Origin of the sequence: Mesorhizobium sp. LHD-90 (assembly GCF_030929505.1) — a bacterium.
Taxonomy (GTDB): domain Bacteria; phylum Pseudomonadota; class Alphaproteobacteria; order Rhizobiales; family Rhizobiaceae; genus Kumtagia.
Window position 1 is genome coordinate 1 of record NZ_JAVFVV010000008.1, and the last position, 54,175, is coordinate 54,175.

General features: G+C 64.4%; 64 protein-coding genes and 1 pseudogene (1 of these 65 cut by a window edge). 12 read left to right on the forward strand and 53 right to left on the reverse strand.

Features of this window, described 5'->3' with window-relative positions; genetic code table 11:
• A partial coding sequence (locus RB623_RS12530; protein ID WP_308057163.1) for an integrase core domain-containing protein occupies positions 1-272 on the forward strand: 272 nt, incomplete at its 5' end.
• Between the two features lie 20 nt (positions 273-292).
• On the opposite strand, the gene RB623_RS12535 is transcribed toward RB623_RS12530, so the two are convergent.
• Together RB623_RS12535 and RB623_RS12540 are read right to left on the reverse strand one after the other, a co-directional pair.
• Positions 293-682 carry a type II toxin-antitoxin system VapC family toxin gene (locus RB623_RS12535; protein ID WP_308057164.1) on the reverse strand — a complete coding sequence of 130 codons (390 nt, stop codon included), beginning with the start codon at positions 680-682 and terminating at the stop codon, positions 293-295.
• Positions 679-1,089: a type II toxin-antitoxin system prevent-host-death family antitoxin gene (locus RB623_RS12540; protein ID WP_308057165.1), complete on the reverse strand. Its 411-nt coding sequence runs from the start codon at positions 1,087-1,089 to the stop codon at positions 679-681. Before RB623_RS12540 ends, RB623_RS12535 begins: the two co-directional genes overlap by 4 nt.
• 216 nt (positions 1,090-1,305) lie before the next feature.
• Between RB623_RS12540 and RB623_RS12545 the strand changes: the two genes are divergently transcribed.
• The 3 genes from RB623_RS12545 to RB623_RS12555 all read left to right on the forward strand — a co-directional run bounded on the left by RB623_RS12545 (position 1,306) and on the right by RB623_RS12555 (position 4,660).
• On the forward strand, positions 1,306-2,223 hold the full coding sequence (locus RB623_RS12545; protein ID WP_308057166.1) for a DUF930 domain-containing protein: 918 nt from the start codon (positions 1,306-1,308) through the stop codon (positions 2,221-2,223).
• Positions 2,224-2,556: 333 nt separating this feature from the next.
• A complete protein-coding gene (locus RB623_RS12550; RefSeq protein ID WP_308057167.1) occupies positions 2,557-3,369 on the forward strand; it encodes a DUF72 domain-containing protein in 813 nt (270 codons plus the stop codon).
• A 139-nt stretch (positions 3,370-3,508) separates the two neighbouring features.
• Positions 3,509-4,660, forward strand: coding sequence for a GGDEF domain-containing protein (locus RB623_RS12555; RefSeq protein ID WP_308057168.1), 1,152 nt, complete (start codon positions 3,509-3,511; stop codon positions 4,658-4,660).
• 7 nt (positions 4,661-4,667) lie between these two features.
• Here RB623_RS12555 and RB623_RS12560 read toward each other — a convergent pair whose 3' ends face one another.
• Together RB623_RS12560 and RB623_RS12565 are read right to left on the reverse strand one after the other, a co-directional pair.
• On the reverse strand, positions 4,668-6,656 hold the full coding sequence (locus RB623_RS12560) for a hypothetical protein (protein WP_308057169.1): 1,989 nt from the start codon (positions 6,654-6,656) through the stop codon (positions 4,668-4,670).
• 27 nt (positions 6,657-6,683) lie between these two features.
• Positions 6,684-8,189, reverse strand: coding sequence for an NAD(P)H-hydrate dehydratase (locus RB623_RS12565; RefSeq protein ID WP_308057170.1), 1,506 nt, complete (start codon positions 8,187-8,189; stop codon positions 6,684-6,686).
• A 308-nt stretch (positions 8,190-8,497) separates the two neighbouring features.
• Here RB623_RS12565 and RB623_RS12570 point away from each other — a divergent pair, with 308 nt between their 5' ends.
• On the forward strand, positions 8,498-8,836 hold the full coding sequence (locus tag RB623_RS12570) for a P-II family nitrogen regulator (protein ID WP_308057171.1): 339 nt from the start codon (positions 8,498-8,500) through the stop codon (positions 8,834-8,836).
• 64 nt (positions 8,837-8,900) lie between these two features.
• Positions 8,901-10,310, forward strand: a complete 1,410-nt coding sequence (gene glnA, locus RB623_RS12575) for a type I glutamate--ammonia ligase (RefSeq protein WP_308057172.1) — start codon at positions 8,901-8,903, stop codon at positions 10,308-10,310.
• A 114-nt stretch (positions 10,311-10,424) separates the two neighbouring features.
• Here the strand turns inward: glnA and RB623_RS12580 are convergent, their stop codons facing one another.
• A complete protein-coding gene (locus RB623_RS12580; RefSeq protein WP_308057173.1) occupies positions 10,425-11,264 on the reverse strand; it encodes an alpha/beta hydrolase in 840 nt (279 codons plus the stop codon).
• Positions 11,265-11,481: 217 nt separating this feature from the next.
• On the opposite strand from RB623_RS12580, the pseudogene minC (RB623_RS12585) reads away from it, so the two are divergent.
• Positions 11,482-11,733, forward strand: a pseudogene (minC, locus tag RB623_RS12585) (septum site-determining protein MinC); the annotation flags it as partial.
• Positions 11,734-11,771: 38 nt separating this feature from the next.
• On the opposite strand, the gene RB623_RS12590 reads toward minC (RB623_RS12585), so the two are convergent.
• Positions 11,772-15,503: a DUF4347 domain-containing protein gene (locus RB623_RS12590; protein ID WP_308057174.1), complete on the reverse strand. Its 3,732-nt coding sequence runs from the start codon at positions 15,501-15,503 to the stop codon at positions 11,772-11,774.
• Positions 15,504-16,154: 651 nt separating this feature from the next.
• On the opposite strand from RB623_RS12590, the gene minC (RB623_RS12595) reads away from it, so the two are divergent.
• The 4 genes from minC (RB623_RS12595) to RB623_RS12610 are packed head-to-tail and all read left to right on the forward strand — an operon-like array spanning position 16,155 to position 18,247.
• Positions 16,155-16,904, forward strand: a complete 750-nt coding sequence (minC, locus tag RB623_RS12595) for a septum site-determining protein MinC (RefSeq protein WP_308057175.1) — start codon at positions 16,155-16,157, stop codon at positions 16,902-16,904.
• A 31-nt stretch (positions 16,905-16,935) separates the two neighbouring features.
• The gene (gene minD / locus RB623_RS12600; RefSeq protein ID WP_308057176.1) at positions 16,936-17,751 is read left to right on the forward strand and encodes a septum site-determining protein MinD; all 816 of its coding nucleotides are present in this window, start codon (positions 16,936-16,938) and stop codon (positions 17,749-17,751) included.
• Positions 17,748-18,011 carry a cell division topological specificity factor MinE gene (gene minE, locus RB623_RS12605; protein ID WP_308057177.1) on the forward strand — a complete coding sequence of 88 codons (264 nt, stop codon included), beginning with the start codon at positions 17,748-17,750 and terminating at the stop codon, positions 18,009-18,011. The genes minD and minE overlap by 4 nt, the downstream gene beginning before the upstream one ends.
• A gap of 59 nt (positions 18,012-18,070) precedes the next feature.
• A complete protein-coding gene (locus RB623_RS12610; protein ID WP_308057178.1) occupies positions 18,071-18,247 on the forward strand; it encodes a hypothetical protein in 177 nt (58 codons plus the stop codon).
• A gap of 97 nt (positions 18,248-18,344) precedes the next feature.
• Here the strand turns inward: RB623_RS12610 and RB623_RS12615 are convergent, their stop codons facing one another.
• The 4 genes from RB623_RS12615 to RB623_RS12630 all read right to left on the reverse strand — a co-directional run bounded on the left by RB623_RS12615 (position 18,345) and on the right by RB623_RS12630 (position 22,917).
• Positions 18,345-19,787, reverse strand: a complete 1,443-nt coding sequence (locus RB623_RS12615) for a TRAP transporter large permease (RefSeq protein WP_308057179.1) — start codon at positions 19,785-19,787, stop codon at positions 18,345-18,347.
• Positions 19,784-20,281 carry a TRAP transporter small permease gene (locus RB623_RS12620; protein WP_308057180.1) on the reverse strand — a complete coding sequence of 166 codons (498 nt, stop codon included), beginning with the start codon at positions 20,279-20,281 and terminating at the stop codon, positions 19,784-19,786. The genes RB623_RS12615 and RB623_RS12620 overlap by 4 nt, the downstream gene beginning before the upstream one ends.
• Positions 20,282-20,355: 74 nt before the next feature.
• Positions 20,356-21,387 carry a TRAP transporter substrate-binding protein gene (locus RB623_RS12625; RefSeq protein WP_308057181.1) on the reverse strand — a complete coding sequence of 344 codons (1,032 nt, stop codon included), beginning with the start codon at positions 21,385-21,387 and terminating at the stop codon, positions 20,356-20,358.
• Positions 21,388-21,876: 489 nt separating this feature from the next.
• On the reverse strand, positions 21,877-22,917 hold the full coding sequence (locus tag RB623_RS12630; RefSeq protein ID WP_308057182.1) for a glutamine synthetase beta-grasp domain-containing protein: 1,041 nt from the start codon (positions 22,915-22,917) through the stop codon (positions 21,877-21,879).
• 412 nt (positions 22,918-23,329) lie between these two features.
• Between RB623_RS12630 and RB623_RS12635 the strand changes: the two genes are divergently transcribed.
• Positions 23,330-23,521: a DUF2735 domain-containing protein gene (locus RB623_RS12635; RefSeq protein WP_308057183.1), complete on the forward strand. Its 192-nt coding sequence runs from the start codon at positions 23,330-23,332 to the stop codon at positions 23,519-23,521.
• 88 nt (positions 23,522-23,609) lie between these two features.
• Here RB623_RS12635 and RB623_RS12640 read toward each other — a convergent pair whose 3' ends face one another.
• From RB623_RS12640 to fusA, 43 genes are all read right to left on the reverse strand, one after another.
• Positions 23,610-24,404 (reverse strand): ATP12 family protein, encoded by a 795-nt coding sequence (locus tag RB623_RS12640; protein ID WP_308057184.1) that lies wholly within the window; start codon positions 24,402-24,404, stop codon positions 23,610-23,612.
• Positions 24,405-24,418: 14 nt separating this feature from the next.
• Complete coding sequence (locus tag RB623_RS12645) at positions 24,419-25,072, reverse strand: HAD-IA family hydrolase (RefSeq protein ID WP_308057185.1); 654 nt, start codon at positions 25,070-25,072, stop codon at positions 24,419-24,421.
• A complete protein-coding gene (locus RB623_RS12650; protein WP_308057186.1) occupies positions 25,069-25,977 on the reverse strand; it encodes a DMT family transporter in 909 nt (302 codons plus the stop codon). The genes RB623_RS12645 and RB623_RS12650 overlap by 4 nt, the downstream gene beginning before the upstream one ends.
• Positions 25,974-26,957, reverse strand: coding sequence for an RluA family pseudouridine synthase (locus RB623_RS12655; RefSeq protein ID WP_308057187.1), 984 nt, complete (start codon positions 26,955-26,957; stop codon positions 25,974-25,976). Before RB623_RS12655 ends, RB623_RS12650 begins: the two co-directional genes overlap by 4 nt.
• A gap of 32 nt (positions 26,958-26,989) precedes the next feature.
• Positions 26,990-27,364 (reverse strand): fluoride efflux transporter CrcB, encoded by a 375-nt coding sequence (crcB, locus tag RB623_RS12660; protein WP_308057188.1) that lies wholly within the window; start codon positions 27,362-27,364, stop codon positions 26,990-26,992.
• Between the two features lie 64 nt (positions 27,365-27,428).
• On the reverse strand, positions 27,429-28,049 hold the full coding sequence (locus RB623_RS12665) for a class I SAM-dependent methyltransferase (protein ID WP_308057189.1): 621 nt from the start codon (positions 28,047-28,049) through the stop codon (positions 27,429-27,431).
• 206 nt (positions 28,050-28,255) lie between these two features.
• The gene (locus RB623_RS12670) at positions 28,256-29,089 is read right to left on the reverse strand and encodes an rRNA adenine N-6-methyltransferase family protein (RefSeq protein ID WP_308057190.1); all 834 of its coding nucleotides are present in this window, start codon (positions 29,087-29,089) and stop codon (positions 28,256-28,258) included.
• Positions 29,090-29,165: 76 nt separating this feature from the next.
• Complete coding sequence (locus tag RB623_RS12675) at positions 29,166-30,458, reverse strand: NCS2 family permease (RefSeq protein ID WP_308057191.1); 1,293 nt, start codon at positions 30,456-30,458, stop codon at positions 29,166-29,168.
• A gap of 121 nt (positions 30,459-30,579) precedes the next feature.
• Entirely contained in the window at positions 30,580-30,906 is a 327-nt protein-coding gene (locus RB623_RS12680) for a hypothetical protein (RefSeq protein ID WP_308057192.1), read from the reverse strand.
• Positions 30,907-31,077: 171 nt separating this feature from the next.
• Entirely contained in the window at positions 31,078-32,397 is a 1,320-nt protein-coding gene (locus tag RB623_RS12685; RefSeq protein ID WP_308057193.1) for a replication-associated recombination protein A, read from the reverse strand.
• On the reverse strand, positions 32,397-33,893 hold the full coding sequence (locus tag RB623_RS12690; RefSeq protein WP_308057194.1) for a Do family serine endopeptidase: 1,497 nt from the start codon (positions 33,891-33,893) through the stop codon (positions 32,397-32,399). Before RB623_RS12690 ends, RB623_RS12685 begins: the two co-directional genes overlap by 1 nt.
• A gap of 89 nt (positions 33,894-33,982) precedes the next feature.
• A complete protein-coding gene (locus tag RB623_RS12695; protein ID WP_308057195.1) occupies positions 33,983-35,101 on the reverse strand; it encodes a 2OG-Fe(II) oxygenase in 1,119 nt (372 codons plus the stop codon).
• A 130-nt stretch (positions 35,102-35,231) separates the two neighbouring features.
• Entirely contained in the window at positions 35,232-35,906 is a 675-nt protein-coding gene (locus RB623_RS12700; RefSeq protein ID WP_374121670.1) for an ankyrin repeat domain-containing protein, read from the reverse strand.
• Between the two features lie 140 nt (positions 35,907-36,046).
• Positions 36,047-36,565 carry a metal-dependent hydrolase gene (locus RB623_RS12705; protein WP_308057196.1) on the reverse strand — a complete coding sequence of 173 codons (519 nt, stop codon included), beginning with the start codon at positions 36,563-36,565 and terminating at the stop codon, positions 36,047-36,049.
• A gap of 193 nt (positions 36,566-36,758) precedes the next feature.
• The gene (gene rplQ / locus RB623_RS12710; RefSeq protein WP_308057197.1) at positions 36,759-37,187 is read right to left on the reverse strand and encodes a 50S ribosomal protein L17; all 429 of its coding nucleotides are present in this window, start codon (positions 37,185-37,187) and stop codon (positions 36,759-36,761) included.
• 104 nt (positions 37,188-37,291) lie between these two features.
• Positions 37,292-38,302 (reverse strand): DNA-directed RNA polymerase subunit alpha, encoded by a 1,011-nt coding sequence (locus RB623_RS12715; protein WP_308057198.1) that lies wholly within the window; start codon positions 38,300-38,302, stop codon positions 37,292-37,294.
• A 105-nt stretch (positions 38,303-38,407) separates the two neighbouring features.
• Positions 38,408-38,797: a 30S ribosomal protein S11 gene (gene rpsK / locus RB623_RS12720; protein ID WP_308057199.1), complete on the reverse strand. Its 390-nt coding sequence runs from the start codon at positions 38,795-38,797 to the stop codon at positions 38,408-38,410.
• Between the two features lie 129 nt (positions 38,798-38,926).
• Entirely contained in the window at positions 38,927-39,295 is a 369-nt protein-coding gene (rpsM, locus tag RB623_RS12725) for a 30S ribosomal protein S13 (protein ID WP_308057200.1), read from the reverse strand.
• A 178-nt stretch (positions 39,296-39,473) separates the two neighbouring features.
• Positions 39,474-40,070: an adenylate kinase gene (locus tag RB623_RS12730; RefSeq protein ID WP_308057201.1), complete on the reverse strand. Its 597-nt coding sequence runs from the start codon at positions 40,068-40,070 to the stop codon at positions 39,474-39,476.
• On the reverse strand, positions 40,067-41,407 hold the full coding sequence (gene secY, locus RB623_RS12735) for a preprotein translocase subunit SecY (RefSeq protein ID WP_308057202.1): 1,341 nt from the start codon (positions 41,405-41,407) through the stop codon (positions 40,067-40,069). The genes RB623_RS12730 and secY overlap by 4 nt, the downstream gene beginning before the upstream one ends.
• A gap of 130 nt (positions 41,408-41,537) precedes the next feature.
• Positions 41,538-42,035: a 50S ribosomal protein L15 gene (gene rplO, locus RB623_RS12740; RefSeq protein ID WP_308057203.1), complete on the reverse strand. Its 498-nt coding sequence runs from the start codon at positions 42,033-42,035 to the stop codon at positions 41,538-41,540.
• A 21-nt stretch (positions 42,036-42,056) separates the two neighbouring features.
• Entirely contained in the window at positions 42,057-42,254 is a 198-nt protein-coding gene (gene rpmD, locus RB623_RS12745; protein ID WP_308057204.1) for a 50S ribosomal protein L30, read from the reverse strand.
• A 23-nt stretch (positions 42,255-42,277) separates the two neighbouring features.
• Positions 42,278-42,844, reverse strand: coding sequence for a 30S ribosomal protein S5 (gene rpsE, locus RB623_RS12750; RefSeq protein WP_308057205.1), 567 nt, complete (start codon positions 42,842-42,844; stop codon positions 42,278-42,280).
• Positions 42,845-42,918: 74 nt separating this feature from the next.
• Positions 42,919-43,278, reverse strand: coding sequence for a 50S ribosomal protein L18 (gene rplR / locus RB623_RS12755; RefSeq protein ID WP_308057206.1), 360 nt, complete (start codon positions 43,276-43,278; stop codon positions 42,919-42,921).
• Between the two features lie 98 nt (positions 43,279-43,376).
• Positions 43,377-43,910: a 50S ribosomal protein L6 gene (gene rplF / locus RB623_RS12760; RefSeq protein WP_308057207.1), complete on the reverse strand. Its 534-nt coding sequence runs from the start codon at positions 43,908-43,910 to the stop codon at positions 43,377-43,379.
• A 37-nt stretch (positions 43,911-43,947) separates the two neighbouring features.
• On the reverse strand, positions 43,948-44,346 hold the full coding sequence (gene rpsH / locus RB623_RS12765) for a 30S ribosomal protein S8 (protein WP_308057208.1): 399 nt from the start codon (positions 44,344-44,346) through the stop codon (positions 43,948-43,950).
• A gap of 12 nt (positions 44,347-44,358) precedes the next feature.
• Positions 44,359-44,664, reverse strand: a complete 306-nt coding sequence (gene rpsN / locus RB623_RS12770) for a 30S ribosomal protein S14 (protein WP_308057209.1) — start codon at positions 44,662-44,664, stop codon at positions 44,359-44,361.
• Positions 44,665-44,691: 27 nt separating this feature from the next.
• Positions 44,692-45,249 (reverse strand): 50S ribosomal protein L5, encoded by a 558-nt coding sequence (rplE, locus tag RB623_RS12775; RefSeq protein ID WP_308057210.1) that lies wholly within the window; start codon positions 45,247-45,249, stop codon positions 44,692-44,694.
• Positions 45,242-45,556, reverse strand: coding sequence for a 50S ribosomal protein L24 (gene rplX, locus RB623_RS12780; RefSeq protein WP_308057211.1), 315 nt, complete (start codon positions 45,554-45,556; stop codon positions 45,242-45,244). The genes rplE and rplX overlap by 8 nt, the downstream gene beginning before the upstream one ends.
• 12 nt (positions 45,557-45,568) lie before the next feature.
• Complete coding sequence (gene rplN, locus RB623_RS12785) at positions 45,569-45,937, reverse strand: 50S ribosomal protein L14 (protein WP_006205457.1); 369 nt, start codon at positions 45,935-45,937, stop codon at positions 45,569-45,571.
• A 67-nt stretch (positions 45,938-46,004) separates the two neighbouring features.
• On the reverse strand, positions 46,005-46,250 hold the full coding sequence (gene rpsQ / locus RB623_RS12790) for a 30S ribosomal protein S17 (RefSeq protein ID WP_308057225.1): 246 nt from the start codon (positions 46,248-46,250) through the stop codon (positions 46,005-46,007).
• A gap of 11 nt (positions 46,251-46,261) precedes the next feature.
• A complete protein-coding gene (gene rpmC / locus RB623_RS12795) occupies positions 46,262-46,459 on the reverse strand; it encodes a 50S ribosomal protein L29 (RefSeq protein ID WP_308057226.1) in 198 nt (65 codons plus the stop codon).
• Between the two features lie 14 nt (positions 46,460-46,473).
• Positions 46,474-46,887 carry a 50S ribosomal protein L16 gene (gene rplP / locus RB623_RS12800; protein WP_308057227.1) on the reverse strand — a complete coding sequence of 138 codons (414 nt, stop codon included), beginning with the start codon at positions 46,885-46,887 and terminating at the stop codon, positions 46,474-46,476.
• Positions 46,888-46,913: 26 nt separating this feature from the next.
• Positions 46,914-47,645 carry a 30S ribosomal protein S3 gene (gene rpsC, locus RB623_RS12805; RefSeq protein WP_308057228.1) on the reverse strand — a complete coding sequence of 244 codons (732 nt, stop codon included), beginning with the start codon at positions 47,643-47,645 and terminating at the stop codon, positions 46,914-46,916.
• Positions 47,645-48,031, reverse strand: coding sequence for a 50S ribosomal protein L22 (gene rplV / locus RB623_RS12810; RefSeq protein WP_308057229.1), 387 nt, complete (start codon positions 48,029-48,031; stop codon positions 47,645-47,647). The genes rpsC and rplV overlap by 1 nt, the downstream gene beginning before the upstream one ends.
• 1 nt (position 48,032) lies before the next feature.
• Entirely contained in the window at positions 48,033-48,311 is a 279-nt protein-coding gene (gene rpsS, locus RB623_RS12815) for a 30S ribosomal protein S19 (protein ID WP_308057231.1), read from the reverse strand.
• A 16-nt stretch (positions 48,312-48,327) separates the two neighbouring features.
• A complete protein-coding gene (rplB, locus tag RB623_RS12820; protein ID WP_308057233.1) occupies positions 48,328-49,161 on the reverse strand; it encodes a 50S ribosomal protein L2 in 834 nt (277 codons plus the stop codon).
• Between the two features lie 19 nt (positions 49,162-49,180).
• Positions 49,181-49,474, reverse strand: a complete 294-nt coding sequence (locus tag RB623_RS12825; RefSeq protein WP_308057234.1) for a 50S ribosomal protein L23 — start codon at positions 49,472-49,474, stop codon at positions 49,181-49,183.
• On the reverse strand, positions 49,471-50,091 hold the full coding sequence (rplD, locus tag RB623_RS12830; protein ID WP_308057235.1) for a 50S ribosomal protein L4: 621 nt from the start codon (positions 50,089-50,091) through the stop codon (positions 49,471-49,473). The genes RB623_RS12825 and rplD overlap by 4 nt, the downstream gene beginning before the upstream one ends.
• Positions 50,091-50,804, reverse strand: a complete 714-nt coding sequence (rplC, locus tag RB623_RS12835; RefSeq protein ID WP_308057236.1) for a 50S ribosomal protein L3 — start codon at positions 50,802-50,804, stop codon at positions 50,091-50,093. Before rplC ends, rplD begins: the two co-directional genes overlap by 1 nt.
• 108 nt (positions 50,805-50,912) lie before the next feature.
• Positions 50,913-51,221, reverse strand: a complete 309-nt coding sequence (rpsJ, locus tag RB623_RS12840) for a 30S ribosomal protein S10 (protein WP_007066362.1) — start codon at positions 51,219-51,221, stop codon at positions 50,913-50,915.
• A 62-nt stretch (positions 51,222-51,283) separates the two neighbouring features.
• On the reverse strand, positions 51,284-52,459 hold the full coding sequence (gene tuf, locus RB623_RS12845) for an elongation factor Tu (protein WP_308057238.1): 1,176 nt from the start codon (positions 52,457-52,459) through the stop codon (positions 51,284-51,286).
• Positions 52,460-52,526: 67 nt separating this feature from the next.
• Positions 52,527-54,175 carry the 3' portion of an elongation factor G gene (gene fusA / locus RB623_RS12850; protein WP_308057240.1) on the reverse strand. 442 nt of this gene lie beyond the right edge of the window, so only the last 1,649 of its 2,091 coding nucleotides appear in the window; its start codon lies beyond the right edge, outside the window — the gene reads right to left on this strand; the stop codon is at positions 52,527-52,529.

Below are 54,175 nucleotides of genomic sequence, written 5' to 3' on the forward strand. Positions count from 1 at the left end.
TCGCGAGGGCCTGCCGCGACCACGACCTCAAACACATCCGCACCAAGCCGTATACGCCAAAGACCAACGGCAAGGCCGAACGCTTCATCCAGACCGCGCTCAGGGAATGGGCCTACGCCGTCGCATATCCAACTTCAAACCACCGAGCCGGTGAACTTCCCATCTGGCTTCACCGATACAATTGGCATCGCCCACATGGTAGCCTAAAGTCCAAAACACCAATCAGCCGCCTCGGACTAACCGAGGACAACCTCTTGAGGCTCCACAGTTAGCGCGAGATCGCCATATGCAGTCACTCCCACACCAGATCCGCCCCCATCTCTCTTATCGCCTCGTCCTTCGACACCAGCGTCAGCCCCTCCACCACCGCCTGTGCCGCGAGCATCCGGTCGAACGGATCGCGATGTTCTGGGCCATACGACCCCGCCCGTATGGCATGCACGGCGGACAGCGGGAGAAGGTCAAACCCCTCCGCCGCCACGACCGCGTCGAATGCGCCGACCAGAGGCTCCACCTCCGGCCTGCGCCCTCGGTGATGCTTGTAGGACATTTCGTAGGCCGACACCGCGCTTGCGAACACCCGCACGTCCGGATTGGCAAGAATGTCCCGAACCCCTGGCGGCAGGAGTTCGGGAAAATAGACCCACCAGAACAAAGCGTGGGTATCGAGCAGATACCTCACCGGCCGCCCGAATATTTGCCCTCCCAGGCGTCAATTTCGTCCTGCTCCAGGGGCTGATCGAACAGGTCGGGCGGCATGCTGCCGCGCAGATACGCGAACCGCCCTGGCACGCGCGGCTTCTTCTCGACAGCCGGCGCGACCGTCGCAACTGCCTTGCCATCGTGCATAATCGTGAACTCCCTGCCTGCTTCCACCGCTTCGCGCAGCCCTCGCATGTCGAATTCAGCTTGCCGGTCCTCGGCAAAGCCCCCCGGCTCATTCATGCTCGTTTCGCCAACCATCTCCACCGGCACCAGCTTCACCGCCGGCTTGTTGCGGCGGGCGATAAAAATCTCGTCCCCCGCCTCGGCACGGGCGACGAGGTCGGAAAGCTGCGTCTTGGCGTCGTGCATGTTGATCGTGGCCATGCGGAAAATATAGCTAAGAACTTAGCTAGATACAAGCGGCGTGTTGCCCATCCCTTTATGCTGGGTCGAGTGCAATATACGACAGGCCCTGGACGAGTGCCTCTTCGACAAGACAGCCACCGTCTTGCGGCTGCAGCACGGATGCCCCAATTAACGCCCATGGATGGCGAGGCGAACAACGAGCGTCGGGGCTGGGGCGTGTCCGCCTCCGTCATCGTGCATGCGCTGATCGCCGCGCTCGTCATTTTCGGGCTCCCGACCCTGCCGCAGCCGCAGGAAGAAGAAGTCGTATCGGTAACGCTCGAGCCGCCGCCGAAACCGCCCGAACCGGCCAAGGCCGCCCCGCCACCACCGCCGCCGGTCGCTGAACCGGCCAAGCCGCCACCGCCGGCGCCGGAACGGGCGGCCGCTGCCCCAATTCCCGCACTCAATCCCGTCGTGAAATTCGGCGAAAAGGATGCCGGGCCGCGCCAATCGCTCGCCGGCGCGGGCGCCGAGGACAATCCGGACCCGCCATCCGCCGTCACGGACGAACCGAAAGCCACGGACGAAGCCAGGTCTGAACGCCCGGACAAGGACGAAGACCTGCCGGCCGCCGAAACCGGAAACGAAACCGCTGAAGCCGCAGAACCCCAACAGGCGACCGGCAAGGCCGACGAAAACACCGGCAGCGCCGCCGACCAGTTGGTCGCGACCGCCACCACCGCTCCGGACAAGGCTGCTCCTCCGGCACCGCCGCCGACACCCGGCAAGGCGAAGACTACGTCCGAGCCCAGGCTGAAAGAGGCGCGGCAACTGTTCTCACGATCCGCCAACGGCGGCCCGAGAGCGACAACGGCGATGGCGAACACCCCGCGCAGCATCCGCGCCGGCCGGCTCTGCGTGACTGAGCTGCGCCTGCAACTGCTCAACGGCGGCCACTTTCCGGACCTGCTGCCGTCCTACAGGCTGGAAGACGGCACGGTTCTCGCGGTCCAGCGCTCGGCCTACCGCCGCGCCGGCGGCGCATGGCGCAATCTGAGCTTCGAATGCCAGGTCGATGCGGACGCAACCAGCGTGGTGTCATTCGCCTTCCGCGTCGGCGAACCGATCTCGCGCGAGGAGGTGGAGCGGCGCGGCCTACCTTCGCAATAAAACTCAGGCGCCACGCCGAAACTCGGTCCGGCCAGCGCCGGCGTGGGCTCCGTCGAACACTACTCATCCGACCTCGCTTCGCTCGGTCGCCACCCTGGCCCGAGCCTCGGGTCTCGGCTAGTCCTTCGGACCCCACAAGCGGAGAAGGTGGAGCCTCGAAACAGCCTCGCCGCAGATCGCCGACGTCGACCAGATTTCCCCTTCTCCCCTCGTTGGAAAAGGGCTCCGAAGGCGTCGCTGTCAGGAGCGATGCTGCTAGGTTGGCATTTCAGGTGTCACGGTCCGCCTCCTGGTGGTAGTTTCCCGCACCGGAACGCATCAGGAGGAGAGCACATGCCGGAAAAAACCGGAAAAATCCGTGCCGGCATGGGCGGCTGGACTTTTGAGCCGTGGGAAGGAACATTTTATCCCGAAAAGCTGGCGAAGAAGAAGCAGCTCGAATACGCCTCCCGGCAGGTGCCGACCATCGAGGTCAACGGCACCTATTATTCCGGCTTCACGCCGGCCACCTATGCCAAGTGGAACGCCGAGACGCCCGACAATTTCGTCTTCTCGATCAAGGGCAATCGTTTCGTCACCAACCGGAAAGTGCTGGCGGAAGCCGGCGAGTCCATGGCGAAATTCTTCGCGCAGGGGCTGGAGGAACTCGGCGAAAAACTCGGGCCGATCGTCTGGCAGTTCGCGCCGACCAAAAAGTTCGAGCCCGACGATTTCGAGGGCTTTCTCAAGCTGTTGCCCGACAAGCATCAGGGTCGTCGGCTGCGGCACGCGCTTGAGGTCCGCCACGGCTCCTTCGCCGTACCCGAATTCGTGGCGCTGGCGCGCAAACACAAGATGGCGATCTGCTATGCCCACCATCACGACTATCCGGAATTCGCCGACGTGACGGCAGATTTCGTCTATGCGCGGCTGCAGAAGGGCGAGGATTCGGTGCCGACCGCCTACACGTCAAAAGACCTCGACCGCTGGGTCGAGCGCGCCAAGGAATGGGCCGGCGGCGGCCAGCCGGACGATCTGCCGCTCGCCGATCCGGGCAGCAAGCCTGAGCGGAAGCCGCGCGACGTGTTTGTCTACATCATCCATGAAGGCAAGCTGCGCGCGCCCCAGGGCGCCATGGCGTTCATGGAGCGGGTCGGCGGGACCTGAGCCCCGACCCGGCGGAGCACGTCCTTCAACGACGGCATCTCGGGATTTTTGCGGCCCGGCTGCGACAAGATGCACACTTCATTCATCATGATCTGACAGTTCATTTGGGCAGCAGGCCGCCTTGGGGCAAGGCAAGGGCATGACGCTCGACTACAACTCCCTGTTGATCGCTCTCGGCTTTTCCGGGGCATGCCTTGCGGCGACGCTGCTGATGAGCTGGCTCGTGGCCAGGACGGAGCTGTTCCTGCTCACCTGGGCGGCCGGTGTCGTCCTCATCGTCTTCTACGTCGTGCTCTACGCCTTCTACGTGGACGATCCAAGCCCGCTGCTGGGTGCGGTCTGCTACATCGCCCTGCTCACCGGCCTTTCCGCCTTGCTCGGCGCGGCGCGGCAGTTTCGTACCGGGCGTTCCCCGTTGAAACCGGCGATGATCGGCGGCTGCGTGCTGATCGCGCTGGCCGTTCCGCCGATCCTGATGGGATATGACGGGCTGGGTTTCATGGCCGAAAACATCGCCGCGGCGGCCTTGTTGTCGGCGACCGCCTACGAATACTGGCGCGGCCGGGCGGAAGCGCCGGGCCCGATCCTCGGGTTGTCCGTGCTTTATGGCGTCGTCGCGTTCGGCTTCGTGCTGTGCGCCGGGGTCTTGATCTGGGATGGAAAGCTTGTGCTCGGGCAGGCGCCGCAGAACTGGGCGGAGGACGTGTCGCTGGCGGTCAACATTGCCGGCATGACCGGCATAGGTGCGTTGTCGCTGGCTCTCAACCACTGGCGCGCCGCCGGCAAGCATCGCAACGAAGCGCGCACCGATTCCCTCACCGGTCTGCTAAACCGCCGCGCCGTATTCGATCTGCACAGCCCGGTTCCGATGCGGCAGTTCTCGGCGGTGATCGCCTTCGATCTCGACGACTTCAAATCGATCAACGACCGTTTCGGCCACGCCGCCGGCGACAGCGTGATCCGCAGCTTCGCCGAGGAACTGTCGAAAGCTGCCGGGCGCGCCGACAGCGCGGCGCGGCTTGGCGGCGAGGAGTTCGTGCTGGTCGTGTCGCGCACCTTGCCCGAGCGCGCGGAGCAGCTTGCCGAGCGCATCCGCGCAAATTTTGCCGCCCGCCAGATCGACACTGACCAGGGCATTCTGGCCTGCACGGTCAGCGCCGGCATTGCCTTCGGCACGGAGGCGGGCGCCAGCTTCGAAAGCGTGCTGCGGCTGGCCGACAAGGCGCTCTACTCGGCCAAGAGCAAGGGGCGCAATCAGGTGGCCATGCGGCACGTCCGGCTGGTGAAGTAGCCGCGTCCTATTCCCCCTCGTCCGAGCGATAGCCGGCTCGTGCCGCACCGTCCCACGGCGTTGTATGGTTGTCGATCCGCATCTGGAAAACGAAATAGGTGGGCGAGCAGAAACCCACACCCTTGATCTTCTTGACGCCCGGCGTGTCGGGCGGGAACTGCTGGCACATATAGTCCTCGCGGCAAAACATCTCGGCGGAGCAGGTCGGTCGATTGCCGCGCACCACCGCGCCGCCAAGGCACTGGTCGAAATTGTTGGTGGCGACGCAGAGATCGAATTTCTTGCCGCCGGCCAGGCCGCAGATCTCGCTGGGTAGCGGCTGGCCCGCCCTGAAGGCAGCGAAAGTCCGGTCGCGGTCGTCGCAGGCGCGGTAAGCGAGCCCGCCCGGCACGCCGATCTTGGGCGGCCGGCAGGTGTAGCCCGTGCGCGAGATCGTCTTGTCGAAGGCGGCGAACTGCCCGGTGATGTTCATGCGGTCGTTGAAGGGCCGGCTCTGATCCGTGGCGATCTCGCCCGCCATGCAGGGATGGCCTGAAAACATCTTTGGCGAACTTTGCGGCAGCAGGCATTGCGCCAGCCGAAAACGGCCGTCGGAGGTTCCGGCGAGCGGCGTGCAGACGGTGCCGGCGCCGCAACTCCAGCTATCGCCGAAATTTTTCGCCTCCTCCGCCATCATGCACGGCATGGCTGCGCCCGCCGTTTCATACGCCGGCTTGCCGGCCGACCAGTCGGCCGGCGGCGCGGCGGATAGCGGCCGGAACCGGTTCGGCTCCGCTCCACTCGCCACCGCGGCAAGATAGGCCGTGCGGCGCGGCAACTCCGCGTGCAGATGCGGCGAGATGCCTACCTCTATGCTGTTCAGCGGCGACGTCGACGCATCGTCCAGCCCGATGACATGGAATCCAGCCGTCGAACCGGACTGATGGCAGCCCTGGCAAGCGCCGTTGTCGAGACGGTCAAGCAGCGCCTCCGGCGAACGCACCAGCCGGCCGGCCGAGAAGTCGGGGCGGGAAAAATCCGCCGGTTGGAACAGGCCGGAGAACGGATGGTTGACGGCGCGCGCGCTGCCGAAGGTCGAATAGGACACGACTTTTCGCGCCAGGAACCGCTCAGGGATTTCGTAGACGCCGGTGTCGATGGCCGAAACGTTCTGCAGGACATAGTCCGCCAGCGCGGCCTTCAGCCCGGCATCGGCCAACAACCGCGCGGTGTCGACCGTGTTCTCCAGCGGCACCTCCGAAGCAGCGTCGCCCTTCACGGCGAAGATGCGCATGAGATAGGCCGCCTGGCCGCCGAATTCGGTTTCCTGGCCCGAGGGGAAGCGCACCACCTGGGCGTTCACCTCGAGCTGGCGAAACGTCAGCGCGTCGCGCTCCAGCGGCCCGCCCACCAGCCAGCCGATGTCGGCGGTCTCGTCCAAGCCCGGCGTCCAGCGCGCGGCGACGCCCTGGCACGAACCGTCGGCGTCCGGCGCAATGTCGAACACCGCGTTGAGATTGAACGGCAGGCGCGACGCCAGCACCTTGCCCTTGCCGTTCTTGCGAAAGGCGTAGGCCAGCCGGTAGACGAAGCGCGCCTCGCCGCAGCCGGTGCTGCCCTTGAGCGCAAGGAAGTCGCGACGGTCGACGCGGTTGACGACGCCCACCAGCCGGAAGGCCGCCGCCTTGGTCTTCAGCCAGCGCATGTCGATGATGCGCCCGACATTGCCGTCGGTGACTTCAAAAAGCTGCCGGCCGCCCTCCTTCATCTCGGCCCGCAGCGCGCCGACGTCGGCGCCGATCGTGTCGACGATCGACTTGTAGGCCGGCGCCTCGCGATAGAGTGTTTCGAGATCGGCGGCGCCTTTTTTGCCGAACAGATCGCCAAAACCGTAGCCGCGCTCCTCCAGCCGGGCGAGCAGTCCTCTGTCGTCCAGGAAAAGCACCGACCCGCCGGCAAATGCCGGCATCATCGTCGCCAGTAGAAGAACAAGAACGGCAAGACTTCTGGCAGGCATGAATCCCCCTGGCGGCCCGCCGCGAGTCTAGCCGAGATTTTCGGGAGCGTGCAGGTCGCGCAGCACTGGCGGCAGTGCCTGCGGCAAATCCTCGGCGATCAGCCCGGGCCCGAAACGTTTTGCAGCCTCGGCATGCATCCAGACACCGGCGCAGGCAGCCTCGAAGGCCGGCATCTTTTGCGCCAGCAGGCCGGCGACGATGCCCGACAGCACGTCGCCGGAGCCGGCCGTCGCCAGCAGCGGCGTACCGTTGGTGTTGATGGCTGCGCGTCCGTCCGGCGTGGCGATCACCGTGTCCGGTCCCTTGTAGATGATCGTGCCGCCGATCCTTTTGGCCGCAAGCCGGGCACGTTCCAGCTTCGACGGCACCTTTTCCTCGGAAATGTCCGGAAACAATCTTTGGAACTCGCCCTCATGCGGGGTGATCACCAGTTCGGCCGGCCGGCCGCCCGGCGGCGGCAGCAGATCGGGCACGCGGGCGAGCGCGGTGAGCGCACTGGCGTCGATCACCACCGGCGCGGGATGCTCCCAGCGTCCAAGCAGCCGGAACAGGCTTCGCGCCGTCTCGGCGTCGGGCGACAGGCCGGGGCCGTAGACCAGCGCCGCCGGACGCCGCTCCGCCAGGAACGCCAGCACCTCGCCGACGGTGTCGGCCTTGCGCTGCATGATCGAGGTGAGGTGCGCGGCGTTGACAGCCAGCGCCTCCAGCGGTGAGAGCAGCGTTACCGCCCCCGCCCCGGCGCGAGCGGCGGCCATGGCCGACAGCCGCGCGGCGCCGGTCGCGGTGGCGCCACCGCAGAACACCGCGACATGCCCGCGCGAATATTTGTGGGCGTCGACGCCGGGGCTGGGCAACGACCGTTGCCACAGCGCCGGTCGGTTCTCGAAGCAAGCGGCACCCACCGATGCGACGATCGTGTCAGGGATACCGATGTCGGCGACCACGACCTCGCCGCAGGCAAGTTTTCCGGGAAGAAGCAGGTGCCCCGGTTTCGGGCGCACGAAGGTCACGGTGACCGCGGAGCGAAACGCCGCGCCCAGAATTTGTCCGGTCGCGCCGGAAACCCCGCTCGGCAGGTCCACGGCGACCACCGGCAAGCCCATCTGGTTCGTCAGATCGATGGCGCGCCGCACATTGCCGTCGGGCGCGCGCGCCAGCCCGGCGCCGAACAGCGCGTCGACGACGATCGTCCCGGGCATGGGCGAGAACGCCGCGAGAGGCTCTGCGGCGACCGTGCATTCGGCTGCGGCCAGCGCGGCATCCGATCCGGCGCGCGGCGGGCCGTCGGCAAAGACCGCAACCGCGGCGCCCGACCGTCGCAGCAGTTCGGCCGCCACGTAACCATCGCCGCCATTGTTGCCCGGACCGCAGAGCACGTCGACCCGTGTCACGCCGGCGAGACGCGAAAACACCGCGTCCGCCACCGCCGCCCCTGCCCGCTTCATCAGCGCCAGCCCGTCGAACGGGCCGGCGGCAATTGCGCGGCGGTCGCATTCGGCCATTTCGTCGGGTGTCAAAACTTCAAGCGCCATTGACTGCTCCGGCCGGTTCGGTGTCGGATAGCACAGGAGGAGCAGCGAACGAAGCGCGAGGGGCGCCTGCCTAATTTCTAGGCAAAAAACCCAAAATATAGGCTGATTAAAAATTAGTCATCCGGCCATATTGGCCGTAAAGGCAGCAACCTGAGAACGCGGCGCGATGAGTCGAGGCCGGTTGATAGGACTTGCTCGGAAATGAGACGCATCGGCGATACCGCCGATAACTGGCACGGAACGTGCTTAGGGTGTCGGGTAAGCGGGCCGGCGAGTTCCTTGCCCTTTGACTGGAGGCCGAAATCAAAATGAAGAAGATTGAAGCGATCATTAAGCCGTTCAAGCTCGACGAGGTGAAGGAAGCGCTTCAGGAAGCGGGCCTGCAGGGCATCACGGTCACCGAGGCAAAAGGGTTCGGGCGGCAGAAAGGCCACACCGAACTCTACCGCGGCGCCGAATATGTGGTGGACTTCCTGCCCAAGGTGAAGATCGAGGTGGTGCTGGGCGACGACGCGGTCGAAGGCGCAATCGAGGCGATCCGCAAGGCGGCGCAGACCGGCCGCATCGGCGACGGCAAGATCTTCGTCTCCAACATCGAGGAAGTCATCCGCATCCGCACCGGCGAGACCGGCATCGACGCGATCTGAGCGCCGGGCGTCAGACCTTTTCGAAATCTATTCTTTCAAAACGTCAAATCAGGGAAAACGCCACATGACGACAGCCAAAGACATCATGAAGCAGATCAAGGACAACGACGTGAAATTCGTCGACCTGCGCTTCACCGATCCGAAGGGCAAGCTTCAGCACGTCACAATGGATGTCGCAGAGGTTGACGAGGACATGTTCGCCGATGGCGTCATGTTCGACGGTTCCTCGATTGCCGGCTGGAAGGCCATCAACGAAAGCGACATGGTTTTGATGCCCGACACGGACACAGTCCACATGGACCCGTTCTTCGCGCAGTCGACGATGGTCGTTCTGTGCGACATCCTCGACCCTGTCTCCGGCGAGTCCTACAACCGCGACCCGCGCGGCACCGCCAAGAAGGCCGAGGCCTACATGAAGGCGGAAGGCGTCGGCGATACCATCTTCGTCGGACCGGAAGCCGAGTTTTTCGTGTTCGACGACGTCAAATACAAGGCAGATCCCTACAATACCGGCTTCAGGCTCGACTCGACTGAACTGCCGTCCAACGACGACACTGACTACGAGACCGGCAATCTCGGCCACCGGCCGCGCGTCAAGGGCGGCTATTTCCCGGTTCCGCCGATCGATTCTGCCCAGGACATGCGCTCCGAGATGCTGACCGTGCTCGGCCAGATGGGCGTGCGCGTCGAGAAGCATCACCACGAGGTGGCGGCCGCCCAGCACGAGCTCGGCGTGAAGTTCGACGCGCTGGTGCGCAACGCCGACAAGATGCTGATCTACAAATACGTCGTGCACCAGGTTGCCAACGCCTACGGCAAGACGGCCACCTTCATGCCGAAGCCTATCTTCGGCGACAACGGATCGGGCATGCATGTTCACATGTCGATCTGGAAGGACGGCAAGCCGACCTTCGCCGGCAACGAATATGCCGGCCTTTCGGAAAACTGCCTGTTCTATATCGGCGGCATCATCAAGCACGCCAAGGCGATCAACGCCTTCACCAATCCGCTGACCAACTCCTACAAGCGGCTGGTGCCGGGTTATGAAGCGCCGGTGCTGCTCGCCTACTCGGCGCGCAACCGCTCGGCCTCCTGCCGCATCCCCTTCGGCTCGTCGCCGAAGTCGAAGCGCGTCGAGATCCGCTTCCCCGATCCGGGCGCGAACCCGTATCTGGCGTTCGCCGCGCTTCTGATGGCCGGCCTTGATGGCATCAAGAACAAGATCCATCCCGGCCAGCCGATGGACAAGGATCTCTACGACCTGCCGCCGAAGGAGTTGAAGAAGATCCCCACCGTGTGCGGCAGCTTGCGCGAGGCGCTGCAGAGCCTCGACAAGGACCGCGGCTTCCTGAAGGCCGGCGGCGTCTTTGACGACGACCAGATCGACGCCTATATCGAGCTGAAGATGGCCGAGGTCATGCGCTTCGAGATGACCCCGCACCCGGTCGAGTATGATATGTATTATTCAGTGTGAGGCGAGAGCTTCGCTGATAGCCGCTCAGGCGGACAAATGGCCCCGGTGGAAACGCCGGGGTTTTTTGTTGCGGGTTGGCGGCCGATCGACAACCGCCTGCGCCATGCCCCTTGACTAAGTTGTCCCCGAAGTGTCGGGGCGTGGCGACCGCCTTTGCCCGCGCGTGACATTGTCGGCGATCAGGTTGGCGACCTGTCCAGGATGGGTCGAGATCATGAAATGCGCTGCACCGCCGATCGCCTTGAACGTCGCACCCTCGATCGACACGCTGACAAGGCCGTTGGCACGGCAGATGGCAGGGTGGCTGCTGCCGCCGACGACCACGGAGACGGGAACATCGATAGCCGCCAGCGTTTCCGGCGCCAGCGGGTGATCGTACGCACTCGCCCAATCGAGCATGTTGACCAGCGTCGTCTCGACGGCATAGGCGCGGACTTTCTCCGGCCAGGACGCATAGGTCCCCTCGCCGCCGTAGAAGTCGATCATCATACGGATCGCCTCCCGGTCACCGCCGCGATAGGCGGCGAAATAGGCGTCGGTCATGTCGCGGAACGCGCGATAATGCGCGTGCTCATGACAATGGCGCAGCAGGGAGGGCAGCGGCGCCTCCAGCACCGTCAAGCTGGCGATCTTCACGCGCTTGCGCGTGGCGACAATCAGCGCCACCGCGCCGCCGAAGGAGTGGCCGACGAGATGCACTTGGCCACCGGCCCTGCCGACGACAGCCTCCAGCATCTCGACCTCGCGCAACACGGAAGAATCGCTTTCGGTCCGCCGCTCCGCGGTCGCGCCATAACCGAGCAGGCTCGTCGTCACGAAACGGAAGCTGCCGTCAAGCACCTTCATTACCGGGCGCCAAGCCGCGCCGGTGCTGCACGATCCGGGCACCAAGACGAGCGTCGGACCCGACCCGCGCTCTTCATATTCGATGTGTCGGTGCGCTTCCTCGATCATGTCGTGCTCCACAGGACGGCCTTTGCCCGCACGAACACGTCTTGTAGGAGGCGGCTGTTGCGGGACGACGCTGCAAGGGTGCCCATACTGGAAACGGCCCGGTTACAGACGAGGCCGACAGCAGCGACGGCGGCCATCGGGAAGCAACGGAAAATCGACCACGACGAATCAGCCGCTAACAGATACGCGACCGATCCGCCTCAAGGGCCGCTCCTTCATGGCGCTGACGCTTTCGCCGGAACTGCCGTCGATGGATGACTCACGAGGCTCGACGATCTAGCAGTGCGCCCGACCGGCTTCTTCCTCGGGCGGCCGGTGGTGCTCGACGTCGACAATCTCGACATCAACCGGTCGCAACTGACCGAGCTGCTCGCCGCGCTCGCTAGGCGTAACGTCTGGGCTGATGGGCGTCGAGGGCGCGCGGCCGTCGCTGCTCGGCCCCGGCATGCCCCCAACGCTGCGCGACGGCGGACCGCATCCGAGGGTCCTGGAGGCAGGCCGCCCTGCTCACACCACCACGAAGTCGGCCGCCGTCAGCGCCGGCGATCCGATGATCGTGGCGAAGCGGACATTGCCGAATACAGTGCCGGAGCCGTCGGCATCGTAGAGAAGCGCTCCCGTGTCGGAATTGTAGATAATGCGGTCGTCGGCGTCCTTGACCCCCGTGGCCGTGTCCTTGAACGCGACCGGATCGAGCGTGCCCAACCCCGCCAGCGCCGTGAAGATCGCATCGTCGAGCTGGATCGTGTCGTCGGCGACAACGAAATCGGCGATGCGGACGATGTTGGTGGGCCCGAGCGCCGTCGAGAAGCGGAAGTTGTCCGCCCCGCCCATGCCGTACAGCAGGTCCTCGCCGCCGCCGCCGTCCAGCGTGTTGGCGCCGTCGTTGCCGCGGACTAGCTGGACAAGCTCGTTGCCGGTCAGGTCGACCGCGTTGGTGCCCAGCAGCGAAGTGGTGTTCAGATATTCGACATGGGCTCCGGCGGTCAGCACGAAGTCCACCGCCGCGCTCACCCGGTCGGCGCCTTCGCCGTCGAGTTCGACGATTACGTCGCCGAAATTGTAGACCTGGAAACCGTCGTCGCCCTCGCCGCCGATCAGCGTATCGGCGGCGCCCGCGCCGCCATCATGCAGAATGTTGTCGCCGTCATTGCCGCGGATGGTCTGGGCGAACCGGTTGCCGGTCAGGTTTACCGAATAGGTGGCGTTCAAGGAGGTGGTGTTGAGCAGTTCGACATGGACGCCCTTGGCGAGCACATAGTCGACGCCGGCAGCGACCCGGTCGGTGCCTTCGTCGGCCTTCTCGACTATGACGTCGGCGGAATTGTAGACGACATAGGTGTCGTTGCCGGCGAGGCCGGCCATCTTGTCGGCGCCACCGACGCCGCCGTCATGCAGGGTGTTCTTGCCGGCATTGCCGACGATGGCCTGCGACAGAGTGTTGCCCTTGAGGTCGATCGCCGCCTTGCCGGTCGACGAATTGGTCGACAGGATCTCGATGTCGTCGTCGGTCGAAAGCGCGAAACTGACTAAGGCGGCAACTCGGTCGGCGGCGCCGTTGCCGGCCGTCTCGATGATCGAGTCGCCGGCATCGTCGACGAAATAGAGGTCGCTGCTGATGCCGCCAGCAAAGATGTTGTCGATGCCGGCGGTTCCACGCAAAATGTCGCCGTCGCTGTCGAGGCCGGCTACGGTGACGGTCACCGTGGCGGTGTCGCCGTCGGCCAGCGTGTAGGTAAAACTGTCGTCGCGGATGATGTCGTTGGCGCCCGAGGCAGAATCCGCCAGATCGTCGAAGGCGCCATTGGGGTTGTAGCTGAAGGTGCCGTCGGCATTCATCGTCAGCAGCGCGCCCGACGCCAGCGTTGTCGCGACGCCATCGGTAAAGGCCGCGCCGTTCACCAGCGCCACGGTGAGCGCCGAATCGGGATCGGTGTCGAGGCCGGAGCCATTGTTGCCGAAGACGCTGCCGCCGCCGATCGCCGTCGCCTCGTCGGTGACAAAAGCGTCGTCCTGCGCAACACCGGGGTCGTCCACCGCATTGACGGTCAAGGTGAAGGTCTGGCCCAGTGTCGTGCCGCCCACGCCATCCGAGACCGAGAAGCCGAATGAGGCGGAGGTCGTCTCGCCGCCATTGTGGGTATAGGAAATCAGATTGGCGTTGATGTCGGCCTGGGTGAAGGTCGAATTCAATCCAAGCGCCACGCCGTTGCGGAACAGCGTGCCGTTGGTCACGACCGAGGTGACCGTATAGGTGATCGCCGCATCGCCCTGTTCGGCGTCGTTGAAGTCCAGCAGGCCGGCGCCGATCGTCCCCGAGGCGCCTTCCGCAAGCGTCAGGCCCAGATTGGCTGCGACCGAGGGAGCGGTGTTGGCCGTCGCCGTGGTGAAGTTGAGGAACTGCGCATCGGTGATGCCGACACGCTGGAGCCCGTCCAGCCGGCCGAAGGTCATTCCGTCGGCGTCGACGATCGCCCCGGCCTCGAACTGCAGGTAGTAACCGGTGCTGCCGGCAAGCGTGGTGGCGAAGTCGATGGTGAGGGTCGCCGTGCCCGACCCCGTCACCCGCGCGTCGTTGCCGGCAAAGCTCTCGACGATGGCATTGTCGGACACGCGGCGAAGCGTGATGTCGCCAGCCCCGGTGAAAACGGCTTCGTTGAAGGTGAGGGTGACGTTCGCGCTCGTCGAGACCGAGCCGGCATTGTCGGCCGGCGTCGAGGAGACGAGGCGGGGCGGGGCGCCGTTCTGCGTATAGGTGGAGTGATCGCCCGCGCGGTAGAGCAGGATGTCGATGTCGCCGTCAGCGTCGAAGTCGGCGATCTCCATATTGTTCGGACCCACGGCCGGGATGAAGGCAAGTCCGGCGAATGGCGTCGTGGAGAGGTCGGTCGTCAGCGTGTAGCTGCCGCTGCCATTGTTGCGATAATAGGCCTCGGCGCTGCCGTTCCAGAACAGCATATCGACGTCGCCGTCGCTGTCGAAATCGCCGACGACGGTCGTGGTGGGGTCTGAGCCGTTGGTCGACAGTGCAGCGAAAGGCGAAGCCTGCTGGCTGTAGCTTCCCCCATTGTTTCGCAGATAGACGAACTGATCGGTATCGCCCCTGAAGAAGAGGATGTCCTGGTCGTTATCGCCATCGAAATCCGCAACCCGCGTGCTCTCCGGGCCCCAAGCGGGGACGGGGACGCCCGCGAAAGGCGTCAGGGACATGTCGGTGATGCTGGTAAACGCGCCCGAGCCGTTGTTGCGGTAGTAGATTTCCTGGGTCCCGTTCCAGGCAACGAGGTCGACGTCGCCGTCGTTGTCGAAATCCCCCGGCAGGAAAATATTCTGGGTCGCGCTCGTGAGCCCCGCGAAGGGTGACGTTCCCGCAACGTAATGTGCGCCGTTGTAGGTGAGGTACGTGTGGGTTCCGTTGGCGAAGTAAAGGATGTCGCGGTCGCCATCGTTGTCGAAATCTGCGAGGACCGTATTGGACGGTCCGTAGTTCGGCGCCGCGGACAGCCCCTCGAAAGGCGTCCCGGTCAGATTGGCGAAGTAGGTGAGCGTGCCGTTGCCGTTATTGCGGTAGTAGGCGTCGCCCGAGCCGGTCCAGAAGGAGAGGTCGTCGTCGCCGTCGTGATCGAAATCGCCGGCCAGGAACTGGAAGGTGGTGTTGATCGAGCCGTTGGTCCCTGGGACCAGGTTCGGGAAGAGATCGCCCTCGGTATAAGAAACCGGGAGAAGCCCGGCATAGTCGGCGGCGGTCAGGGCGGATGCTTCTACCGACCCCTGCCGGGTTTCAAGCTCCCAGTCGCCGCCGAGCGCCGCCGCGCCGGTGACATCGTCGGACGCGGCGACGTCGGCTCCCGTCGCCGCCGCGAGCGCGTCAAGGAACTCCCGCCCCGCCTCGCCCCGGCCGACCGCGCAGCCATAGAGCAGAATGTCGCCGGTTTCCGTCAACGACTGTCCGATGCCGGAGAGCGCGTCGGCATGTGCGGCGATGTTGCCGGAGTTCAGCAGGCTGTCGCCGATCAGCAGCGTCCCTTCGTCGCCATGGCTGACGATGTGGATGGCGTCGATGCCGGTGCGGCCGGCGAGCGCCTCGGCGATCTGCGCGATGCCGTCCCGCAAGGGATCGATGACGACGATCTCGGCGCCCGGATCGGCGCCTTCGAGGATGGAGCGAAGGTCGTCGATGCGTCCGTCGACGAAGATCACCTCGTTGCGCGAGCCGGTCGCCGTTGCCACCTGTCCCATCGTTCATCCGCCTCCAAATTATCGCCAGCCCGCCCAGCGCACGGCCGTCTCTTTCATTGTCGGTATCCGTGACCGGAAGGGATACCGGCCAGCCCTCCGCGGACGGAGCGGACGTCAGCCGAATCCCGGACGACAACGGTTGCAGGGTGGAAGAAGAGCAAAGATGACGAGCCCCCCGGCCCCGACGCAATTTTCCGTCTCTACCACCACGAATTGTATTCGCAAAACGAAATATGGATCTGTGAAAGACTAGGGTGTGTTGAGATTCAGGCCAGGCCGAGCCGAAAATGGTGGATTTCGGCGAGGCGATCCGCAACGACGGGCACGAAGGTTGATATGGTTCATCGGCCGAGCGGCCTTAAGGCCCGAAGCACGGCGCCCGCCGAACCGACCCTGACGAGCCGGGGCGGCATCGGTGAAACTTTGCCTGTTCCCCTCGCGCCACACGCCAGGCGCCGCGACTCAGCTATCCTGCCACGATGAAGCTGAGGGAAGCCGGACCGGCTGCCTGACAAAAGCGCGACGCAAGCCTCCGTGGATAAATGCCTTTTTACGACCGAATTCCCACTTCCCGCCCATGTCGGCCCCCGGCGTTAACCATTGGTTAACCATCATGCCCCTACGGATCGAAGCAACGGAAAATTAACCGAGATGAATCAAGCCCTAACAGACACGCGACCGATCCGCCTCAAGGGCCGCTCCTTCCTGGCGCTTACCCTTTCGCCGGAATTGCCGTTCGACGGCTGGCTCGCCCGACTAGACGACCTCGCGGCGCGTTCCACGGGATTCTTCCTTGGACGGCCCGTCGTGCTCGACGTCGACAACCTCGACATCAACCGGTCGCAACTGACGGAACTGGTCGGTGCGCTCGCCAAGCGCAACGTGTGGCTCATGGGCGTCGAGGGGGCGCGGCCATCGCTGCTCGGCCCGGGCATGCCCCCCTCCTTGCGCGGCGGCCGTCCGGCTCCCGACTTCGAGACGCCCGTGACGGAGACGAGCGCCGATGCACGCGACGCAATTCCAAACGGACCTGCCGAGCCGCGGCCCGCGGATATCCAGACGATCCGGCCGGCGCAGTCCATCATCATCCGCGAGCCCGTGCGCTCCGGACAGTCGGTGATTTTTCCGGAAGGCGACGTCACCGTCGTCGGCTCGGTCGCGTCGGGCGCCGAAATCGTCGCCGGCGGCTCGATCCACGTCTATGGCACGCTGCGCGGGCGCGCACTGGCCGGGTCGGTCGGCAATGCCGCCGCGCGCATCTTCTGCCGCAAGCTGGAAGCCGAGCTGCTGGCGATCGACGGCCTCTACAAGACCGCCGAGGACATGGACGCCCGGCTGCGCGGGCAGGCCGTCCAGTTCTGGCTGGAAGGCGACGCCATCGTCGCGGAAGCATTGAACTAGCCGGCAAAAGACCGGGGGACAGGAGAGCGAAATGGCAAAAGTGATCGTTGTTACATCGGGCAAGGGAGGCGTCGGCAAGACCACCTCGACCGCCGCCCTTGGCGCTGCGCTGGCGCAGCGCAACGAAAAGACCGTCGTCGTCGATTTCGACGTCGGCCTGCGCAATCTCGACCTCGTCATGGGTGCCGAGCGCCGGGTCGTCTACGACCTGGTCAACGTCATCCAGGGCGATGCAAAACTGCCGCAGGCACTGATCCGCGACAAGCGGCTGGAGACGCTGTTCCTGCTGCCGGCCTCGCAGACCCGCGACAAGGATTGCCTGACGGCGGAAGGCGTTGAGCGGGTGATGGCCGACCTGAAGCGCCATTTCGACTGGATCATCTGCGACAGCCCGGCCGGCATCGAGCGCGGCGCCACCCTTGCCATGCGCCATGCCGACACCGCCGTCATCGTCACCAATCCCGAAGTCTCGTCCGTCCGCGACTCGGACCGCATCATCGGCATGCTCGATTCCAAGACCGCCAAGGCAGAGGCCGGGGAGCGGGTCGAAAAGCACCTGCTGCTCACCCGCTACGACCCCGTCCGCGCCGAGCGCGGCGACATGCTGAAGGTCGACGACGTACTCGAAATCCTGTCGATCCCGCTGCTCGGCATCATCCCGGAAAGCATGGACGTGCTGCGCGCCTCCAACGTCGGCGCTCCGGTGACGCTTGCCGACAGCAAGAGCGCGCCGGCGATCGCCTATCTCGACGCCGCGCGCAGGCTTGCCGGCGAAGCCCTGCCGATCACCATTCCGGGCGAAAAGCGCGGCCTGTTCAGCAAGTTCTTCGGAAGGAGGGCGGCATGAGCCTTTTCAACTTCTTCAACAAGAAAAGCTCGGCGCCGACGGCGCGCGAACGCCTGCAGGTGCTGCTCGCCCATGAGCGGGCGTCGGTCGGGCATTCCGATCTCGTGGCGAAACTCAGGGAGGAAATCCTCGCCGTCATCGCCAAGCATGTGCAGATCGACCAGGACAAGGTGAACGTCAAGATGGACCGCGGCGAGAAGGTCTCGACGCTGGAAGTCGACATCGAGATCCCGCTGAACGCGGGCGCGCGGGCGGCCTGACGCCGCCCGCTCCAGCGGCGGGCGCGTTTGCCTGACCGACAGAACGAAAGGAGACGAGCATGACCCGATTGGCACTTCTTCAGCGGCTTCAAGAACTCCAGCAGACGCCGAAATTCCAGAACCGCGACATCTGCGCGGTCAGCGCGATGCTTTCCAAGGAAGCGCTGGCAAAACACGTGGAGGTTTGCGAGGCCGCCGCCGCGGCATCCGCGCGGTCGGCCCCCAACCTGCAATAGGGCCGAGCGCCCACACCGCGCCGCACTCGGTCGACCGGTCAAACCAAGGCCAGCCAAGGGCGTGCCGCCCGTCTTGCGCGCGGCAGTCGCAAAAGCATCAATTCAGCGCCTTGACCAGCCAGAGCGACAGGACCGGAAAGGCGGTCAGGATGACCAGGCGGATCAGGTCGGCGATGACGAAGGGAATGACGCCGCGATAGGTGCGTGTGATCGGCACGTCGGCGGCGATCTTGTTGATGACGAAGACGTTGAGGCCGATCGGCGGCGCGGCAAGCCCGATGCCGACGACGACCAGGACCAGTATGCCGAACCAGATGGCGACGTCCTCCTGGCTCATGCCTAAATCCAGCGTCAGCACGATCGGCATGAAAACCGGCAGGGTGAGCAGGATCATCGCCAGTTCGTCCATCACCGCACCGAGCAAGATGTAGATCGCCAGCATGCCGCAGATGACGGCGTAAGGCGCCAGTCCGGCTTCGCCGATCATCGCGGCCAGAGCGGTCGGCATTTGCGTCAGGGCCAGGAACGCGCCGAAAACTTCCGCGCCAAGCAGGATCAGGAAGATCATGCCGGTCGTCTCGGCGGTCTGCAGGAACGCCGCCTTGATGCGCTGCGTGTCGAGGCTGCGCTGGACCAGCCCGATGAGAAGCATGATGGCGGCGCCGACCGCGGCGCCCTCAGTCGGGGTAAACACCCCTCCGTAGATGCCACCGACCACGATGATGGCGATCCCGGCGGCTGGAATGATGGCATAGTCGACGGCGACCAGCAGCAGGCCCAATATGCCGATCAGGATAGCGCCGACGGCATTGGCTTGGCCGGTGGACCACAAGGCGACGGCCGCGACCATCATCAGTATCCCGAGAGGGCGAGCCCATTTCGGGCGCGGCGTCGCCGGCGGCGGCGCAATCTCCGGCGGCGGCGCGAGCTGCGGATTGCGCCGCACCGCGACCGCGATGGCGACGCAGTAGAAAATCGACGCCATCAGGCCCGGGATGAGAGCCGCCTGGAACAGCTTTGCGATGTTCTGCTCGGTGGTGATGGCGTAGATAACCAAGATCACCGATGGCGGGATGAGGATGCCGAGCGTGCCGCCGGCAGCGATCGTGCCGGTGCCGAAGCCGTTGTCGACCCTCGTGCGGCGCAGTTCGGGCAGGGCCGCCCGGCCGAATGTCGCCGTGGTCGCGACCGAGGAGCCGCAGATTGCGCCAAAGCCCGTGCAAGCGGCGATGACCGCCATCGGCATGCCGCCCTTCACCCGTCCCAGCCGGCGTTCCGCCACCTTGAACAGGGTCGCGGCCATTCCGGACCGCTCTGCCAGCGCCCCCATCAGGATGAACAGCGGGATGACGGAGAGCGTGTAGCTGGCGAACTGGCTGTAGGCGTTGGTGCGCAGATAGTAGATCAGCGCATGCGCGCCGTTGAGCTGGGCGTAACCGACAGCACCGACGACCAGCATCGCCAGCGCAATCGGCATGCGGATCGCGATGAGCACCAGCAGGGCGACGAAGCCGAGAAGGGCAATGGCAAACCCGCTCATCGCCGCCCTCCGATCTTGATAAGCGCGGTGGCGACGGCGATCAGGCAGGCCAGCCCGGCGAGCACGGCACAGACCAGGTAGACGGGCCAGACCGGCCACGGCAACTGAACCAGCGTGGCACCGTACTGGCGCGCCTCCATGCCGCCGGAGTACAGGCCCCAGGCGAAGAAGCCAAGGAATCCAGCAAGCACGAGGTCCCAGACACCATCGATGACGGCGTTCAACCGGGCCGGCAGGCGCGACGTGAAGGTGTCGACGGCGATGTGGCCGCTGCGTGCCTGCGTGTAGCCGAGGAAGGCAAAGACGGCGACGCCGACCCCGATCTCGACCATTTCGTAGTCGGCAGTCACCGGGCTGTTGAACAGCCAGCGACCAACCACGCTGACCGTCACCAGGCATGCGGCCAGGCAGATCAGTATGCCGCCGATGACGGCCAGCCCGGCTGCCAGCCTGTCGGCCAGTCCCAGGCGGGGGCCGTCAGGCGGTCCCGCCACGTCCGACACATCCATGCAATACCCCGCAAGCAGGAGTCAGAAGATCGCCGGCGCAACGGCGCGACGCGCGATTCTCAGGCGGCAGAGTATTTCGCGATCAGTTCCTGCGCCGTCTTGATCAGCGCATCCCCGTCCAGCCCCTTGGCCTTGACGCCCTCGACCCACTTGACGTGGACGGGCTTGGTCGCCTCGACCCAGCGCGCCTTCTCCTCTTCTGAGATCGAGCTGATGGTGCCCTTGCCACCGGCTTCGACCTTGGCGCGGACTTCGGCGCCAACGGTGTCCCACATCTCGCCGGCGAGCTTGGCAAACGCCATGCCGCTGTTCTTGTCGAGGACGGCCTTGAGATCGTCCGGCAAGCCCTCGTAGCGCGCCTTGTTCATGGCGAGGAAGAAGGTCGTTGTGTAGAGTGTCGGCGATGCTGGTATCTCGGTATGGAACTTGGTCAACTCGTCGACCTTGACCGACGGCACCACCTCCCACGGGATGACGCAGCCGTCGATGGTGCCCTGCGCCAGCGCTTCCGGAACCTGCGGTACCGGCATGCCGACCGAGGTGGCGCCGAGCGCGGTCAGCGCCTCGCCGGCCAGCCGCGTCGGATTGCGCAGCTTCAGCCCGGCGAGGTCCTCCATTTTGGCGATCGGCTTGTTGGTGTGGATCAGGCCGTGATCGTGGGCCCAGAAGCACAGGATCTTTGTGTCGGCCGTCTCTTTCGCCAGGTGGGTCTCACCATACTCCTGGGCGGCAGGCGCATTGGCCGTCGCATTCCGGGCGGCGATGAACGGCAGTTCGAACACCTCCGTCGACGGGAACCGCCCCGGCGTGTTGCCGGGCAAGGTCCAGACTATGTCGACGACGCCGTTGGCCGCCTGGTCATAAAGCTGCGGCGGCTTGCCGCCGAGCTGCATGGCCGGAAAGATCTCGATCTTCAGCCTGCCCTGGCTATTTTCCTCGATTGTCTTCGTCCACGGCACCAGCAGCTTTGCATGGACGTTGGAGACCGGCGGGAGGAAGTGGTGCAGCTTGAGCGTCACCGTCTCCTGAGCGCGGGCCGGACCGGACCCGAGCAGTGCCGGCGCGGCCAGCGCCGCGCCTGTGGATGCCATGAATGCACGTCGCGAAAGTCCCATCGTCTCCTCCCTGGAACATGGCGTCACTCTGGGTGACTGATCGTTGGATTGCCCTGTCTTCCGCACCGAGGCGGCTTTCCCGCTTGGGATACCCGCGCCGGACCTCCTCATGCCCGGTATTCGATTCCGCTTTGATCTGCCGACCGAAGCGACACGTCAACCGATTCGAAAGTCGGGCAAAACCTCGGCCATTACAACGCCTTTCTCACTACACTGCATCTTACTTCACAGGTTAATTACTTCTTTTGGCGGGTCAAGTGCCCCTGTTGGCGCTTGTCTGGCCCGCGGCCACTTGGGCAAGCGCCAACCTCCGTCCCATTCGGAACCGCGATGACCGGCCCCGAGCATGGCCCGGAAGCCCCCAACATCCCCATTCTTGCGGCGGTACGGCGCGGGCGGTTCGCCGCAACAAAAAGCCCGGCGGATCGCTCCGCCGGGCTCGTTCAAAACCGGGTGCGGCTGCGCTTACGCAGCGGCCTTCTTTGCCGATTCGATCGGCACTTCCGAGATCGTCTTCAGAACCTGCGAGGCGATCTGGTAGGGGTCGCCCTGGCTGTTGGGGCGGCGATCCTCAAGATAACCCTTGTAGCCGTTGTTGACGAAGGAATGCGGAACGCGGATCGAGGCGCCGCGGTCGGCCACGCCGTAGGAAAACTTGTTCCACGGCGCGGTCTCGTGCTTGCCGGTCAGGCGCTTGTCGTTGTCCGGGCCGTAGACGGCGATATGGTCCATCAGGTTCTTGTCGAAGGCCGCCATGAGCGCCTCGAAATAGTCCTTGCCGCCAACTTCGCGCATATAGGCAGTCGAGAAGTTGCAGTGCATGCCCGAGCCGTTCCAGTCGGTGTCGCCGAGCGGCTTGCAATGGAACTCGATATCGATGCCATGCTTCTCGCACAGGCGCAGCAGCAGGTAGCGCGCCATCCAGATCTGGTCGGCGGCCTTTTTCGAGCCTTTTCCGAAAATCTGGAACTCCCACTGGCCCTTCGCCACCTCGGCGTTGATGCCTTCATGGTTGATGCCGGCGGCGAGGCAGAGGTCGAGATGCTCCTCGACAAGCTGGCGAGCGATGTCGCCGACATTCTTGTAGCCGACGCCGGTGTAATACGGGCCCTGCGGGGCGGGATAGCCGCTCTCGGGGAAGCCCAGCGGACGGCCGTCCTTATAGAAGAAATACTCCTGCTCGAAGCCGAACCAGGCATCCTCGTCGTCGAGGATGGTGGCGCGGCTGTTGGAGGCATGCGGCGTGACGCCGTCCGGCATCATGACTTCGCACATGACGAGCACGCCGTTGGTGCGCGCCGGATCGGGATAAAGCGCGACCGGCTTCAGCACGCAATCCGAGCTATGGCCTTCGGCCTGCTGGGTGGACGAGCCGTCGAAACCCCACAGCGGCAGTTGCTCGAGCGTCGGAAACTCGGCGAATTCCTTGATCTGCGTCTTGCCGCGCAGGCTCGGCGTCGGCACGTAGCCGTCGAGCCAGATATATTCGAGCTTGTATTTCGTCATTCCGACCTCTCTAGAACCGTTGCGCCAGCCTCGGCGGCGCAGCCAAAGGTGTCCGGCCGCGACGGGCCGGTCCCGCGTGATTAAAGAGCAATTAACATGCCAACCCACCGGCAGGCGCGGAAAACCAGCCGAAACGCGGCGTCCCGCCGCACGCGAAGCCTCGCGGCGGTGGCGCCGCCTCGCTTTGCGCGGCGCACCAGCCGGAACTTCGCCGGCTTTCAGGACGTTCTCGTGGTTGTGAACCGGATGCCGACAGCGATCCGTCTGGCGTCAAGTTATGCAGAAGTAGATGTCGCCTAAAATACAGGCAAATAATGAAGTTTATAAATGCAGGTTGCCCAAATCGTTGGCAGAGCCTATATAGACTCATATTCAACCTGTCTAGACGAGGACGCAAGCAGGACTCACCGCCATGACGCCGACAATCCAGCGCCAATCCGCCAAGGTCTATACCTTCCCGACGAAGGCCCGCGCGGTAGCGAACCCGAAAAGCTCCCAGGCGAATTCGGGCAAGGTCGTCATGATGCCGCGTGTCGCCAGCCTCGCCTTCGACGCCTGGTATCATCAGGCGGCCATCCAGGAAGAACTGGACGGCAAGCGGTAGGAGTCCGGGGCCCCTGCCCTTCCACCGGCTTCGCGTGCCTAGCCGCACCCCGGCAAGATAGCGATCTGCGTCGAAACGATCGGCTTCTTCAGGCTTCGTTCAGCGCCTCGACCAGTCGCGCGGCCGCAAGCATGTCGCGGCGGCGGGCGGCGCGGCGCGCCATGGCCTCCGAATCCTGGCCCCAGTGCTCGACCTGCCAGTCCTCGTCAACATGGGCGGCCGCCCAGGCCGTCTCTGCGTCGAGTTCGCCCGCCTCCACCGCCAGCGACAGCAGCGCCGATCCGGTCAGCGAGGTCATCAGATGCAGCGCCGCCAGCCGGAACGGTTCGGCGCGGCCGCGCAGATGCAGGCCAATCGCAGCGATCGCCTCGCGCGGCTGCTCGACATGGATGATGCCTTCGGCGAGGTTCAGCCGGGCGCCCAGCGTATCGCGCGCCCAGTCGATCACGCCGTCCCAGGCCTCGTTCTGGCGCGCCACCAGCCCCTCCGGCGCGTCGGCCCGGTAGCAGAGCAGGTCGGACGAGGCGAAGCGCAGGATATCCTCCAGCACGGCGTCGGCCTCGCGCGCCACCCCGTCGATCGCGGTGTTGGCAAGCCGCATCACCGGCATGGCGACCGGATCGATCACCTCCTGCTGCGCGTCGAATTCGTCGGCGACGAGCCGCGCCGCGGCCTCGCTCGGCAGTTCGAGCGGCGCCCGCGCCGGCGTTCGTGCGAGCTTGCCGTCGAGTTTCACGACATGACCCGACGAGCCGGGTTCCACCGCCACCGCGGCGTAAAACCGCTTCGGCAGCGGCGTCTTCATCTGGATCTGGGCGCGGCGCACGGGGTCCGGATCGGAAAGATGCCGGGTGGCGTCGAGGTCGTTCAGCAAATCGCGCATCGGACAGAGTTCCTTCAGGCCAGCAGCGGCATCAGTTCGGCGGGCTCTTGCAGAACGCGTTCCGCGCCGGACAGCATCAGCGCCCGGGCATCGTGATAACCCCAGCCGACGCCGATGGCGCGGGCGCCTGCCGATCGTGCCATCTGCATGTCATAGATGGCGTCGCCGACCACAAAGGTCGAGGCCGGATCGACGCCGGCGAAGGCGCAGCATTCCAGCACCATGGCCGGATGCGGTTTCGACGGGCAATCCTCGGCGGTGCGCACCACCAGGAACGCCTCTCCGAAACCGTGCGTGGAAAACACCGCCTGCACGCCGCGCCGTGATTTTCCGGTCACCATGCCGACAAGGATATCGTCGCGCTTCGCCAGTTCGGCGACGAGCATGGCAATGCCCGGATAGAGCGGCTCCGAAAAATCCGCCTCGCCGCGCATGGCGTGGAAATGATGCTTGTAGCGTTCGGCCAGCGCATCGATGGCCGGGTCGACTTCACGGCCCAGCATCTGCGCGATGGCAAGATTCAGCGTCAGGCCGATGACGCTTTTGGTCGCCGCGAGATCGGGCGCCGCCAGCCCCGCCTCGGCGAAGGCGCGCTCCATGCAGCCATGGATGACCGCCGCGCTGTCGACCAGCGTGCCGTCGCAATCGAACAGGACGAGGCGGGTCATGCCCGGCTCCTCGCCGGCCGGTTGACCAGCACGAGACCCGCGGCGATCAGCCCGAGTGCCAGGAAGATGCGGACCGACAGCGGTTCGTCGAGCAGCACGCCGCCCAGCAGCACCGCAAAGGCGGGCGTGAGGAAGGTGAAGCTCGTCAGGCCGGACGCGGGATAGCGCCGCATCAGCCAGAACCAGACAACATAAGTGAACGCCACCACGAAAACCGCCTGGAACAGCAGGGCGGCTGTCGGCAGGAAAGTCACGTCGCGCAGCATCGGTCCGGCAAAAGGCAGGAGCGGCAGAAACATGAGCGCGGAGACGGCAAGCTGATACATCAGCAGCTTTTCGGCGCTGGCGCGCACCAGCCGCGTACCCTTGATCACCAACGTAGTCGCCGCCCAGCATACGCCTGCGGCGAGGCTCATCAGATCGCCCCGGATGGCCTCCGGGCCGGGCAGGCTGAGCTTGTCGGAGAACACTAGCGCCACGCCGGCGAAGGCCAGCAGCAGGCCGAGCCACTTTCGCACCGACATGTGCTCGCCGAGCAGAAAATGCGCACCGAGCAGCACCCAGAACGGCATGGTGTTGACCATCAGCGTGTTGCGGGCCAGCGTCGTGTAATCGAGCCCGACGAAGATGAGCAGGAACTCGGCGCCGAACAGCATGCCGGCAATGATGCCTGGCAGCAGCGTTCCGTCGCGATCGAACAGCGGGATGCCGCGCCACCGGCACCATCCGAACACCAGCACGCCAGCGATCGCCGAGCGCAACACGGTCAACAGGACCGGGTTGTAGCCGGCATTCGACAGTTTCGCAGCGACGCCGTTCAGGCCCCAGGAGAAGGTCAGGCCGATCATGATGACCACCGCCGCCGTGTCGATGGCGTCGCGGCGGTCGAGGGTTGCGGCGCTCACGCCTCCTCCTCCGCGCTCGCCTCGTCGAAGCCGAGCAGTGCCCAGCTTTGCCGCATATGCGGCGGCAGCGGCGCGGTCACGTCGATCTTTCCACCGCCGGGATGCGGGATGACGATGCGGCGGGCATGCAGATGCAGGCGGTTCTGCATGCCGCCCGGAAAGTCCCAATTGGTATCGGCCTCGAAATATTTCGGATCGCCGATGATCGGGCAGCCGATATGAGCGGCGTGCACGCGCAACTGGTGAGTGCGGCCGGTATGTGGCTCCATCTCCAGCCAGGACAGCGTCTGAGCCGCCTGCTCGACGATGCGATAGTAGGAAACCGCGTGGTCGGCGCCCTTTTCGCCATGGGCCGCGATCCGCATGCGGTCGCCGTCGGCGGTCGGCTCCTTGACCAGCCAGGTCGAGATCTTGTCCTCGCGTTTGGGCGGAACACCCTTCACCAGCGCCCAATAGGTCTTCTTCGCGTCGCGGCCGCGAAAAGCTTCCGCCAGCTTCATTGCCGCCAGCCGGGTGCGCGCCACCACCAGCACGCCCGACGTGTCGCGGTCCAGTCGGTGCACCAGCCTGGGTTTTTCGCCCTTCTTGTTGCGAAATGCCTCCAGCATGGAATCGACGCTGCGGGTGACGCCCGAGCCGCCCTGCACCGCAAGTCCGGACGGCTTGTCGAAAACCAGCACTTTTTCGTCCTCGTAGAGGATCATGCGCGACAGCGCCTCGGCGTCGTCCACCCCGCGCAAGGTCTTCTGCGTCAACGGCGCGCCCTTCTTGTCGACCTCCAGCGGCGGGATGCGGACGGTCTGGCCCGGTTCGATGCGGGTGTCGGACTTTGCGCGAGCGCCATCGACGCGCACCTGGCCGGAGCGCAACAGCTTTTGCAGATGGCCGAAGCCGAGGCCGGGATAATGCGTCTTGAACCAGCGGTCGAGCCGCATGCCCGCCTCGCCGTCCTCGACCTTGATCTGTTCAACACCTGCCATGTCGCGCGTTCCTTTCGGACGGCGACTTAGCATCACGCAAAGCTTCTTGCGAGCCAAAGACCCAGAAAGACGGCAACAAGGGTGCCAATCAGGCTCGCCCCGGCATAGGCGACGGCCGGTCCCATCGCCCCTCGCTCCCACAACACGGCAAAATCCAGCGAAAAGGCGGAAAAGGTGGTGAAGCCGCCGAGGATGCCGGTGGCAAAGAACAGGCGCAGTTCATTGGACGCGTTGAAACGCCGCGCCAGTATCTCGATGAAAACGCCCATTATGAAGCAGCCGACGATGTTGACCGCCAGCGTTCCCCACGGAAACGGGCTGCCCAGCCGCGTCGCCGCCATGTTGACGAGATGGCGAAGCGCGGCGCCGATGCCGCCGCCGACCGCGACAAGGACCAGATGGTACATGCCGTTCACGTGCCTTGGGCTTGGCCGCGCGTCAAGCCGGGGCGCCGGGAGTTCGCCAGCCGCTTCACACGCGCCGCAACAGGCTGAACTGAAAGGCCTGGGTCGCCCCCCATGGCGTGAGGTGGGCGTGACGTCGCTCCCCTGCCAGCACGAATGACGGCCCGGCCGCCGCGGCGAGCGTCGCCGGATCGTAGCGCACGACAGGCAGGCCGCTGCATCTTTCAGGACCGTCGGGTGCGAAAGTCGCGATGATGGCGGCGCCGCCCGGTCGCAACGCCAGGCGTAGCCGCTCGAAATAGGCCGCCTGGTCGGCCGGATCGGTCAGGAAATGCAACGCCGCGCGGTCGTGCCAGACGTCGTAGGCATGGGCCGGCTGCCAATCGGTTACGTCGGCAACGATCCAGTCGACGCTTTTGCCGGCCTTGCCGAGCCTGGCCTTGGCCAGATCCAGCGCCGCGGCGGACAGGTCCAGCACCGCAAGCGATGTAAAGCCTCGCTCCAGCAGGGCATCGACCAGCCGCGCCGCGCCGCCGCCGATGTCGATCAGCGCCGAATCCTTCGTCGCGCCGGCCTCCGCGATGATGTCGAGCGAAATCTGCGGCAGGTCCTCGAACCAGCTTACGCCCGCCTCGCCCTTGGACGCATAAGTCTGTTCCCAATGCGCCCGCCGGTTCGTCTCGCTCATGCTCGTTCGCCCTGGTCGCCAGGCCAGCGTATCATGCTTTGGCCCGCAGGCATTCTGCCGCAAGCGGGCTGCGGCGGAAATCACTATTCCGCGACGAATGCAAAGCGGATGACGACGGCGTCGCCGCCAGCCGGGTCGCCGGATAGATCGAACGCGTGCTCCCGTCGCAGCTTCAGCATGCCAGCGCCCGAATCTCCCCGGCGAAATCACTCGGGCAAGGCGCTGGAAAACCAGAGTTCTGGATAGATCGCCAGCGCGGTCTGGTCCGGCGGGCGCTCCCCGGTTGGGACGATCGATTTGATCTGCCTCGCCACGGTGGATGTCGGCCCGTTGCGGCCGAAGTCGGACGCGCCGGCGCAGCCGATGAACCACGCCGAACCGATGATTTTGGCGGCAAATCCCTGCTCCGTCCGCCTGGCGAGCACGGCAAGCCCCACCTCGTGCGCCGGACGCCAAGGGAAGACGATGCGCCCGCCCGGCTTCAGGGCCGACAGCCAGCACAGTGGCGGCGCGGCGACGCCGGCACTCACATAGACGATGTCCGATGGCGGGATTTCCGAGGTCACCGCATTCGCCGCGACGACCGTCACATTCTCGTATGGTTTCAGGTTGGCCGCCGCGTAGGCCGCGAGCGCGCTGTCGACCTCGAAACCCGTGACCGTTCCATCTGGCCGGACCAGCACGGCAAGCACCGCCGTGTAATAGCCTCCGCCCGTGCCGATGTGGGTGACGGCTTCTCCTGGTTGCGGCGCGACGGCCCCGATCCAGGCGGCGTGCAGAAAGGGCTCGCCATTGTTGATGCCCTTCTCCCGATCGATGGCGACCAGCACGTTCTGGTAGAGGAAGGCCGGATCGTCGCTCGGCGTGGAAATGAGCTGGTCACCCGCCACCACCTGCCAGGGACCGGGCGGTAGGAAAGCCTCACGCCGGACGAGGTCGAAAGCGCGCGCGATGCGCGGATCGTGCGACCCGCTCATCGCCGCCATCTGCCTGGCGTAGTGGGCGCGGACCTCGTCGAGACCGGTTCGCCGTCTGGCCATGCATCGATCATGGCGCAGGCCGGCGGCCATTTCCAGCGGCCACCGGCTTCATCGTGTTGTCGCTATGCGGCCCGGATCATTCCGCGAAGAAGGCGAAGCGGATGACGAACAGCGCCGCTACCAGCCAGGTCGCCGGATGCACCGAGCGCGCCTTGCCGGTGATCGCCTTCAGCACGACATAGCTGATGAAGCCGAAGGCGAGGCCATTGGCGATCGAATAGGTGAGCGGCATGGCCAGCGCCGTCAGCGCCGCCGGGGTCGATTCCGTCACGTCGCTCCAGTCGATGTCGACCAGTTCGTGCATCATCAGCCCGGCGACATAGAGCAGCGCCGGCGCGGTGGCGTAGGCCGGCACCGAGCCCGCCAGCGGCGAGATGAACAGCGCGGCAAGAAACAGGACGGCGATGACCACCGCCGTCAGGCCGGTGCGTCCGCCCGCCTGCACGCCCGACGCACTTTCGACATAGGCGGTCGTGCTGGAAGTGCCGAGCATCGAGCCGGCGACGATCGCGGTGGAATCCGCGAACAGCGCCTTGCCGAGATTGCTGGGTTTTCCGGGCTCGATCAGCCCTGCCCTTTTGGCGACGCCGATCAGCGTTCCAGTGGCGTCGAATACCTCCACCAGAACGAACACCAGGATGACGTGGAAGATGCCGACATGCAGCGCGCCCATCAGGTCGAGTTGCATAAAGGTCGGCGCGAGGCTTGGCGGCGCCGAGAAGACCCCCTGGAACGGGCTGAGACCGAACAGGATCGACAGCACGGTGACCGCCAGAATGCCGATCAGGATCGAGCCGCGAACCTTCAGCGCATCCAGCCCGGCGATGATGAAGAAGCCGAGGATCGCCAGCAGCACTCCCGGCTGATGCAGATTGCCGAGACCGACCAGCGTCGCCGGATTGTCGACGACGATGCCGGCGTTCTTCAGCGCGATGATGCCGAGGAAAAGACCGATGCCGGCAGCGATCGCCGCCCGCAGCGATTGCGGGATGCCGGCGATCAGCCAGGACCGCACGCCGGTGACGGTCAGGATGAAAAAGATCACGCCGGAGATGAATACCGCGCCCAGCGCCTGCTGCCAGGTGAAACCCATGGCGGCGACAACCGTGAAGGCGAAGAAGGCGTTGAGCCCCATGCCCGGCGCCATGCCGATCGGCCAGTTGGCGACAAGCCCCATCACCAGAGAGCCCAGCGCTGCCGCCAGGCAGGTCGCCACGAACACCGCGTTGCGGTCCATGCCGGTCGACGACAATATGTCCGGATTGACGAAGATGATGTAGGACATCGTCAGGAACGTCGTCACGCCGGCGATCACCTCGGTGCGCACCGTCGTCTTGTTCTCGCAGAGTTTGAAAAGCCTCTCCAGCATTTTTGCAGTTCCTCCTCCCGCGCGGGCACTTGCCCGGCGGTGCGATTTCTTCTCGATGGAAAACAGTTTTCGCGCGTCAGCAAGCGGACAACCGCGCCCGCCGAATTCGGTACTGAGGTGGTCAGCGCGAGGATCGCGTGTCGCCGTCAGGGCGCATCGCGCGATCCAGAACATCCTGCGGCCAAGGCGCCGGCGGCGGATGTTTCAACTCCTCCCTATCGCGGCCATGATCGATCCCTCGACCATAAAGTGCAAGACGCCATACCGGCCGGAAATCTTTAAGCAGTTTCAAACCCGCCACGGACAATGGCGCGTGACTTCTTTCGCGTCCTCCGGCACGCGAAATAGCCGTTTCGCGAACGCCGAGGGCCGTTTTTACCGGTTCCGTGAAGCGTGTCGCCGCCTTCGCCAGTGTCCGGAGGCGCATCTTCTTGGAATTGTTCGACATTCCGGACTTCACGGCACCCCGGCAGGGCGGAGTCATGACGCGGGCGCGGCGTGGCGTATCGGAGAAAGCAACGCCGATATTACCTTGATTATGTTTGATATTTCCGTGATCGGCAAGGCGCTTCGAGCAGACTCCCCGGTCGCCATGAACGGGCGTCTGCGCCGCCGGCGCCTACTCGCCCTCGCCGGCGCGTTCGGCCCTCAGTTTTGCCCAATAATCCAGCCTCTTGCGGATTTCCCGCTCGAAACCGCGGTCCGGCGGATCGTAGTATTGTTGCCGGCCCATCTTTTCGGGAAAATAATCCTGCCCAGAAAAAGCGTCCGGCTCGTCATGATCGTAGCGGTATCCGGAGCCGTAGCTCTCGTCCTTCATCAGTTTTGTCGGTGCATTGAGAATGTGTTTCGGCGGCAGAAGCGAGCCATATTCTTTGGCGGCGCGGGTCGCGGCCTTGAAGGCCGTGTAGGTTGCATTGGATTTGGGCGCGGTCGCCATGTAGATCGCTGCCTGCGCGAAGGCCAGTTCGCCTTCCGGCGACCCCAGATAGTCGTAGGCGTCCTTGGCTGCATTGGCGATCACCAGCGCCTGCGGATCGGCCATGCCGATGTCCTCCACCGCCATCCGGACCAGCCGCCGGCCTAGGTAAAGCGGGTCCTCGCCGGCATCGAACATGCGCGCCAGGTAATAAAGGGCGGCATCCGGATCGGAGCCGCGCACCGATTTGTGCAGGGCCGAAATCAGATTGTAGTGGCCGTCCTGCCCCTTGTCGTAGACCGGTGCGCGCCGCTGCACGACACGCTGAATCCCTTCCGCATCAAAGACTTCGCCTGAGTGGGCGGCGCGCCAGACCTCTTCGGCAAGGGTCAGCGCGGCACGGCCGTCGCCGTCCGCCATGCGCAAAAGAACCGCCCTCGCCTCCTCGTCGAGCGGCAGTTTTTTGCCCTCGGTCTCCTCCGCGCGCTTTAGCAGCAGTTCGATGCTGCCTTCATCCAGCGTGTGGAATACCAGAACGCGGGCGCGCGACAGCAACGCCGCATTGAGCTCGAAGGACGGGTTCTCGGTCGTCGCCCCGACCAGGATGACCGTGCCGTCCTCCATGACCGGAAGAAAAGAATCCTGCTGGGCTCGGTTGAAGCGATGGATCTCGTCGACGAACAGCAGCGTCTGGCGACCGTTGGTTCGGCGCAACCTCGCGGTTTCAAACACTTTTTTCAGATCGGCGACGCCGGAAAAGATCGCCGAAATCTGCTCGAATGCAAGATTGGTCTCGCCGGCCAGCAGCCGCGCCACCGTGGTTTTTCCTGTGCCGGGCGGTCCCCAGAAGATCATCGAGCCGAGCGAGCCGGACCGGATCATCCGTGTCAGCGCGCCGTCGGGACCGGTCAGGTGCTCCTGGCCGACGACCTCCGCCAGGTTCTTGGGACGCAGGCGATCGGCCAGCGGCCGGCCCTTTTCCGGCCGCTGCGGCTTATCCTGCGCAAACAGGTCGCTCATCAGTAGCGCAGCATCTGGCGCATCAGCTTGCCGTCGCGCTCGACGGTGAAGCGCCACCAGCGGGTGTCCTGGCCGGCGATCTCCTCCAGTTGCGCTGCACTGGTGATTTTTTCGCCGTTCACCTCACGCACGATGTCGCCGGGACGGAAGCCGAAACCGGCGGCGGGGGAGTTGCGGTTGATGTCGGTGACGATGATACCGGTCGTTTCGGTGCGCATGCCGAGGCGCTGCGCCAGCCGCGGCGACAGGGCGGTCACCTTCGCGCCGGCGAATGGGCTGCGGCCATCGATTGTGACGGCTTCGTTCGAAGCGCCTTCCGGCGCGCGCTCAAGGTTGACCGCGACGATCTTTTCCTCGCCCTTGCTGAGGATCTTAAGGTTGGCGTCGGCGCCGATCGCCTGCGTCGCCAAGCGATACCCGAGCGCGTCCACGTGCTCGATGGTGATGTCGTTCATGGCGAGCACCACGTCACCCGGTTTCAGGCCGGCCTTGGCGGCCGGCCCCCCTTCGGTGACGTTGGAGACGAGCGCACCCGTCGGCACTTTCATGGCGAGCGATTCCGCGATCTGCGCGGTGACCGGCTCGAAAGTCGCGCCGATGAACGGCCGTTCGAAGAAATCCTGGCCATTCTTGGCGGAATTCACCACCGCGCGAACGATGTTGGAGGGAATTGCGAAGCCGATGCCGATCGAGCCGCCGCTGCGGCTGTAGATGGCCGTGTTGATGCCAACCAATTGGCCGGTCATGTTGATGAGCCCGCCACCGGAATTGCCGGGATTGATCGCGGCATCCGTCTGAATGAAGAAGCCGAAGTCCGACACGCCGATATGCGAGCGGGCAAGCGCCGACACGATGCCACTGGTGGTGGTCTGGCCGACGCCGAACGGATTGCCTATGGCCAATACGAGGTCGCCGACCTCCAGCGCATCGGAATCGCCAATCGGAATGACCGGAAAATCGCCGCCGCCGCCGTCGATCTTCAGCACGGCGAGATCGATGGTTTCGTCCTTGAGCAACACCTTGCTCTCGAATTCGCGCCCGTCCGACGTGGCGACCTTCACCTCGTCCGCGTCGCGGATGACGTGATAGTTGGTGACCACGAAGCCGCCCTTGTCGACCAGGACGCCGGAGCCAAGCGACTGCGAGCGGCGCGGCGGACCACCGCCGCCGAAGAAGCGCTCGAAGAACGGATCGCCTTCGAAGGGCGAACGCGCCCTCGCCTGCTGCGAGGCGTAGACGTTGACGACCGCCGGCGCGGTTTCCTTCACCAGCGGCGCGAAGGAAAGCTGAATTTCGGCCCGTCCGAACGGCAGGCGGCGGCCAGGAGGCGCCGGCGGCGGCGGCGGCTCCTCCATGCGCTCCAAAAGGTCGCTAAGCACATCCTTCAGGCCGGGCTCTGCCGGCTTGTCGGGCGCTGGTTTGTCCTGCGTCCAGGCAGGCGCGGCAACCAGCAGCAAAGCGGAAGCCAGAATGGCCATCCAGCCTTTCGGAACCATACGAATCCTCCAGAGGAACGGCCTGATATAGACCCGAAGATTGTGTAAATTGAAAGGCATGGCGACGCGGCGCGGCGCCCGTGCGCCGTTCACGCCTTTACATAGGTGCCGACGTTTTCGTCGAGATATTTGTTGTTGGTCTCGCGGATCGCCGCCGCCGCGTCATCATAGAGGAAAGGCAGGAACGCATAGCGCTTTCCGCGCGTCACCGGCGAGACGGCGTGCAGCAGCGAGCAGGAGAAAACGACCGCCCCGCCGGGCGGCGGCTTGAACGAACGCGGCCCGTACTCCGGAAAACTCACCTGCCCGCCGTCGAAATCCGAATTGAGGTTTATCGACACAGCGAAGCGCCGATGCGCCGTCCCCTTGGTCGTATTGTCGCGATGGGCGCGAAAATGGCCGCCATTGGCGCTGTCGTAGCAAGCGACGATGTAACGTTCCATGCGCGTCACCGTGTATTGGTGAACCTTCTGGATCTCCGGCACCACGCGCCGGATGATCTTCTGGCGCAAGGTGAGCTTTAGCGTCTCATCCTCGATGGTGTAGTCGGCGCGTCGCTTGTGGCGCGCGTCGACCACTTCGACCGTCTTGCCGCCGATCTCGCGCATGAAACCCGATTCTGTGCCTCCGGCTGCCTCATAGAGGTCGATCAGTTGATTGCAGAAGGCAGGCTCGAAGACGTTCGGCAGGACGATGATCGGCGCCTGCACAGAGAAGCCGGGATAGGATTCGACAGGCGGCAGCGCGTCCAGATAGGCGGCGAGCTGGGCGCGCTCGGTGCCATCCGCAAGCGCCGGAAAGATGGCGCGCACCCGCATGGTCGGGTCGAGCACCATCCAGAAGCGGCGGATCGCCACCTGGCCGTCCTTGGAATCCACGGGAAGGCTGCCGTAGCGCTGTCCGATCTGCCCATCAAAGTCGAAGAAATAGCGGACGCCAGGCAGGGATTCCTGGATACGCGCCTGAGTCTCGTCGTTGCGGTCGTGGCTGACGCCGAAGAAGGCCAGCTTTCCGTCGTCGAAAAGCGCACGACGCTCCTCGACGATCTTCAGCATAGAGCGGCCCATCTCGTCGGCGGCGGTGCCGAAGAAGCAGAGCACGAGATAGCGCCCGGCCGCCGTATCGAAATGGAATTTGTCGTTGGAAGTCGAGCGCTGCGTGAACCAAGGCGCGGGATCGCCCGCTTCAATGACACGGTATTCCGGCATGATTTTTCGACACCCTCCGCAGGCGCAAGCAAAAGCGTGTTGTCGCCGCCGTACGATGCGCCCCAACTTTTCAGGAAACTACAGGAGAAATATCGCCGTGAAAACAGAGGCTGCGTCTTGAGATCAGCGCTCAGCCGTCCCGCGCGCTCGACTCGATCATGGCGGCAATCCTTTCGTATCCCTTGGAACGTGCGTGCTGGAGCGGGGTCACGCCGTCACGGTCCGGAATCTGCCTGGCTCCGGCGCCTAACAGCAGGCCCGCGATTTCCTGGTAGATGGGTCCGCCGTCACCAAGAATCACCGTCTCCATCAGCGCTGTCCAGCCGAGCCTGTTGACGTGATCCACGTCAATGTCAGTCTCAAGCAGGATGCGAACCGTCTCGGGATGGCCGTGATGCGCCGCCGGGATGAGCGCCACGCCGCCATAGCGGTTGGTGTCCTTCAGATTGGCTTTGCCGGTCGCCAGGATATGGCGAAGTATCTCGTTGCAGCCTTCCGCACCGGCGTAGAGGAATGGCGTATCGTGGATCGCATCCCTCGCATTGACGTCGGCGCCAGCTTGGATCAGCAGGCGCGCCACCTCGACGTGGTTGGCATGGGTGGCGAGCAGCAGAGGCGTGCGCCCGGCGGAATCGCGCATGTCGACCTCGGCGCCGGCCGCTAGCAAGCGCTTCACCTGGCCGACATCGCCGGCCGCCGCGGCTTCGTAAAGCAAGGATTCCTCTCCCCCTTCCGCCGGCGCCAGCGACGCCACCGACACCAGCGCCACCACAACCATGGTCACCACCCGTGTCAAGATCATCATTCGTTTGCTCCTGAGGTTCCCTTCCGTCGCTCCGGCCCTCATGGCGCCGCAGCGGCCAAGCTGTTCCAGCAGAATGCGACGCCAATAGGACTGGAACTGGCGAAGCGCGGACCGCAACGTCACTCACACGGCTCGGCAGTTCAAAAGGTCGTGCGCTCCGCATGTGCGCCTGTCGCCGGGACACCCCGATCCGCCCGCCATATCAAGAACGCAATGGCGCACACCGCGATGTCGAGCAGAAAGGTCCAGTAGCCGACCACGCTCAGAATCCAGTGACTGTAGTTTGCCGGAACGCGCACCAGTTCATGGGCTGTCATGCTGAACGGGGCGAACCAGCGAACTGGCCCCGGCACCGTATCCGTGACCAGATGCGAGGCGACGCCGAGATAGAAGCCGACGGCCGGCAGGAACCAGGCGCGCTTCAGCCGATAGATCGCCGGCAAGGTCACTACGGCTGCGGCCAGCCAGAAGGATGGCCAGTGGGTGAAATAATAGCGGTGATTGTAGCGACCAAAATCGATCAAATAGAAGCGGAGCATGTCGATGTCGGGCGCCACGCTGCCGGCAAGGGAGGCGGCGACAAGGCCGCCGACAGCGCCGAACCTGCGCCGCAGCGACGAGGCGATGATGTAGCCCAGCGGAAGATGACCGATCAGCATGATGTTCCCTTGCGATTGCGGCGCCGGCCGCGCCGCGCAAGGGATGCGATGCGATCTCGTCGTCCATCGGTCGAACCGGTGCAGTATCTTTGCAGCGATTGCGGCCTTGTGCAGGAGCCTGCATGCAGAAACGGCAAAACCGGCGAGCCTTTCGGCCCGCCGGTTTAGAAAGGTTCAGCTATGCGAGACCGGCTTATGCGGCTTCGGCCTCGTCGGCAGCCTCGGCCTCGACGCGGGCGCGGTCGGCAGCGCCCTTGGCTGACGTGTCGCGGTCGACGAACTCGATCACCGCCAGCGGTGCGTTGTCGCCGTGACGGAAGCCCGCCTTCATGATGCGCAGGTAGCCGCCGTTGCGTTGCGCATAGCGCGGAGCGATCGTGTCGAACAGACGCTTCACGACATCTTCGTTACCGATCTGGGCGATCACCTGGCGGCGGGCATGCAGGTCGCCGCGCTTGCCGAGCGTTACCAGCTTCTCGACGATCGGACGCAGGTCCTTCGCCTTCGGCAGCGTGGTGACGATCTGCTCGTGCTCGATCAGAGACACGGCGAGGTTGGCGAACATCGACTTGCGGTGGCTTACGCTGCGGGCGAAGCGGCGGCCTTTGAAACCGTGGCGCATGGCTCTTTTCCTTCTTCAGTTGTTCAAGAGGCCACGGCCTCTGATGGTTTTCCGCATGACCGTCGGACCGGGCGGCTCACGCCGCCGGTCCTTGGAATTCATGCTCAATACTGGTCTTCGTAACGCTTGGCGAGATCTTCGATGTTCTCCGGCGGCCAGTCGGCCACCTCCATGCCGAGATGGAGACCCATCGCGGCCAGAACTTCCTTGATCTCGTTGAGCGACTTGCGGCCGAAGTTCGGCGTGCGCAGCATCTCGGCTTCCGTCTTCTGGATCAGGTCGCCGATATAGACGATGTTGTCGTTCTTCAGGCAGTTGGCCGAACGCACCGACAGTTCGAGCTCGTCGACCTTCTTGAGCAGCGCCGGGTTGAAGGCAAGCTCGGTGACCTGCTCTTCGGCCTGCGGCTTCTGCGGCTCGTCGAAGTTGACGAACAGGCCGAGCTGGTCCTGCAGGATGCGCGCCGCGAAAGCGACGGCGTCCTCGCCGGTGATCGAGCCGTTGGTCTCGATCGACATGGTCAGCTTGTCGTAGTCGAGCACCTGGCCCTCACGGGTGTTCTCGACCTTGTAGGAGACCTTCTTGACCGGAGAATAGAGCGAGTCGACAGGGATGAGGCCGATCGGCGCATCCTCGGCGCGGTTGCGCTCGGCCGGAACATAGCCCTTGCCGGTATCGACGGTGAACTCCATGCGGATCTCCGCGCCCTCATCGAGGGTGCAGATCACGTGGTCGGGGTTCAGGATCTCGACATCGCCGACGGTCTGGATGTCCCCAGCCAGAACGGCGCCGGGGCCCTGCTTGCGCACGACCATGCGCTTGGGTCCGTCGCCTTCCATCTTGATGGCGATTTCCTTGATGTTCAGCACGATATCGGTGACGTCCTCACGAACGCCCGCGATCGACGAAAACTCATGCAGCACGCCGTCGATCTGCACCGACGTCACCGCGGCGCCGCGCAGCGACGACAACAGCACGCGGCGCAGCGCGTTGCCGAGCGTCAGGCCGAAACCGCGCTCCAGCGGTTCGGCGACGAGATTCGTGAGGGTCTTGCCCTTCGACGAGAACTCGATCTTGTTCGGCTTGATCAGTTCTTGCCAGTTCTTCTGGATCATATTGCAGTCCTTCCAACACCCCGACACCATCCAATCGTGACGGCCGATCTGGAAAAAGCCGCGCGAGCGCCATCCGGCGCCTGCGCGGCGGCGAAACTCAAAAAATCAGACGCGGCGCTTCTTGCGCGGCCGGCAGCCATTGTGCGGGATCGGCGTCACGTCACGGATCGAGGTGATCGTGAAACCGCCGGCCTGCAGGGCGCGCAGTGCCGATTCACGGCCTGAACCGGGGCCGCACACCTCGACCTCGAGGGTACGCATGCCATGTTCCTGCGCCTTCTTGGCGACGTCCTCGGCCGCCATCTGCGCGGCGAACGGGGTCGACTTGCGCGAACCCTTGAAGCCCTGGGCGCCAGCCGACGACCAGGCAATCGTGTTGCCCTGCGCGTCGGTGACGGTGATCATCGTGTTGTTGAAGGTAGAATTCACGTGGGCGACGCCCGACGAGATATTCTTGCGCTCGCGGCGGCGAACGCGTGTGGCTTCCTTGGCCATATCAGTCCTTTCGTTCGATCTCGACGCCGCCGTAATGCCAGCGGCTACACCAGAAGCGAATAGGGAGTAGCGAATAGCGAGTAGGGAAAAGTCCCCTATTCGCTATTCGCTATTTCGCTACTCGCTCAATTACTTCTTCTTCCCGGCAATCGCCTTCGCCGGGCCCTTGCGGGTGCGGGCGTTGGTATGCGTGCGCTGGCCGCGGACCGGCAGCGAGCGGCGGTGACGCAGGCCGCGGTAGCAGCCCAGATCCATCAGCCGCTTGATGTTCATCGACACTTCGCGACGCAGGTCGCCCTCGACCTGGTAGTCGCGGTCGATCGTCTCGCGGATCGCCAGGACCTCTGCGTCGGTCAACTGGCTGACACGGCGCTCGGCCGGGATGCCGACCTTGCCGACGATCTCCTGGGCGAACTTCTTGCCGATTCCGTGAATGTACTGCAGCGCGATCACCACGCGCTTGTTGGTCGGTATGTTGACGCCGGCTATACGGGCCATCTTTCTCGCTCCATGTGGGCCGGCAAGCCGGCGCTTCGATTGACCCGCGTCCGGTGGAGGCCGGCCCTTGCAGGTGTTCCATTCAAGCAGCAAAAGGGTCCGGAAAGGACCCGCATGCCTCGTTCCTTAAAGGGAGACGGCGGGCCATAGTCCAAAACCGATTGTTAGTCAAGAGCAGTCAGGCGTTTTCGGCGACCTTGCCGAGAATACCTTCGATTGCCTCGGTGACCTTGTCCATGTCGGCCATGCCGTCCACGGTCTTCAACAACCCCTTGGCATAATAGTAGCCGACCAGCGGAGCCGTCTTCTTGTAATATTCGCGCAGACGCTCTGGTACGACGGCCGGGTCGTCGTCCTTGCGGACAGACTGTTCGGCCGCCTTGGCCTGGTCGGCGCGCTTTGCGATACGGCTGACCAATTCCTTGTCGTCGACGACGAACTCGATCACCGCATCGAGACGAAGCTTGCGTTCGGCGAGCATCGCCTGCACCGCATCGGCCTGCGGCAGTGTTCGCGGATAGCCGTCGAGGATGAAGCCGTTTCTGCAGTCGTCCTGGTCGATGCGCGCCGCAACGATCGCATTGACGATATCGTCGGAGACGAGTTGACCGGCATCCATGACGGCACGGGCACGTCGACCGACCTCGGTATCGGAATCCTTCGCCGCCCGAAGCATGTCGCCGGTAGACAGTTGCGGGATGCCGTATTTGTCGACCAGCCGCTGCGCCTGGGTGCCCTTCCCCGCTCCCGGTGGACCAAGCAGAATCAGCCTCATCTTCCCCTCTTCCCCCCGCGGAGCTTCGACTTCTTGATGAGCCCCTCATACTGATGGGCGATAAGGTGGCCCTGGATCTGGGCGACGGTATCGAGGGTAACACTGACGACGATCAAAAGCGAAGTGCCACCAAGGTAGAACGGCACGCCCGTGGCCGAGATCAGGAATTCCGGAATCAGGCAGATCAGCACGAGATAGATCGCCCCAACCACGGTGATGCGGGTCAGCACGTAGTCGATGTACTCGGCGGTGCGTTCGCCGGGACGATAGCCGGGAATGAAGCCGGAATGCTTCTTCAACTGGTCGGCCGTGTCTTTGGGGTTGAAGACGATCGCCGTGTAGAAGAAGGCGAAGAACGCAATCATCGCGGCATAGAGAAACATGTAGAGAGGCTGGCCGTGGCCCAGCGTCGCCAGCACCGTGCTTGCCCAGCCGGGCAGGTTCTGCGTGTTGGAGAAGCCCGCCACCGTCGCCGGCAGCAGCAGCAGCGACGAGGCGAAGATCGGCGGAATGACGCCAGCGGTATTCAGCTTAAGCGGCAGGTGCGAGGTGTCGCCCTGGAACATGCGGTTGCCGACCTGGCGCTTCGGATACTGGATCAGCAGGCGGCGCTGGGCGCGCTCGAAGAACACGATGACGGCGATGACGACCAGCGCCAGCACGATGATGGCCAGGATCAAGCCGGTCGACAGCGCGCCGGTGCGACCGAGTTCCAGCGTCTGGCCCAGGGCATGCGGCATGCCCGCGACGATGCCGGCGAAGATGATGAGCGAGATGCCGTTGCCGATGCCGCGCGCGGTGATCTGCTCGCCGAGCCACATCAGGAACATGGTGCCGCCAGTCAGCGTGATGACCGCGGACAGGCGGAAGAACCAGCCGGGATCGCTGACGATGTTAGTGCCGCCTTCAAGCCCAACGGAAATGCCATAGGCCTGGACGACGGCAAGCAGCACGGTGCCGTAGCGGGTGTACTGGTTGATGATCTTGCGGCCCTGCTCGCCCTCCTTCTTCAGCGCCTCGAGCGAGGGCACCACAGAAGTCATCAACTGCATGATGATGGAGGCGGAGATGTAGGGCATGATGCCGAGCGCGAAGATCGCCATGCGCTCGACCGCGCCGCCGGAGAAGGCGTTGAAGACGCCCAACACCCCGCTGCTCTGGTTCTGGAATGCCTGGGCGAACGCGTCCGGATTGATGCCGGGAAGCGGGATGTAAGTGCCGAGCCGATACACCAGAAGCGCACCCAGCGTGAACCAGATGCGCTTCTTCAGATCCTCGGCCTTGGCAAAGGCCGCAAAATTCAGATTGGAGGCAAGTTGCTCGGCAGCCGATGCCATTGGGAAGTCTCCGCTTCGTCACGCTGAGATGGCCGCAGCGGCGGCACGAGTCGACGAAGCCACGAGATAGGCTCCGAGCCTCGAAGATGCAAGCGGCGGAGCTATGCCTGCCGCCGCCTGCGACGAAGGATCACTTGGCCTTCTTGACCATCTTCTTGACCGGTTCGACCGGCTCGGGAAACTTCACCGAGCCGCCGGCCTTCTCGATCTTCTCGACCGCCGCCTTGGAGGCGCCGGCGATGTCGAAGGACAGCTTGGCCTTGAGTTCGCCTTCAGACAGGACGCGCACGCCATCGAGCGGGCGGCGGATCACGCCGGCCTTGATCAGCGCTTCGGCAGTCACCGTCTCCTTGGCGTCGAGCTTGCCGGCATCGACCGCGGTCTGGATGCGGGCCAGCGAAACGGCATTGTAGCTCTTGGTGAAGGGGTTCTTGAAGCCGCGCTTCGGCAGGCGCCGATAGAGCGGCATCTGACCGCCCTCGAAGCCGTTGATGGCGACGCCCGAACGCGCCTTCTGGCCCTTGACGCCACGTCCCGCGGTCTTGCCCGAGCCAGAGCCGATGCCGCGACCGAGACGCTTGCGCGAGTGGGTCGCGCCTTCGTTGTCGCTCAGTTCGTTGAGTTTCATCGTCTTTCTCCTGCGCGCCGGTTACTTCTCGTCGACGACGCGGACGAGATGCTGCACAGCCGCGATCATGCCGCGTACCGACGGAGTGTCTTCCAGCGTGCGCTGCTTGTGCATCTTGTTGAGGCCGAGGCCGACAAGCGTCGCGCGCTGCTCCTTCGGGCGGCGGATCGGGCTACCGATCTGCTCGACCGTGATGGTCTTGGTGGCTTTCTTCGCCATGATCGAACTCCTTGCGCCCGCGACTATTCTTCCGCGGCGACCGCGTTGCCGCGGCGAGCCTGGAGCGTCGAATACTTGATGCCGCGCTGGGCCGCCACATCCTTCGGATGCAACTGGCTCTTCAGGGCGTCGAAGGTGGCGCGAACCATGTTGTACGGATTCGAGGAACCCATCGACTTGGCAACAACGTCATGCATGCCGAGCGTCTCGAACACGGCGCGCATCGGACCGCCGGCGATGATGCCAGTACCTGGCTTGGCGGCGCGCAGCAGCACCTTGCCAGCGCCCCAACGGCCCTCGACGTCGTGGTGCAGCGTGCGGCCGGAGCGCAGCGGCACGAAGATCAGGTCGCGCTTGGCGCTCTCTGTCGCCTTGCGGATCGCCTCCGGCACTTCACGCGCCTTGCCGTGGCCGAAGCCGACTCGACCCTTCTGGTCGCCGACGACGACGAGAGCAGCAAAGCCGAAGCGACGGCCGCCCTTCACCACCTTGGCGACACGATTGATGTGGACGAGCTTGTCGACGAACTCGCTGTCGCGTTCTTCGCGCTCGCGGTCGCGGCCGCGACCTTCCCTACGTTCCTGTGCCATATCCTGTCCTTGTTCTTTTCCGGAAGCACGGGTTGCTGATTTGCGCGCGGCCTATGCCGCTGCGCGGCGAAATCCTAGAAGCTCAGGCCACCTTCGCGAGCGGCCTCGGCCAACGCCTTGATGCGGCCGTGATAGATGTAGGCGCCGCGGTCGAAGACGACTTCCTTGACGCCAGCCTTGGTCGCGCGCTCGGCGATCAGCTTGCCGACAGCAGCAGCGGCGGCGCTGTCGGCGCCGGTCTTCAGGCTGCCCTTGAGGTCCTTCTCGAGCGTCGAGGCGGCGGCCAGGGTCCGGCCCTTCACGTCGTCGATGATCTGCACATAGATGTTCTTCGACGTGCGGTGAACCGACAGACGCGGCCGGTCGCCCGCGACCTTCCTGATCTGACGGCGGATGCGCGCGGCGCGCTTCTGCAATGCTGCCTTTTCGGCCATTTTCCTGTTCCTTGCCTTGTAAAACGGCGGCGGCCCGGTCCGAAAACCTTGCGGTCAGAAATCCCTGCCCGCGACCGCCTTCCGTGGCGTTGTACGACTTACTTCTTCTTGCCTTCCTTGCGGACAATCCGCTCCTCGGCATACTTCACGCCCTTGCCCTTGTAGGGCTCGGGGCCGCGATACTTGCGGATCTCGGCGGCGACCTGGCCAACCGCCTGCTTGTCGATGCCGGAGACCACGATCTCGGTCGGCTTCGGCACGACAATCGTGATGCCCTGCGGCGTCTGATAGACCACATCGTGGCTGAAGCCGAGCGCCAGTTGCAGGTTTTTGCCCTGCATCGCGGCGCGGTAGCCGACGCCGTTGATCTCGAGCTTCCGCTCGAAGCCCTTGGTCACGCCTTCAAGAATGTTCACGATCTGCGTGCGCGACATGCCCCACTTGGAGCGCGCCGTCTTGGTCTGGTCGCGCGGCTCGACAGCGATCTCGCCGTTGTCCAACTTGACCAGCACGTCGTCGTTGACGACGAACTTCAGCTCGCCCTTCGGGCCCTTGGCCGACACGGTCTGACCGTCGACCGAAGCGGTCACGCCAGCCGGCACCTTGACGGGTTTCTTGCCAATACGAGACATTTTTCTGTCCTCGTCCTTCCTGTTTCAGCCGGTGCGCTTAGAACACCTGGCAGAGAATTTCTCCGCCGACGTTCTGTTCGCGCGCCTCGTGGTCGGCCATCACACCTTTCGGCGTCGAGAGGATCGAAATGCCGAGGCCATTGGCGACCGAGGGGATCGACTTTACCGACACATAGACGCGGCGGCCGGGCTTGGAGACGCGGGCGATCTCGCGGACCACCGGAACGCCGTCGAAATACTTCAGCTCGATTTCGATCTCGGACTTGCCGTTATCGAAGTCGGTCTGGCTGAAGTCGCGGATGTAGCCCTCGGCCTTCAGGACCTCGAGCACGCGGCTGCGCAGACGCGAGGCCGGCGTCGAGACCTTGGACTTCTTGCGGCCATAGGCGTTGCGGATGCGGGTCAGCATATCGCCGAGAGGATCGTTCAGTGACATGTCATGTCCTCCTTACCAGCTCGACTTGACCAGACCCGGCACTGCGCCGAGCGAGCCCAGTTCGCGCAGCGCGATACGCGACATCTTCAGCTTGCGATAGTAGGCGCGCGGACGGCCGGTCACCTCGCAGCGGTTGCGGATGCGCACTTTCGCGGAGTTGCGCGGCATGGCGGCGAGTTTCAACTGCGCACGGAAGCGCTCCTCCAGAGGAAGCCCCTGGTTCATGATGATCGCCTTAAGCGCCTTGCGCTTGGCCGCCTTGGCGGCGACGAGCTTGCGACGGCGCTCGTTCTTCTCGACTGAGCTGGTCTTTGCCATTTCAGATTTTTCCTTTGCTCGCTGCCGTTACTGCCGGAACGGGAAGTTGAAGCCCTTGAGCAGCGCCCTGGCTTCGTCGTCCGTCTTGGCGGTCGTACAAACGATGATGTCCATTCCCCAGATCTGGTCGACCTTGTCATAGTTGATCTCGGGGAACACGATGTGCTCCTTGATGCCCATCGCATAGTTGCCGCGCCCGTCGAAGCTCTTCGGGTTCAGCCCGCGGAAGTCGCGGACGCGCGGCAACGCGATGTTCACCAGGCGGTCAAGGAACTCGTACATGCGTTCCTTGCGCAGGGTGACCTTCGCGCCGATCGGCATGTTCTCGCGAACCTTGAACTGGGCGACCGACTTGCGCGCATGGGTGACGACCGGCTTCTGGCCGGCGATCAGCGCCAGGTCAGCGGCGGCGACCGTGGGCTTCTTGGAATCGCCCGTGGCTTCGCCTACGCCCATGTTCAGCACGATCTTGTCGAGACGCGGAATCTCCATCTCGTTGTCGTACTTGAACTGCTCGAGCAGCGCCTTGCGGATGGTCTCTTCGTAGACCTTCTTAAGGCGGGGCTGGATTGCTGCCTTAGCCATTGATCACTTCTCCCGAGCGCTTCGCGACGCGCACCTTCTTGCCGTCGGCCTGGACCTGGAAGCCGACGCGGGTCGGCTTGCCGTCCTTGGGATCGGCCAACGCGATGTTGGACAGATGGATGGGGGCTTCCTTGCGGATCAGCCCGCCCTCCTGCGCCTGCGACTGCCGCTGGTGGCGCACGATGATGTTGATGCCGCGCACGATCGCCGTGTCTTCCTTCGGCTGAACCGACAGCACCTCGCCGGAGCGGCCCTTGTCCTTGCCGGTGAGCACGACGACCTTGTCGCCCTTGCGGATCTTCTGCATTTTTCCGGCTCCTTACAGAACTTCAGGCGCGAGCGAGATGATCTTCATGTGGTTCTTGGCGCGAAGCTCGCGCGGAACCGGCCCGAAGATACGGGTGCCGATCGGCTCTTTCTTGTTGTCGACCAGAACCGCAGCGTTCTTGTCGAAACGGATCACGCTGCCATCCGGACGGCGGATGTCCTTGGCGGTGCGCACCACGACCGCCTTCATCACGTCGCCCTTCTTCACGCGGCCGCGCGGAATGGCTTCCTTGATCGACACGACGATGATGTCGCCGACCGAGGCATACTTCCGCTTCGAACCGCCCAGCACCTTGATGCACATGACACGACGGGCGCCGGAATTGTCCGCCACGTCGAGGTTTGTTTGCATCTGAATCATGACTGGCCGCCTTCTTCATGTCTGGGGATGAGCGAAGCGCCCTCCCCGGCTTGTCCAAAATTCGTTGTTATTGCGAGGCCTGCGCCTCGGTCACCACGACCCAGCGCTTGTCCTTGGAGATCGGCTTCGACTCCTGGATGAAGACCGTGTCGCCGACCTTGTGGGTGTTGTTCTCGTCGTGCGCCTTGTACTTCTTCGTCATACGCACGGTCTTTTTCATCACCGGGTGGGTGAAGCGGCGCTCGACCTTGACCACCACGGTCTTCTCGTTCTTGTCGCTGACGACGACGCCCTGCAGGATGCGCTTCGGCATTTTTCTCGTCCTTAAGCCTTCTTGGCCGCGTTTTCAGCGGCGACCGTCTTGATGCGGGCAATGTCCCGGCGGACCTCTCTCACACGAGCGGTCTTCTCAAGCTGGCCGGTCGCCTTCTGGAAGCGCAGGTTGAACTGCTCCTTCTTCAGCGAGGCCAGATCGTCGTCGAGCTGGTCGGGGGTCTTCGCCCTGATGTCGGTAATCTTCATGTCGGACCCCTTTCCTATTCAGCGATGCGCTGCACGAAGCGCGTCTTCACGGAGAGCTTGGCGGCGCCGAGTGCAAGAGCCGCACGCGCGGTCTCCTCGCTGACACCGTCGATCTCGAACATGATGCGGCCGGGCTTGACGCGCGCCGCCCAGTAGTCGACCGCGCCCTTGCCCTTGCCCATGCGCACCTCGGTCGGCTTCGAGGTGACCGGCAGATCCGGGAACACCCTGATCCAGACGCGACCGGCGCGCTTCATCTCGCGGGTGATCGCGCGGCGGGCCGCCTCGATCTCGCGCGCGGTGACGCGGTTCGGCTCAAGCGCCTTCAGCCCGAAACCACCGAAATCCAGGTTGGTGCCGCCCTTGGCGGCGCCGTGGATCCGGCCCTTGAACTGCTTGCGGAACTTTGTGCGCTTTGGCTGCAGCATCGTTCTTACTCCAAATTCCTATGCTCTCAGGCGTTCTCGCGACGCCGGCTGCGCTCGGCGCGTTCGCTGCGCTCGCCCGCGTGGCTGTGATCGCCTTCGCTCGCCCGACGCTCGGAAGCCATCGGGTCGTGCTCCAGGATCTCGCCCTTGAACACCCAAACCTTGACGCCGCAGACGCCGTAAGCGGTCTTGGCCTCGGCCGTGCCGTAGTCGACGTCGGCGCGCAGCGTGTGCAGCGGCACACGGCCCTCGCGGTACCACTCCATGCGCGCGATTTCGGCGCCGCCGAGACGGCCGGAGCAGTTGATACGGATGCCCTCGGCGCCCAGGCGCATGGCCGACTGCACGGCGCGCTTCATGGCGCGGCGGAAGGCGATGCGGCGCTCGAGCTGCTGGGCGATCGACTGGGCGACCAGCGTCGCGTCGATCTCCGGCTTGCGCACCTCGACGATGTTCAGGTGCGTCTCGGATTTCGTCATCTCGGTCAGCTTCTTGCGCAGCTTCTCGATGTCGGCGCCCTTCTTGCCGATGATCAGGCCCGGACGTGCGGCGTGGATGGTCACGCGGCACTTCTTGTGCGGACGCTCGATCACCACCTTCGACACTGCGGCCTGCTTGAGTTCCTTCATCAAGTACTCACGGATCTTGATGTCCTCGTGCAGCAGCTTGCCGTACTCGCCGGTGTTCGCGTACCAGCGCGAATCCCAGGTGCGGTTGATGCCGAGCCGGAGGCCGATCGGATTGATTTTCTGACCCATCAGGCGGCTTCCTTCTCTTCGACTTCGCGCACCACGATCGTCAGGTGCGAGAATGGCTTCTCGATGCGGCTGGCGCGACCGCGACCGCGGGCATGGAAGCGCTTCATGACGATCGACTTGCCGACATAGGCTTCCGCCACCACCAGTGCGTCGACGTCGAGGTCGTGATTGTTCTCCGCGTTGGCGATCGCCGACTCCAGCGTCTTCTTGACGGTGCCGGCAATGCGCTTGCGCGAGAATTCGAGATCGTTCAGCGCGGTCTGAACCTTCTTGCCGCGGATCAGAGCGGCAACCAGGTTCAGCTTCTGCGGGCTGACGCGGATGGTGCGGAGGACCGCACGCGCCTCGTTGTCAGCAAGCCTGCGCGGAGCTTTGGCCTTGCCCATGTTACTTCCTCTTCGCCTTCTTGTCCGCGCCGTGGCCGTAATAGGTCCGGGTCGGAGCGAATTCGCCGAACTTATGGCCGACCATGTCTTCCGACACGCTGACCGGAATGTGTTTCTGGCCGTTGTAGACGCCGAAGGTGAGGCCGACGAATTGCGGCAGGACGGTGGAGCGGCGGCTCCACATCTTGATCACCTCGTTGCGGCCACCGTCGCGCACCTTGTCGGCCTTCTTGAGAAGAAAGCCGTCGACGAACGGACCTTTCCAAACTGAACGGGTCACTTCGCGTTACCTCTTCTTAGCTCTTGCGCTGATGGCGCGAACGGACGATGAACTTGTCGGTCGCCTTGTTCGAGCGCGTCTTCTTGCCCTTGGTCGGCTTGCCCCATGGGCTGACCGGATGGCGGCCGCCCGAGGTGCGGCCTTCGCCGCCGCCATGCGGATGATCGACCGGGTTCATGGCCACGCCGCGGTTGTGCGGGCGCTTGCCCTTCCAAACGGTGCGGCCGGCCTTGCCGTCATTGATGTTGCCGTGGTCCGGGTTCGAAACCGCGCCGACGGTAGCCATGCAGGTGCCGTGAACGATGCGCTGCTCGCCCGAATTGAGGCGCAGGATCGCCATGCCCTGGTCGCGGCCGACCAACTGGGCGTAAGCGCCGGCCGAACGGGCGACCTGACCGCCCTTGCCCGGCTTAAGCTCGACATTGTGGACGATGGTGCCGACCGGCATGCCGGCAAGCTGCATCGCATTGCCCGGCTTAACGTCGACCGACTCGCCGGCAATGATCTTGTCGCCTACCGCCAGGCGCTGCGGCGCCAGGATGTAGTTCAACTCGCCATCCTCGTACTTCACCAGCGCGATGAAGGCCGTGCGGTTCGGATCGTATTCGATCCGCTCGACCGTCGCCGAAACGTCGAACTTGCGACGCTTGAAGTCGATGATGCGATACGACTGCTTATGGCCGCCGCCGATGAAACGGGCGGTGATGCGACCAGTATTGTTGCGTCCGCCGGACTTCCTCAAGCCTTCGGTCAAGCCCTTCACAGGCTTGCCCTTGTAGAGCGCCGAACGGTCGACGATGACCAGTTGGCGCAGGCTCGGCGTTACGGGCTTGAAATTCTTAAGTGCCATTGTCCTGTCCTCGCGCCCCTCAGAGACCCGTGGCGACGTCGATCGACTGACCGTCGGCCAGCGTGACCACCGCCTTCTTCACGTCGCTCTGCCGGCCGACCGTGCCGCGGAACCGCTTCACCTTGCCCTTGCGGACGAGCGTGTTGACCGCGGTGACCTTGACGCTGAACAGCGCCTCGACGGCCGCCTTGATTTCCGGCTTCGTCGCCTTCTTGGCAACGTTGAAGACGACCTGATTGTGCTCGGAAGCGGTGGTCGTCTTTTCGGTGATCGCCGGGCTGACGATCACGTCGTAGTGGCGAAGGTCAGTCATTTGAAGCGCTCCTCGAGAGCCTCGACGGCGGCCTTGGAAAGGACCAGCGTGCCGCGGCGCAGAATGTCGTAGACGTTGATGCCCTGGACCGGCAGCACGTCGATGTTCGGGATGTTGGCGGCTGCCAGCTTGAAGTTTGCGTCAAGCTCGGCGCCGCCGATCAGCAGCGCGTTGGACAGGCCGAGTGCGGCGAAATTCGCCACCAGCGCCTTGGTCTTGGCTTCCGTCAGCGCCAGCTCGTCGACAACAACGATCGACGAGGCCTTCGCCTTGGCCGACAGCGCGTGCTTCAGGCCCAGCGCACGAACCTTCTTGGGCAAGTCGTGCTCGTGGCTGCGGGCCACCGGGCCGTGCGCCTTGCCGCCGCCGCGGAACTGCGGAGCGCGGGCCGAATGGTGGCGGGCGCGGCCCGTACCCTTCTGCTTGTACATCTTGGCGCCGGTGCGCGCGATGTCGGCGCGACCCTTGGCCTGATGCGTGCCCTGCTGCTTCTTGGCGAGCTGCCAACGCACGACGCGCTGCAGGATGTCCTCGCGCGGGTCGAGACCGAAGATCGCGTCCGAGAGCTCGACCTTGCCGGCGTCCTTGCCTGCGAGCGTTGAAATCTTGATGTCCATTATTCCGCACCCTCAGTGGCCGGAGCTTCGGTCGTGGCCACGGCACGCAGGCCGGCCGGCTTCGGCGCGTTGTCCGGCAGCGCCGCCTTGACGGCGTCGCGCACCAGGATCCAGGCGCCCTTGGTGCCCGGAACAGCGCCACGGATCAGGATCAGACCGCGGTCGGCGTCGGTCGAGACGACCTCGACGTTCTGCGTGGTCACGCGGGTCGCGCCCATGTGGCCGGCCATCTTCTTGCCCTTGAACACCTTGCCGGGGTCCTGGCGCTGACCGGTCGAACCATGCGTGCGGTGCGACACCGAGTTACCATGGGTAGCGCGGCCACCGCCGAAATTGTGGCGCTTGATGACGCCCTGGAAACCCTTGCCGGTCGAGGTGCCCGTCACATCGACCTTCTGGCCGGCGACGAAGTGATCGACGGTAATCTCCGCGCCGACGTCGAGCAGGTTGTCGTCGGAGACGCGGAACTCGGCAAGCTTCGCCTTCGGCTCGACGGAAGCGCCAGCGAAATGGCCGCGCATCGCCTTCGAGGTGTTCTTGACCTTGGCAAGGCCGACGCCGAGCTGAACGGCCGTGTAGCCATTCTTCTCCTTCGTGCGCTGCGCCACGACCTGGCAGCTCTCCATGCGGAGAACGGTGACGGGGACATGCTCGCCGGCGTCGTTGTAGACGCGCGTCATTCCCAACTTCTGTGCGATAACACCTGAACGCATCGGTTCGATTTCCTTCAGAGTTCCCGGTCGGGGAAGACCCCTTCCTGCCTCTTTTCCTTCAGAGGAGCCTTTCAGACCTACGCCCGGCCGGCTCGTGATCCCCGCTCCTTAGAGCTTGATTTCGACGTCGACGCCCGCGGCGAGGTCGAGCTTCATCAGAGCGTCGACCGTCTGCGGGGTCGGATCAACGATATCGAGCAGCCGCTTGTGGGTGCGCATCTCGAACTGCTCGCGGCTCTTCTTGTCGATGTGCGGCGAGCGGTTGACCGTGAATTTCTCGATCCGCGTCGGCAGCGGGATCGGGCCCCTCACATTGGCGCCCGTGCGCTTGGCGGTGGACACGATCTCGCGCGTGGAAGCGTCGAGCACGCGATGGTCGAACGCTTTGAGGCGGATACGGATATTTTGACCGTTCATCTCGTCGAATTCCTTGTTCTGGCGCGGCGCGGGCGAATTCCCGCCCGCGACAGATCGGTTGCTTACTCAGTGATGCTGACGACGACGCCGGCGCCGACGGTGCGGCCGCCCTCGCGGATGGCGAAGCGCAGCTTCTCCTCCATGGCGATCGGCACGATCAGCTCGACGTCGACCGTCACATTGTCGCCCGGCATCACCATCTCGGTGCCCTCGGCAAGCGACACGATGCCGGTCACGTCGGTGGTGCGGAAGTAGAACTGCGGACGGTAGTTGGTGAAGAACGGCGTGTGACGGCCACCCTCCTCCTTGGTCAGGATATAGGCTTCCGCCTTGAACTTCTTGTGCGGCTTCACCGAACCCGGCTTGGCCAGAACCTGGCCGCGCTCGACACCCTCACGGTCGATGCCGCGCAACAGCGCGCCGATGTTGTCGCCCGCCTGGCCCTGGTCGAGCAGCTTGCGGAACATCTCGACGCCCGTGCAGGTCGTCTTCACGGTCGGGCGGATGCCGACGATCTCAAGCTCCTCGCCGACCTTGACGATGCCGCGCTCGACGCGACCCGTCACCACCGTGCCGCGGCCCGAGATCGAGAACACGTCCTCGATCGGCATCAGGAACGGCTGGTCGATCGGACGCTCCGGCGTCGGGATGTAGTCGTCAACCGCCGCCATCAGCTTGCGGATGGCGTCCTCGCCGATCTCCTTGTTCGAATCCTCGAGCGCGGCAAGCGCCGAGCCGGGGATGATCGGAATGTCGTCGCCCGGGAACTCGTTCTTCGACAGAAGCTCGCGCACCTCGAGCTCGACCAGCTCAAGCAGCTCGGCGTCGTCGACCTGGTCGACCTTGTTCAGGAACACCACGATCGACGGCACGCCGACCTGGCGGGCCAGAAGAATGTGCTCGCGCGTCTGCGGCATCGGGCCGTCGGCGGCCGAAACCACCAGGATGGCGCCGTCCATCTGCGCGGCGCCGGTGATCATGTTCTTCACATAGTCGGCGTGGCCGGGGCAGTCGACGTGGGCATAGTGGCGCTTGGCCGTCTCGTATTCGACGTGGGCGGTCGAAATGGTGATGCCGCGCGCCTTCTCTTCCGGTGCGGCGTCGATCTGGTCGTAGGCCTTGTATTCGCCGAAATACTTGGTGATCGCAGCCGTCAAAGACGTCTTGCCATGGTCGACATGGCCGATCGTACCAATGTTCACATGCGGCTTCGTCCGCTCAAATTTGCTCTTGGCCATGTGAGGTCTCCGTCTTTACTTCGCCCGCTAAGGCAATGGATCAGGTTTCGCGCCGATACCCTTGGGCTTACGCGTATTTCTTCTGGACTTCCTGCGCCACGGCAGTCGGAACCGGCTCATAGTGGTCGAACTGCATCGTGTACTGGGCGCGGCCCTGGCTCATCGAACGCAGATTGTCGACGTATTTGAACATGTTGGCGAGCGGCACCATGGCGTTGATGACGACGGCAACGCCGCGCGCCTCCTGGCCCTGGATCTGGCCGCGGCGGCCGTTTAGGTCGCCGATGACCGAGCCGACATAGTCTTCCGGCGTCACCACCTCGACCTTCATGATCGGCTCGAGCAACTGCACGCCAAGCTTGGGAGCAGCTTCGCGGAAGCACGCGCGGCCGGCGATTTCGAAGGCCAGCACCGACGAGTCGACATCGTGGAACGCGCCGTCGATCAGCGTCGCCTTGACGCCAATCATCGGGAAGCCGGCAAACGGGCCGGACGACATGACGCTCTTGATGCCCTTGTCGACGCCGGGGATGTATTCCTTCGGAACCGCGCCGCCGACGATCTTCGACTCGAACTGGAAGTCGGTGCTTTCCGGATCCGGCTCGAAGAGGATCTTGACGCGGGCGAACTGGCCCGTGCCGCCGGTCTGCTTCTTGTGGGTGTAGTCCTGTTCGTGCGTGCGGGTAATCGTTTCGCGATAGGCGACCTGCGGCGCGCCGACATTGGCCTCGACCTTGAACTCGCGCTTCATGCGGTCGACGATAATGTCGAGATGCAATTCGCCCATGCCCGAAATGATGGTCTGGCCGGATTCCTCGTCGGTCTTGACGCGGAAGGACGGATCCTCGGCGGCGAGACGATGCAGCGCGAGGCCCATCTTCTCCTGGTCGTTCTTGGTCTTCGGCTCGATGGCGATCTGGATCACCGGATCGGGGAATTCCATGCGCTCGAGGATGACCGGGTGCAGCGGGTCGCAAAGCGTGTCGCCGGTGGTCGTGTCCTTGAGGCCGGCCAGGGCGACGATGTCGCCAGCGAAAGCCTCTTCGATGTCGGCGCGCGAATTCGCATGCATCTGCAGCATGCGGCCGATGCGCTCCTTCTTGCCCTTCACCGTGTTGTCGAGCGACATGCCCTTGGTGAGCTTGCCGGAATAGATGCGGGCGAAGGTCAGCGAGCCGACGAACGGATCGTTCATGATCTTGAAGGCCAGCATCGACAGCGGCTCGCTGTCGTCCGCGTGGCGCTCGATCTCGGCATCGGTCTTGGCGTCCACGCCCTTGATGGCCGGCACGTCGATCGGCGAAGGCAGGTAGTCGCCGACCGCGTCGAGCAGCGGCTGAACGCCCTTGTTCTTGAAGGCCGTGCCGCAGAACACCGGATGGAACTTGACCGCGATCGTGCCCTTGCGGATCAGCGCGCGGATCTCGTCATTCGACGGCATCTTGCCTTCGAGGTAGTTTTCGAGCGCCGTCTCGTCCATCTCGACGATGGCCTCGATCATCTTCTCGCGATACTCTTCGGCTTTCGCCTTGAGGTCGGCCGGAATCTCGACGACGTCCCAGGCCGCGCCAAGTTCCTCGTTGCGCCAGATCAGCGCGTTCATCTCGATCAGGTCGACGACACCCTTGAAGTCGTTCTCGGCGCCGATCGGCAGTTGCACGGCAACAGCAACCGCGCCAAGGCGCGACTTGATCATGTCCAGGCAGCGGTAGAAGT

Coding starts and splice junctions, on each gene's coding strand:
- RB623_RS12540 (WP_308057165.1), bottom strand. CDS start 1,089: ATGGCCACGATCAACATGCACGACGCCAAGACGCAGCTTTCCGACCTC.
- RB623_RS12550 (WP_308057167.1), top strand. CDS start 2,557: ATGCCGGAAAAAACCGGAAAAATCCGTGCCGGCATGGGCGGCTGGACT.
- RB623_RS12555 (WP_308057168.1), top strand. CDS start 3,509: ATGACGCTCGACTACAACTCCCTGTTGATCGCTCTCGGCTTTTCCGGG.
- RB623_RS12560 (WP_308057169.1), bottom strand. CDS start 6,656: ATGCCTGCCAGAAGTCTTGCCGTTCTTGTTCTTCTACTGGCGACGATG.
- RB623_RS12565 (WP_308057170.1), bottom strand. CDS start 8,189: ATGGCGCTTGAAGTTTTGACACCCGACGAAATGGCCGAATGCGACCGC.
- RB623_RS12570 (WP_308057171.1), top strand. CDS start 8,498: ATGAAGAAGATTGAAGCGATCATTAAGCCGTTCAAGCTCGACGAGGTG.
- glnA (WP_308057172.1), top strand. CDS start 8,901: ATGACGACAGCCAAAGACATCATGAAGCAGATCAAGGACAACGACGTG.
- RB623_RS12580 (WP_308057173.1), bottom strand. CDS start 11,264: ATGATCGAGGAAGCGCACCGACACATCGAATATGAAGAGCGCGGGTCG.
- RB623_RS12590 (WP_308057174.1), bottom strand. CDS start 15,503: ATGGGACAGGTGGCAACGGCGACCGGCTCGCGCAACGAGGTGATCTTC.
- minC (WP_308057175.1), top strand. CDS start 16,155: ATGAATCAAGCCCTAACAGACACGCGACCGATCCGCCTCAAGGGCCGC.
- minD (WP_308057176.1), top strand. CDS start 16,936: ATGGCAAAAGTGATCGTTGTTACATCGGGCAAGGGAGGCGTCGGCAAG.
- minE (WP_308057177.1), top strand. CDS start 17,748: ATGAGCCTTTTCAACTTCTTCAACAAGAAAAGCTCGGCGCCGACGGCG.
- RB623_RS12610 (WP_308057178.1), top strand. CDS start 18,071: ATGACCCGATTGGCACTTCTTCAGCGGCTTCAAGAACTCCAGCAGACG.
- RB623_RS12615 (WP_308057179.1), bottom strand. CDS start 19,787: ATGAGCGGGTTTGCCATTGCCCTTCTCGGCTTCGTCGCCCTGCTGGTG.
- RB623_RS12625 (WP_308057181.1), bottom strand. CDS start 21,387: ATGGCATCCACAGGCGCGGCGCTGGCCGCGCCGGCACTGCTCGGGTCC.
- RB623_RS12630 (WP_308057182.1), bottom strand. CDS start 22,917: ATGACGAAATACAAGCTCGAATATATCTGGCTCGACGGCTACGTGCCG.
- RB623_RS12635 (WP_308057183.1), top strand. CDS start 23,330: ATGACGCCGACAATCCAGCGCCAATCCGCCAAGGTCTATACCTTCCCG.
- RB623_RS12640 (WP_308057184.1), bottom strand. CDS start 24,404: ATGCGCGATTTGCTGAACGACCTCGACGCCACCCGGCATCTTTCCGAT.
- RB623_RS12645 (WP_308057185.1), bottom strand. CDS start 25,072: ATGACCCGCCTCGTCCTGTTCGATTGCGACGGCACGCTGGTCGACAGC.
- RB623_RS12655 (WP_308057187.1), bottom strand. CDS start 26,957: ATGGCAGGTGTTGAACAGATCAAGGTCGAGGACGGCGAGGCGGGCATG.
- crcB (WP_308057188.1), bottom strand. CDS start 27,364: ATGTACCATCTGGTCCTTGTCGCGGTCGGCGGCGGCATCGGCGCCGCG.
- RB623_RS12665 (WP_308057189.1), bottom strand. CDS start 28,049: ATGAGCGAGACGAACCGGCGGGCGCATTGGGAACAGACTTATGCGTCC.
- RB623_RS12670 (WP_308057190.1), bottom strand. CDS start 29,089: ATGGCCAGACGGCGAACCGGTCTCGACGAGGTCCGCGCCCACTACGCC.
- RB623_RS12675 (WP_308057191.1), bottom strand. CDS start 30,458: ATGCTGGAGAGGCTTTTCAAACTCTGCGAGAACAAGACGACGGTGCGC.
- RB623_RS12680 (WP_308057192.1), bottom strand. CDS start 30,906: ATGTCGAACAATTCCAAGAAGATGCGCCTCCGGACACTGGCGAAGGCG.
- RB623_RS12685 (WP_308057193.1), bottom strand. CDS start 32,397: ATGAGCGACCTGTTTGCGCAGGATAAGCCGCAGCGGCCGGAAAAGGGC.
- RB623_RS12690 (WP_308057194.1), bottom strand. CDS start 33,893: ATGGTTCCGAAAGGCTGGATGGCCATTCTGGCTTCCGCTTTGCTGCTG.
- RB623_RS12695 (WP_308057195.1), bottom strand. CDS start 35,101: ATGCCGGAATACCGTGTCATTGAAGCGGGCGATCCCGCGCCTTGGTTC.
- RB623_RS12700 (WP_374121670.1), bottom strand. CDS start 35,906: ATGATGATCTTGACACGGGTGGTGACCATGGTTGTGGTGGCGCTGGTG.
- RB623_RS12705 (WP_308057196.1), bottom strand. CDS start 36,565: ATGCTGATCGGTCATCTTCCGCTGGGCTACATCATCGCCTCGTCGCTG.
- rplQ (WP_308057197.1), bottom strand. CDS start 37,187: ATGCGCCACGGTTTCAAAGGCCGCCGCTTCGCCCGCAGCGTAAGCCAC.
- RB623_RS12715 (WP_308057198.1), bottom strand. CDS start 38,302: ATGATCCAGAAGAACTGGCAAGAACTGATCAAGCCGAACAAGATCGAG.
- rpsK (WP_308057199.1), bottom strand. CDS start 38,797: ATGGCCAAGGAAGCCACACGCGTTCGCCGCCGCGAGCGCAAGAATATC.
- rpsM (WP_308057200.1), bottom strand. CDS start 39,295: ATGGCCCGTATAGCCGGCGTCAACATACCGACCAACAAGCGCGTGGTG.
- RB623_RS12730 (WP_308057201.1), bottom strand. CDS start 40,070: ATGAGGCTGATTCTGCTTGGTCCACCGGGAGCGGGGAAGGGCACCCAG.
- secY (WP_308057202.1), bottom strand. CDS start 41,407: ATGGCATCGGCTGCCGAGCAACTTGCCTCCAATCTGAATTTTGCGGCC.
- rplO (WP_308057203.1), bottom strand. CDS start 42,035: ATGAAACTCAACGAACTGAGCGACAACGAAGGCGCGACCCACTCGCGC.
- rpmD (WP_308057204.1), bottom strand. CDS start 42,254: ATGGCGAAGAAAGCCACCAAGACCATCACGGTCGAGCAGATCGGTAGC.
- rpsE (WP_308057205.1), bottom strand. CDS start 42,844: ATGGCACAGGAACGTAGGGAAGGTCGCGGCCGCGACCGCGAGCGCGAA.
- rplR (WP_308057206.1), bottom strand. CDS start 43,278: ATGGCCGAAAAGGCAGCATTGCAGAAGCGCGCCGCGCGCATCCGCCGT.
- rplF (WP_308057207.1), bottom strand. CDS start 43,910: ATGTCTCGTATTGGCAAGAAACCCGTCAAGGTGCCGGCTGGCGTGACC.
- rpsH (WP_308057208.1), bottom strand. CDS start 44,346: ATGTCACTGAACGATCCTCTCGGCGATATGCTGACCCGCATCCGCAAC.
- rpsN (WP_308057209.1), bottom strand. CDS start 44,664: ATGGCAAAGACCAGCTCAGTCGAGAAGAACGAGCGCCGTCGCAAGCTC.
- rplE (WP_308057210.1), bottom strand. CDS start 45,249: ATGGCTAAGGCAGCAATCCAGCCCCGCCTTAAGAAGGTCTACGAAGAG.
- rplX (WP_308057211.1), bottom strand. CDS start 45,556: ATGCAGAAGATCCGCAAGGGCGACAAGGTCGTCGTGCTCACCGGCAAG.
- rplN (WP_006205457.1), bottom strand. CDS start 45,937: ATGATTCAGATGCAAACAAACCTCGACGTGGCGGACAATTCCGGCGCC.
- rpsQ (WP_308057225.1), bottom strand. CDS start 46,250: ATGCCGAAGCGCATCCTGCAGGGCGTCGTCGTCAGCGACAAGAACGAG.
- rpmC (WP_308057226.1), bottom strand. CDS start 46,459: ATGAAGATTACCGACATCAGGGCGAAGACCCCCGACCAGCTCGACGAC.
- rplP (WP_308057227.1), bottom strand. CDS start 46,887: ATGCTGCAGCCAAAGCGCACAAAGTTCCGCAAGCAGTTCAAGGGCCGG.
- rpsC (WP_308057228.1), bottom strand. CDS start 47,645: ATGGGTCAGAAAATCAATCCGATCGGCCTCCGGCTCGGCATCAACCGC.
- rplV (WP_308057229.1), bottom strand. CDS start 48,031: ATGGGCAAGGCCAAAGCTCCGCGCAGGCTTGCTGACAACGAGGCGCGT.
- rplB (WP_308057233.1), bottom strand. CDS start 49,161: ATGGCACTTAAGAATTTCAAGCCCGTAACGCCGAGCCTGCGCCAACTG.
- RB623_RS12825 (WP_308057234.1), bottom strand. CDS start 49,474: ATGACTGACCTTCGCCACTACGACGTGATCGTCAGCCCGGCGATCACC.
- rplD (WP_308057235.1), bottom strand. CDS start 50,091: ATGGACATCAAGATTTCAACGCTCGCAGGCAAGGACGCCGGCAAGGTC.
- rplC (WP_308057236.1), bottom strand. CDS start 50,804: ATGCGTTCAGGTGTTATCGCACAGAAGTTGGGAATGACGCGCGTCTAC.
- rpsJ (WP_007066362.1), bottom strand. CDS start 51,221: ATGAACGGTCAAAATATCCGTATCCGCCTCAAAGCGTTCGACCATCGC.
- tuf (WP_308057238.1), bottom strand. CDS start 52,459: ATGGCCAAGAGCAAATTTGAGCGGACGAAGCCGCATGTGAACATTGGT.